Source organism: Bradyrhizobium cosmicum (assembly GCF_032290525.1).
In the GTDB taxonomy this organism is placed as follows: Bacteria; Pseudomonadota; Alphaproteobacteria; order Rhizobiales; family Xanthobacteraceae; genus Bradyrhizobium; species Bradyrhizobium cosmicum_A.
In genome coordinates this window covers 167,885-225,555 of record NZ_JASXTA010000002.1, presented here as the reverse complement: position 1 = coordinate 225,555, position 57,671 = coordinate 167,885, and the positions used below count along the sequence as shown (strand labels likewise).

Sequence of the window (57,671 nt, the reverse complement as noted above, 5' to 3'; positions counted from 1 at the left end):
ACCAAAGGCTCCTACTTCACCCGCGGCACCTCGCGCGATCGCTATGCGCGTTACTCCGAGGAAGGCTCGGTCTACGCCGACAACATGCAGCGCCTGGTGCGCAAGTTCGAAACCGCGCAGGACCTCGTGCCGCGGCCGCTGCAGGCCAACGCCGAGCGACCGACCAAATATGGCGTGATCTATTTCGGCTCGACCTCGCCCGCGATGGACGAGGCGATCGGATTGCTCGAGGCACGCGGCCATCAGCTCGACCGTCTGCGCATCCGCGCCTTCCCGTTCCACTCCAGCGTGGCGAGCTTCCTTGCCGAGCACGACTTCGTCTACGTGGTCGAGCAAAACCGCGACGCCCAGCTCCGCCAGCTCATCGTCAACGAGAACGGCATCGACCCGGTACGGCTGGTGCCGATCGTGCATTACGACGGCACCCCGATCACCGCCCGCTTCATCGCAAAAGCCATTGGCGACCACCAGGATCAACTCAAGGTGACCCCGCTCCGCAAGGCCGTATCATGATTTGCGCGTTACTCTCTCCGTCGTCATGCCCGGGCATAGCCGTCCGAAGGACGGCGTCGCTTCCGCTCGCCTATGCCCGGGCATCCACGCCTTTCTTCTCTCCGGCCAGAACGTGGATGGCCGGGACAAGCCCGACCATGACGCGGCTGGGATCGCAGGTGCTCGCATGACCTATATTGCCAAGCCGAAGTTCCACCATCCCGGGCTCAAGAAGAACGACCTCGGCTACACCCATCGCGACTACGAGGGCAAGATCTCGACGCTGTGCGCCGGCTGCGGCCACGATTCGATCACGGCCTCGATCATCGAGGCCTGCTATGAGCTGTCGATCGAGCCGCACCGGGTGGCAAAGATTTCCGGCATCGGTTGCTCGTCGAAGACGCCGGACTATTTTCTCGGCAATTCGCACGGCTTCAACTCCGTGCACGGCCGCATGCCAAGCGTGCTGACGGGCGCCAATCTCGCCAACCGCGACCTGATCTATCTCGGCGTCTCCGGCGACGGCGATTCCGCCTCGATCGGCTTCGGTCAGTTCGCGCATTCGATCCGGCGCGGCGTCAACATGACCTATATCGTCGAAAACAACGGCGTCTACGGCCTGACCAAGGGCCAGTTCTCGGCGACCGCCGACCGCGGCTCGAAGTCCAAGAAGGGCGTGACCAACACCGACAATGCCATCGACCTCGTCGCGATCGCGCTGCAGCTGGGCGCCACCTTCGTGGCGCGCAGCTTCTCCGGCGACAAGACCCAGCTCGTGCCGCTGATCGCTGCCGCGATCCGTCACAAGGGCTCGTCCTTCATCGATGTCATTAGCCCCTGCATCGCCTTCAACAACCACGCCGGCTCGACCAAGAGTTTTGACTACGTCCGCGAGCACAATGACGCGGTGAATCGGCTCGACGTGCTGGTCGGCCGCGACCCCATCGCCGTGGACTATGCGCCGGGCACGGTGCAAATGGTCGAGCAGCACGACGGCAGCAAGATCGCGCTGCGCAAGATCGACGCCGATTACGATCCGCATGACCGGCTTGGCGCGATGACCTTCCTGCAGAAGCACGCCGCCAAGGGCCAGATCGTCACCGGTCTGCTCTATGTCGATCCCGACGCGGAAGATCTGCACGCGCATCTCGACACGGTCGAGACGCCCCTCAATACGCTGGAGGCGGACACGCTGTGTCCGGGCTCAGCGGCACTGGACAAGTTCAACGCCAGCCTGCGGTGAGGGACCCGAATCGCGATTAGCAGGCGGGCTCGTCCACGAACTCACTTTCGCCTTTTGGACAGAGCGACCGGCTTTCCGCGCGCATCTCTAGTTTGCTATGGTTCACCGGCAGGAAGGGACCAGGATGCAGCCCATCACGCAATATGCCAGGAGCGGAGACGTCCACATCGCCTACCAGGCGTTCGGCGATGGTCCGATCAATCTGGTTCTGGTGCCGGGCTTCGTGTCCAACGTCGAGAACTATTGGGAGCAACCCGACTTCGCTCGGTTCCTAACTCGGCTTGCGAGCTACGCCCGGGTCGTGACCTTCGACAAACGAGGCACCGGCGGATCCGATCGTGTCGGAGAGCTTCCCGGGCTCGACATTCGCATGGACGATCTGCGCGCCGTCATGGATGCGGCGGGCATGGATCAGGCAGCCCTACTCGGCATCTCCGAAGGTGCGCCGCTCTCCATCCTGTTCGCTGCCACCTATCCTGACCGGTGCCGCGCGCTAGCCCTTTACGGCAGCTTTTCCCGTTTCTCCTTTTGGTTTCCGACCAACGAGGCCCTCGAAACGTTCTTCGGCTATGTCGAAAAAGCCTGGGGGACCGGCGGCAGTCTCCAAAAATTCGCGCCCTCGCGGGCGAACGATGCCGCATTCCAACGCTGGTGGGGACGCAACGAGCGATTGGGCGCAAGCCCAGCCGCAGTCACAGCCTTGATGCGCATGAACAGCCAGATCGAAATCAGCGGCGTATTGCAAGCGGTTCGTGTGCCGACCCTGGTCATTCACCGGACCGATGACCAGGTCGTCAACATCGAGGGCGGGCGCGACGTCGCCGCGCGGATTCCCGGAGCGCGTCTGGCGGAATTTTCCGGCGTCGATCATCTCTTCTATGTCGGAGAGAATGCCAACGACATCTCCGACACGATCGAGGAATTTCTGACAGGATCCCGCGGGGCGACCCCTATCGATCGCGTGCTGGCCACTGTGCTGTTCACCGATATTGTCGGTTCGACCGAAAAAGCTGCTGCGCTTGGCGACCGCCGCTGGCGCGCTCTGCTTGACGACCACCACGCGATGATCCGCGCGGTTCTCACCCGCTTTCGCGGCCGCGAGGTCAAGACGACTGGCGACGGATTTTTAGCGACGTTCGACGGTCCGGCGCGCGGTGTCCGCTGCGCCTGCGTCATTGCGGACGAGATCAAGTCTCTCGGCATCGACATCCGTGCCGGCCTTCATACCGGTGAGTGCGAAATGATCGGTGACGATGTCGCCGGGATTGCCGTCCACATCGGCGCTCGCGTCGCAGGCCTAGCGAAGGCCGGCGAAGTTCTAGTATCAAGCACCGTCAAGGACCTCGTGGCCGGGTCGGGGATTCGCTTTAGCGGCCGGGGTACGGTGCCGCTGAAAGGCATCCCGGGCGAATGGCAGGTTTTTGCCGCCGAAGGCGCTACCTGACCCGCACCGTGATTTTGCTCGACACGACAGGCGGCTCAAACGGATAGTGCTTCGCGTCGCCCAGCACCAGTTGCAGCGTGTGCGTCCCGGGTGGAAGTTCGAGCAGGGTTTCGGTCTGCCCCGCCCCAAAGTGCAGATGCGACTTGTCCTGCGGGATTGGCTCCTTGGGATCGATGGGATCGTTGACGTCGACCAGCAAATGATGATGGCCGGCGTTCTGGTACTCGTCGCCGGCGTGCGTCACGCCCATATTGCGCAAGCCGAACCGGACCCAGAATCCGCCACGAACCTTCTGCCCGTCACGCGGGGTGATGAAATAAAGCTTGGCGTCTTTGGGAGCGGTCTTGCCCTGCGGATAGGCGACGCCGGGGAGCAATGCAAGCGCCGCCGCCAGGGCGGCGCAACGAATGATCTGCATCGAAACGACTCCAGCACTCAAGGACTTAGAGCAACGCGGAATCCATGCGTCGGATAACGAACATTGGTATCGTAGCCATCGCGGTTGGACGGCCTCACATATCTCGAATCGTTCTTCCATGAACCCGAGCGCAGGACGTGGGACGAGCAGTCCCCGCCGGTCCATGCCGAGCCGTCATTCGGTGCGCCCTGATAGGTCCTGCGCCAGCAGTCCTCGACCCACTGATCGACTCCGCCCCCCATGTCGTGGAGGCCGAACGGATTCGGCTTGAAGCTGCCGACCTTCGCCGGCTGCTCGGCCGCGAACTCACCGCAATCCTTGCATCCGGCCATGCCCGGCTGGAGCTTGTCGCCCCACCAATATTTCGTCTGGGTCCCGCCGCGCGCGGCGTATTCCCATTCGGCCTCGCTCGGAAGCCGGTAAGGCTTCTTCGCGGTCCGCGCGAGCCAGGCCACATATTGCTGTGCGTCGGTCCAGCTCACATCGGTAATCGGCGCATTGTCCTTGCCGATGGCTGTGAAGCCGCACGCCTTTGCGGCCGCGCATTCGTTCCATTCCTGCACGGTCACCGGATATTTGCCGATCGAGAACGGCTTGACCGTGACCTGGTGGACGGGACGTTCGGTCGGGTCGTCATTGCTTCCCATCGCGAAAGTGCCGCCGCGAATGGCGATCATCTCGGGTTCGCGGAGCGGCGGCGGCGATTGGCTAGGCGCCGGCGCAGGCGACGAAGCCAACGAGGGCGACGGTTGCGGCGTCTGCACGGCCGCTTCGCGGGACGAAGGCTGCGGACTCGGGGATGCGACTGGAGATGCGGTTGGCGCGGCGGCCTGCTCGCCCACCCTGCCGGGCTGCACCAGCAAGTACCAGAGCACGCCCGTGGCAATCATCAGTACCGTGATGCTCAGGAGAAAGATCAGGACATTCTCGCGACGGCCGCGCGTTCTGCCAATCGCATCTGCGTCCGGCAGGACGCGATACACGCGCACCGGATCGGTGATGTTCTTGACCTTGCGATCCCCGAGCGACTCATAGCCGCACACCACCTTGTGCTTGATCTGTTCGTAGATCGCGCCTGAGATATAGACCTGACCAGGCTCGGCAATGCCCTCAATGCGTGACGCAATGTTGACGCCATCGCCGTAGACGTCGTCCGGCTCGATGATGACATCACCGAGATTGACGCCAATCCGATATTCGATCCGGGAGTCCTTCGGAAGCGAAGCGTTGCGCCCGATGAGATTCTGCTGGATGACGATGCTGCATCGAACCGCCTCGACGGGACTGTCGAAGATCGCGATGAAGCCGTCTCCCGTCGTCTTCACCAATGCTCCATGGTGTTCGACGATGCTGGGCTGGATGAGATCCCGCTCGATCCGCTTGACGCGGACATGCGTGCCTTCCTCGTCGGCCTGCATCAAGCGGCTGTAGGACGCGATGTCACCGACGATGATGGCTGCAAGACGACGAGGCCCTACCCCGCCATGCGGAGGCGGCTCATCCTGATTTCCGGATCTGAAGTTGCGAATTTCGCCCATTGCGTGAACTCCACAAACTTGCAAAGGCGGTGAACTTACGACTCCGAATTTCCAGCTGTCGGTAAAGACTATCACATTGACGATCCGCGACAATGTCGTAGGAATCGTCGGCGCCGAGTTCCCAGGCAGAATCGCCGCAAGGATTTGAACCTTCTCGACCGACTGCGGACTAAGCCTCGCGCGCCCCCCCGGCAACGCCGGCCTATGCCTGCTTCGACCGCCGCTGCGATGCGCGGCGTCATATCCGATGCCGGCAATTCCTCGCGGCCTTAGCTGACGGCCTCGGGCTCAGGCTCCGGCTCCGGCTCCGGCACTGCGTGGTCCGAAGGAGCCGGTCGTCCGGCACCCCAATATTGCTTGCAGGTCTCGAGCAATGTTTCGACGTCCATGGTCAGGCCGCCCGCATTGACGATCACACCGTCAGCGCCGAGCGCCTTGTTCATCAGCGACAAGGCGCGCGTCAGAAATCCCCCGGAGAATCGGCGGGCGACAAGGGGATCGAGCTTAAGCACCACGAACTTCTGCCCGAGCTGCTGCCAGCTGACGATCTTCCGCACGGAGCTCCAGGCAATGGTCTCGTCGGCAAGCCTGGTGTCGCGAATGCCGACACGGCTGATGAAGACCACCGGCTCCCTGGATGAGAGCAATCTCCAGAGCATCCTGCAGGTGCCAAGGCCGAAAAACACCGCGCCCACATAGCAGAGGGCGACCTCGAACGTGGTGATGTTCTTGCCTTGCTGCCAGCTGAATGCGAGCGTAGCGCAGAGCAGCGTCAGCAGCAGGCCGGCGCCAAAAAAAATCAGCAGCCGTCCCCGGGATTGGCCGATCGTAACGTTGGGCAAATTCTGACCTACGGACATGTTCGACCGCCACCCAGCCCTTTGCGACAACCTGCGTTTTATCGATGCCTCTCGTTCCAGAGTCCTAAGGCGGGAACCTTGCGCGAGGCTCCCCACGGAGGCCGCTCGATATCGCCTGAACGCGCGGCGCTCGGCCTACGACTAACCGCCAGTTGGCCCCGTCGTCCCGATGCGGGCCGGCAAGGCCTCTCGCGCCCGGTGCGATCATGAAGCTTGCCCTCGCTCTTCCGCTTGTCCTTGCATCCAGAACCACATCGACGGCGTCGGCGGGCCCGAGCACGTGACGATCGCGCTGGTGATCCACGGGCCGGCGCTGAAGCGTTTCACGCGGCGCATGCCAATCCTGACGTCAGCAGGCGCCTCGGCGATTTCTCCAAGGACGGCGTCGAGCTCGCGGCGTGCGGCAACACGATGCAGGCGCAGAACGTCGCGCTCACTGATCTCTTGCCGGGCTTCGTCAGTGCGGAGAACGACGGCGTGGTGCGCCTGGCCGAGCTGCAGTCGCAGGGGTACCTGTATTTGCGGCCGTAGCGTTGCGCGGGTGTCGCTACATTCTGCTAGCGCAGCGAAGCAATCCAGTCCCTCCGCGAAGACAGACTGGATTGCTTCGTCGCAAGGGCTCCTCGCAATGACGGCGGAGAGGATTGCGCGCGTCACGACCAGATCCTCCCGGCGCGCTTGACTTACCCATAACTCTACGGTTATTAATAATCCATAATCTCATGGTTATGGGTTTCGCATGTCCGCCGCGCACGATCTTCTGTTCAGGACGCTCGCCGATCCGACCCGGCGGGCAATCTTCGAGCGGCTGTGCCGCGAGGGCGAGCAGACGGTCCGGGTGCTGACGGCGCATTCGGGCGTTTCCCAGCCTGCGGTGTCGAAACATCTCGGCGCACTGAAGCAGGCCGGCCTTGTCCGCGACCGCCATGAGGGACGCCAGACCCATTACAGCGCGCAACCGGGCGCGCTGAATCCGCTGGTCGACTGGACCAGCCAGATGGCCGGCTTCTGGCAGAACCGGCTCGATGCGCTCGACGATCTCCTGAAGAGGATGGACCAATGACCGGAAGTTCCGCCGAAACCCGCTCCGTTGTCGTCGAACGCGTATTTGCCTTTCCCGCCGAGCGGCTCTGGCGCGCGCTGACGCAGCCGCACCTGATCGAGGAATGGCTGATGAAGAACGACTTCAAGCCATCGGTCGGTCATCGCTTCAATCTTCGCGGCGAATGGGGCGGCGTGCTGGACTGCGAGGTCCTCACCGTCGAGCCGCAACGCACGCTCGCCTATACCTGGAATTTCTCGCATGAGGATGCGGCGTTCGACCTGAAAAGCGTCGTCACCTTCACGCTGACACCGACGAATGCGGGCACTCACCTGCGTGTCGAGCAGGCGGGCTTCAGCCCGACGCAGAAGCAGGCTTACGGCGGCGCGCATGCCGGCTGGAAGCAGTTCTTCACCAAGCTGGACGAAGTGCTGGCGCGAGCCGAGTAGCGCGGTCGGCGTCCATTCTGATCATTTGCAAAGGAGGTCTCATTGAGTTCGAACATATGGATTCGGCAGATCCATCGCTGGCTGTCGATCGCTTTCACGCTGACAGTGATCGCGAACATCGTCGCGATGATCATGCAGATGCAGGCGGTGTGGATCGGTTTGCTGGCGCTCGTGCCGCTGATTCCGTTGCTGATCACCGGGCTTTACTTGTTCGCGCTGCCCTATGTCAGCCGGCGCAGCAACGTGTGAACGAGGCGCAATCATGAAGAAAGCCGTAACCGCAAGTGCCAGCGCGAAGCAGGCGACCGGAGCTTCCCCCTCCAAGATGATCGACGGCAGGATCAAGGAGCTCGACGATTGGCGCGGCGAGACGCTTGGGCGGGTTCGAGCTTTGATCAAGGACGCCGACCCCGACATCGTCGAGGAATGGAAGTGGCGCGGCGTTCCCGTGTGGGAGCACGACGGCATCATCTGCACCGGCGAGACCTACAAGGCCGTGGTGAAGCTGACCTTTGCCCGGGGCGCCGCACTGGATGACCCATCAGGCCTGTTCAACTCGAGCCTCGACGGCAATGTACGCCGCGCGATCGACATTCGCGAAGGCGAAAAGATCAACGAGAAGGCGTTAAAGGCGCTGATCCGCGCGGCCGTGGCGCTGAATGCGTCCAAGAAGAAGCCGGCGAAAAAGCGGTCGGCGTAGAGCACTTTTGTCGATGCGAAATTCTTGATGGCGACCAGAACAAGCGCCTCGTCCTTCGAGACGACCGCTCCGCGGTCTCCTCAGGATGAGGCTAAGCAGCATCTCGATCTGTCGAATTGCAGCCGCACACTCCTTCCTCATCCTGAGGGCCCAAAGGCGGGCGTCTCGAAGGATGGGCAGCGGACGAGAAATCCGCCACGTCGATGCTCCGGGAGCTGACGGCCGGTCTCAGGCCGCCGCCGTGATCGGACGCGGGCTCACGACGTATTCGCGCAAGACCTTGTCCTGGGCATCGACTTCGATCAGAGCAACGTCGTAGGTCCAGAGATCGGCGAGGTGCTGGAGCACCCGCTTGGCGTCGGTCTCGTTGAGCTGCGCGCCCTTGATGACGTGGTGATGCAGGATCAGGCGGCGGTCGCCGGACAGATCGACGTCGACCACCTCGATATTGGCGTCGATGTAGCCGACATCGTGCTGCCGCGCCAATTCGCGGCGGACGCGGCGGAAGCCGCGCTCGTCGTGGATGGCATCGACCCTTATGCCGGCACGCTCCTCGGGATCGTCGTGCAGGTGGAACATGCGCAGATGCCGCATCAGCTTCGGGCTCAGGAACTGGGCGATGAAGCTTTCGTCGCGGTAGTTGGCCCAGACGTCGCGCAGGACACCCATCACGTCGTTCTTGCCGGCGATGTCGGGGAACCACTCGCGGTCCTCGTCCTCCGGCCTGGCGACGATGCGCTCGATGTCCTGCATCATTGCGAAGCCGAGTGCATAGGGATTGAAGCCGGAGAAGCGCGGATCGTCGAATTCGGGCTGGAACACCACATTGGTGTGCGATCCCAGGAATTCGAGGAAGTTGCCGTCGCTGATGCGGCCCTGCTGATGCAGCTTGGTCATGATGCGGTAGTGGACGTAGGTCGCCGTCCCCTCGTTCATCACCTTGGTCTGGCTCTGCGGATAGAAATATTGCGCGATGTGGCGGACGATGCGCAGCAGCTCGCGCTGCCAGGGCGCCAGCCGCGGCGCGCTCTTCTCGAGGAAGTAGAGCAGGTTTTCCTGCGGCAGGCCGAGCAGCTTGCGGCGGCGCTCGAGGCTGAGCGCGGACTTGCTCTTGGCAGCGCCCTTGGGGACGGTGCGCCAGAGGTCGTTGAAGACCTCTTCCTCGTGCTGGCGGCGGCGCCCTGCCCGCTTCTCCTCGGCGCGCAGATCCAGCTTCTTCTTGCCGGGATAGCGGTCAATGCCGTGCGACATCAGCGCATGCGCGGCATCAAGGGTACGCTCGACCTCGGTGCGGCCGTAGCGTTCCTCGCAGCTCATCACATAGTTCTTGGCGAAATCGAGATAATCCAGAATGCCGTCGGCATCGGTCCATTGCTTGAACAGATAGTTGTTCTTGAAGAAGTGGTTGTGACCGAAGGCCGCGTGCGCGATCACCAGCGTCTGCATCGTCGCGGTGTTCTCCTCCATCAGGTAGGAGATGCAGGGCGAGGAGTTGATCACGATCTCATAGGCAAGCCCCATCAGGCCCTTGCGGTAGGACGCCTCGTGATATGCGAACTGCTTGCCGAACGACCAGTGCTTGTAGAACAAGGGCATGCCGACCGATGAGTAGGCATCCAGCATCTGCTCGGCGGTGATGACCTCGATCTGGTTCGGATAGACGTCGAGCCCGAGATCGTTCTTCGCCACCTCCTCGCAGGCATCGGTGATGCGCTGCAAGGTGTGAAAATCCCAATCCGCGCCTTCGAACAATCTTTCCGTCATGGAGCAGTTTTCTCCTGGGCAGTGTCGCGGCGCTGGAACAGGTCATGGAACACCGGAAAGATCTCGCTGCGCTCAGAGACCTTGCGCATCGAGAGCGGTGCGCCGCTGTTGCGCAGGCGCTCATAGAGGGTCCAGAGTGAGGAGTCGGAGAGATCGAAGGCACTGCCGCCTGATTCCCCGACCTCGAGATAGGCAAAGAACTGGCAGACCGGCAAAATCTTGTCGGTCAGCAGCATGCCCGTGAGCTCGCCGTCGGAATAGGAATTGTCGCCGTCGGAAGCCTGCGCGGCGTAGATATTCCAGTCCAACGGGTTGAAGCGCTCGCGCACGATCTCGTGCATCGCCTGCAGGGCGCTCGAGACTAGCGTGCCGCCGGAGGCCGGGCCGTAGAAGAAGGTCTGCTCGTCGACCTCCTCGGCACGGTCGGTGTGGCGAATGAAGACGATCTCGACATGCTTGTAGCGGCGTTTCAGGAACACGTAGAGTAGCATGTAGAAGCGCTTGGCGAGATCCTTCATGTGCTCGGACATCGAGCCCGAGACGTCCATCAGGCAGAACATCACCGCCTGCGCGACCGGCCGCGGCATCTTCTCGTAGCGGCGGTAGCGGATGTCGAGCGGGTCGATGAAAGGAATGCGCTTGGTCTTCGCCTTCAGCTTTTCGAGCTCGGCGAGCAGCACCACACGCTCGTCCTCGTCGGTGCATGCCGCGATCGCGGCTTCCAGCTCCTCGATTTCATCCTTGCGGGGACGCTTGAGCGCGATGCGGCGCGCCAGCGCGAGCCGGACCGTACGGCTGACCGAGATGTTGGCGGGCGAGCCCGACGTGGTGTAGCCGGCGCGCTGGATCCCCTCGCTCTCGGTCTGCGCGATCTTGCGCTTGGCAAGATCCGGCAGTTCGAGATCGTCGAGGAAGAGATCGACGAATTCGTCGCGGCTGAGGACAAAGCGGAAGGCGTCCTCGCTGTCGCCTTCACCGGGACCGGAATCCTTGGCGCTGCCCTGGCCGGAGCGCTGGAGATAATCGCCCTCGATGAACTTCTTGTTCCCGGGCAGCACCATGTCGCGCGTTCCGCCATCACGGCGGAAACGCGGCTCGTGCATGCCGTCGAGCGGTATCGTGACCTCACCACCCTCCAGGACATCCTTGATGTCGCGTTCCTGCGAGGTCTTCTTGACGGCGCCCTGCACCAGGGATTTGGCCCGACGCAAGAACCGCTGCCGGTTCTCAAGGCTCTTGCCGCCTGGATTCAGGCGCCTGTCAATAATGTGAATCGGCACTTTTCCATCCGCCTCAACCGGCCTGCTTCACGCGCATGTACCATTCGACGAGCCGGCGAACCTGACGCTCGGTGTAGCCGCGCTCCACCATGCGAGCGACGAACTCGCCGTGCTTCTTCTCCGTCTCGCCGTCCTTCTTCGACCCGAAGGAGATGACCGGAAGCAGGTCCTCGACTTGGGAGAATATCCGCTTTTCGATCACGTCGCGAATCTTCTCGTAGGAGGTCCAGGTCGGATTCTTGCCGCCGTTCTGGGCCCGCGAGCGTAACGAGAATTTGACCACCTCGTTCCGGAAGTCCTTCGGGTTGGCGATCCCCGCCGGCTTCTCGATTTTCGTCAGTTCCTGGTTCAAAAGCTCGCGATCGAGCAGCTGACCGGTGTCGGGATCCTTGAAGTCCTGATCCTCGATCCAGGCATCGGCATAATCGACATAGCGGTCGAACAGGTTCTGGCCGTAATCCGAGTAGGATTCCAGATAGGCCTTCTGGATCTCGTTGCCGATGAACTCGGCATAGCGCGGCGCAAGGTCAGCCTTGATGAATTCGAGATAGCGCTTCTCGACCTCCTCGGGCAGCTGCTCGCGGCGGATCGATTGCTCCAGCGCGTACATCAGATGCACGGCGTCGGCGGCAACTTCCTGCGGATCGTGATTGAAGGTCGCAGCCAGGATCTTGAAGGCGAAGCGGGTCGAGACGCCGTCCATGCCTTCGTCGACGCCGGCGGCATCGCGATATTCCTGGACGCTGCGCGCCTTCGGATCGGATTCCTTCAGGCTTTCGCCGTCGTAAACCCGCATCTTGGCGAACACGGTGGAATTTTCGTGCCTGCGCAGGCGCGACATCACCGAGAACCGCGCCAACGTCTCCAGGGTCGAGGGCGCGCACGGCGCGGCCGCCAGCTCGGAGCCTTGGATCAGCTTCTCGTAGATCTTCTGCTCCTCCGTGGTCCGCAGGCAATAGGGCACCTTGATCACGCAGATGCGGTCGATGAAGGCCTCGTTGTTCTTGTTGGACTTGAAGCTCGCCCACTCCGCTTCGTTGGAGTGCGCGAGGATGACGCCGGTGAAGGGGATCGCGCCGATATTCTCGGTGCCGATGTAGTTGCCTTCCTGCGTCGCGGTCAGCAACGGATGCAGCATCTTGATCGGCGCCTTGAACATTTCGACGAACTCCAGCACGCCCTGGTTGGCGCGGTTGAGGCCGCCGGAATAGCTGTAGGCGTCGGGATCGTTCTGCGCATAGGTCTCGAGCTTGCGGATATCGACCTTGCCGACCAGCGAGGAGATGTCCTGGTTGTTCTCGTCACCGGGCTCGGTCTTGGCGATCCCGATCTGGCGCAGACGCGACGGCTGGATCTTGGCGACGCGGAATTGCGAGATGTCACCGCCGAAGGCTTCCAGCCGCTTGTAGCACCACGGGCTCATCAGGCCGGTGAGGCGACGGCGCGGAATGCCGTATTTCTCCTCCAGCATCGGCCCGAGTTGATCGGGATCGAACAGGCTGAGCGGGCTTTCGAACACGGGGGAGAGCTCGTCGCCGGCCTTGAGCACGTAGATCGGATGGACTTCCATCAGCGACTTGAGCCGCTCGGCGAGCGAGGACTTGCCGCCGCCGACCGGTCCGAGCAGGTAGAGAATCTGCTTGCGCTCTTCGAGGCCCTGGGCGGCGTGACGAAAGAAACCAACGATGCGCTCGATGGTTTCTTCCATGCCGTAGAAGCCGGCGAAGGCCGGATAGGTGCGGATCGTGCGGTTCAAAAAAATACGGCCAAGGCGTGGGTCCTTGGCCGTGTCAATCGTCTGGGGTTCACCGATCGCAGCTAGCAGTCGTTCGGCCGCATTCGCGTATTTCATGGGATCGCTTCGACACGATTCCAGATATTCCGCCATCGACATGTCGTGCTGGCTTCTCGCCTCGAACGACCGAGCGAAAGCGTTGAATAGAGAATCGTTGTACATGATCCCTCTCCGCGTGAGTTCCGCTACAAGCTGAAACGAAAGCAGTTGCCGGACCGTTCCTCAGGCCGTTTCGAATCAGCGTGAGCACATGACGATCATTGGACACCCGGGTGCCGACACGACGCAACGTACAAGGTAGGCACTCGCTGAATTACGAACAGGCACCTGCCTGTATTTTGTGCGAATCTGCATCCATCTTCGCTCATTTCCAGAAATTGTCACTCGGTCGCCACATCCGGGCAATACCGGGGATGAGTCCATCCGGCACCGCAGCATAGCGAACCGCGAGCGGCGATCTTATGACCCTTGTACGGCGAAGCCTTGCACGCCGCGTTCATCTTCCTGCTGCAATGCGGCGCGCGGGCTGCTTGCAGCATGACAATCGCGGCAAGCGCGCAGCAATGTATCAAAATCGGCCGCCAACCCCTCCGAGCGGATGACAATCCGATCGTTTCGCCGATCGTTTCGCCGATCGTTCTGCGCGCGGCGCGCCATGGTGCGGATGGCGCCGAGCTGGCGCTGCAAGGCCGGCGTCGGCGTCAGCACGATCATCTTGCGCCCGCGGCATTCTTCGGCCGAAATCTCCGCAATCGAGTCCCACAGCAGAAATTCATTGCCGATGCGGAGATCGCGGATGCCATAGGCGGTGACGATCACGACCGCCCCCCGTTCGGCGGGCAGCATCCAGATCAGCCGGCCGGTCACGAGGCCAAACACCACGACCCCGGCGTAGCCGGCCATCGTATCGTAGTCGCCGAGACCGTCCCACCAGTCGAAGGCAAGGGTCGCACTGAGCAGGGTCATCGCGAAGCCCGCCGCGACCAGCAGCCGCAGCGAGGTCGTACATGGGCCGATTTCGAGATCGTGGGACGCGTCGATGCAAATGGACGTTGGATTGTCGGCAGTGGCGAACAACAGGCCGTCACGATGTGCGTGCATGCTTTCCCCCAGCATGGCCATTCGCGGCCGAGCCACGATGCGTCAGGCGAACCGCAATCCGCTGACGGCACTCCGCGCAGCCACTGGCCGGCAAGACGAAGCGGCTGACGTTACGCGACAAGACCTGGCCTCCGGCCAACGACCTTTTACGCAACACACCTACTTCCGCCTGGGATCGCCAAGATCGCGACGGAGTTACACTGAGAGTATGACGTTCGTACCCTTGATTGGTTCCCTCCCGGGAGCATGTAGGCTAGAGGATAGCGCGTCAGGACCGGCGCGGAAACCCCTCGCCCGCAGGCTTGGAGATAAATAAGCATCATGAATCCCGTCAAAGAACTGGAAAAGCACGGACAAGCCGTCTGGCTGGACTTCCTCGCCCGCGGCTTCATCGCCAAGGGCGATTTGAAGCGGCTGATCGACACCGACGGCGTCAAGGGCGTCACCTCCAACCCCTCGATCTTCGAGAAGGCGATCGGCAGCTCGGACGAGTACGACGCCCCGATCGGCAAGGCGCTGAAGCGCAGCGACCGGACCGTGGCCGATTTGTTCGAGGCCGTCGCGGTCGAGGACATCCAGAACGCCGCCGACGTGCTGCGCCCGGTCTATGACCGCCTCAAGGGGGGCGACGGCTATGTCAGTCTCGAGGTCTCGCCCTATCTGGCGATGGACACAGCTGGCACGATCGCTGAAGCACGGCGGCTCTGGAAGGACGTTGGCCGCAAGAATTTGATGGTGAAGGTGCCGGCAACACCGGAGGGCCTGCCGGCGATCGAGACGCTGATCGGCGACGGCATCAGCATCAACATCACGCTGCTGTTCTCGAAGGCAGTCTATCTCCAGGTGGCCGAAGCCTATCTCGCGGGTCTAGAGAAATACGTCGCCGGCGGCGGCGACCCCTCGCATGTGGCGAGCGTGGCGAGCTTCTTCGTCAGCCGCATCGACTCGGTCGTCGACAAGCAGCTCGACGAGAAGATCGCCCGGGCCAACGATCCCTCCGAGAAGGAGCGGCTCGCCGCCCTGAAGGGCAAGGTCGCCATCGCCAACGCCAAGGTCGCCTACCAGGACTACAAGCGCCTGTTCTCGGGTCCCCGCTGGGACAAGCTCGCCGCCAAGGGCGCCAAGCCGCAGCGCATGCTGTGGGCCTCGACCGGCACCAAGAACAAGGACTACAGCGACGTCCTCTATGTCGAGGAGCTGATCGGCCCCGACACCATCAACACCGTGCCGCCGGCGACGCTGGACGCATTCCGCGATCACGGCAAGCCGCGCGACAGCCTGGAAGAGAATGTCGAGGACGCAAGCCGCGTGCTGGAAGAGCTCGAACGCTCCGGCGTCTCGCTCGATGCGATCACCGAGGAGCTGGTCAAGGACGGCGTCAAGCAGTTCGCCGACGCCGCCGACAAGCTCTATGGCGCCGTCGCCCACAAGCGCACCACCGTGCTCGGGCCCGCGCTCGACCGCCAGCTTCTCTCGCTCGGCGACGGGCTCGGCAAGGCGGTGGCCAAGAGCACCGAGGAATGGCGTGCGTCGGCAAAAATCCGCAGGCTTTGGCAGCGCGACAAATCGGTCTGGACCGGCGCGGACGAAGACAAATGGCTCGGCTGGCTCGACAGCCCGGCAAAGGTCGAGGTCGCCGACTACGAGGACTATGCGGGCCGCGTGAAGGGCCAGAAATTCTCCGACGCGGTCGTGCTCGGCATGGGCGGATCGAGCCTCGGGCCGGAGGTGCTGGCCGAAACGTTCGGGAAAAAGCCCGGCTTCCCGAAGCTGCACGTGCTGGATTCCACCGATCCGGCGCAGGTGCGGGCGATGGAAGCGAAGATCGACATCGCCAACACCGTGTTCATCGTCTCCAGCAAATCCGGCGGCACCACCGAGCCGAACGCGATGAAGGACTACTTCCACGAGCGCGTCGCGCAGGCGGTCGGGCCGAAGGTGAAGACCGGCCATCGCTTCATCGCGGTGACCGATCCCGGCTCGTCGCTGGAGAAGGCGGCCAAGAAGCTGAACTACGCCCGCATCTTCCACGGCGAGCCCTCGATCGGCGGCCGCTATTCGGTGCTCTCGCCGTTCGGCCTGGTGCCGGCGGCAACTGCGGGCATCGACGTCAAGACCTTCGTCAAGCATGCGCTGGCGATGGCCCGTTCCTGCGGGCCGGACGTGCCGCCAAGTGAGAACCCCGGCGTGCAGCTCGGCCTTGCCATGGGCCTTGCGGCGCTCGAAGGCCGCGACAAGGTGACGATCCTGTCGTCGAAGAAGATCGCCGATTTCGGCGCCTGGGCCGAACAGCTCATCGCGGAATCGACCGGCAAGGAGGGCAAGGGCCTAATCCCGATCGACGGTGAGCCGCTGGGCGAGCCCTCGCTTTACGGCGACGACCGCTTCTTCATCGACATCCGCATCGAGGGCGAGGCGGATGCAGCCCATGACTCCCAGCTTGCCGCGATCGAAGCGGCCGGCCATCCCGTGGTACGCATCGCCATGAAGTCGATCGACCATCTCGGCCAGGAGTTCTTCCGCTTCGAGATGGCGACGGCGGTGGCGGGCAGCATCCTCGGCATCAACCCGTTCGACCAGCCCGACGTGGAAGCGGCCAAGATCAAGACTCGCGAACTCACCGCCTCCTTCGAGAAGACCGGTGCGCTGCCGGCGGAGCAGCCGGTGGTCAGCACCGACGAGGCCGATCTCTACACCGACGAGGCCAACGCCACGGCGTTGCGCGCTGCCGGCGCCAATGGCGACCTCACCTCATGGCTCAAGGCGCATCTCTCGCGCTCCGCCCACGGCGACTACGTCGCCCTGCTCGGCTACATCGCGCGGGACAAGGTGACGATCGACGCGCTCCAGGCGATGCGCCTCGAAGTGCGCGAGAAGCGCCATGTCGCGACCTGCGCCGAGTTCGGCCCCCGCTTCCTGCACTCGACGGGACAGGCCTACAAGGGCGGGCCCGACAGCGGCGTGTTCCTCCAGATCACCGCCGACGATGCCAAGGACCTGGCCGTGCCGGGCCAGAAGGCCAGCTTCGGCGTCATCAAGGCGGCGCAGGCCCGCGGCGACTTCGACGTGCTCACCGAGCGCGGCCGTCGCGCGCTTCGGGTGCACCTGAAGGGTCCGCTCAAGAAAGGCCTCGCGGCGCTCAATGCGGCGCTCAACGACGCACTGAACTAGGGGAATATCTCAATGCAACTCGGCATGATCGGCCTCGGCCGGATGGGCGGCAACATCGTTCGCCGACTGATGCGCCAGGGACATTCGACCGTGGTCTACGACAAGGATGCCAACGCCGTCGCCGGCCTCGCCGCCGACGGCGCGGTCGGCTCGGCGACGCTGGAAGAGTTCATCGCAAAACTCGAGCGGCCGCGCACCGCCTGGGTGATGCTGCCCGCGGGGCGCATCACCGAGACGACGATCGACACGATCGCGGGCGTGATGCAGGAGGGCGACGTCATCATCGACGGCGGCAACACGTTCTGGCAGGACGACGTCCGCCGCGGCAAGGCGCTGAAGGCGCGCGGTATCCACTATGTCGACGTCGGCACCTCCGGCGGCGTCTGGGGCCTCGACCGCGGCTATTGCATGATGATCGGCGGCGAGAAGCCGGTGGTCGACCGGCTCGATCCGATCTTCGCCGCGCTCGCGCCGGGCGCCGGCGACATTCCGCGCACGGAAGGACGCGAGGGGCGCGATCCGCGCATCGAGCAGGGCTACATCCACGCAGGTCCCGTCGGCGCCGGCCACTTCGTCAAGATGATCCACAACGGCATCGAATACGGCCTGATGCAGGCCTACGCCGAAGGATTTGATATCCTCAAGAATGCCAACATCGAGGCCTTGCCGGCGGATCATCGCTACGATTTCGATCTCGCCGACATCGCCGAAGTGTGGCGGCGGGGCAGCGTGATTCCGTCCTGGCTGCTCGACCTCACCTCGACGGCGCTCGCAGATAGCCCGGCACTGGCGGAATATTCCGGCTTCGTCGAGGATTCCGGCGAAGGACGCTGGACCGTGAACGCAGCGATCGACGAGGCGGTGCCTGCCGAAGTGCTGACCGCCGCGCTCTACGCACGTTTCCGTTCCCGCAAGGAACACACCTTCGCCGAAAAAATTCTCTCCGCGATGCGCGCGGGGTTCGGCGGCCATAAGGAGCCGAAGCAGCCGGCCGCTTCGAAGCCGAAATAAGACGCAACAAAACGAAGGCGAACCGTTCGTGACAAAAGACCCGCAAGCCAAGCGCAAGCCGGAAAATTGCGCCTTCGTCATCTTTGGCGTGACCGGCGATCTCACGCACCGCCTGGTGATGCCGTCGCTGTACAATCTCGCCGCCGAGCACCTGCTGCCGGAGAAATTCTGCGTCGTCGGCGTGGCCCGCAGAGGCCAGTCGGACGACGAACTGCGCGACAGCCTGATGAAGGGCCTGCGCCAGTTCGCGACCCGGCCCGTGGACGACGACGTTGCCAAAAAGCTGCTCGAATGCGTGACCTTCGTCGAGGCCGATCCAAAGGACCCGCCCTCCTTTGATCGCCTGCGCGAGCATCTGGATTCACTGGAATGCGCCCAGGAGACCGGTGGCAACCGGCTGTTCTACCTCGCAACCCCGCCTGCCGCGTTCGCGCCGACCGCGCGCGAGCTCGGCCGCACCAGCATGATGAAGGAGAACGGCGCCTGGCGGCGTCTGGTCATCGAAAAGCCGTTTGGCACCGACCTCGCCTCGGCCAAGGCGCTGAATGCCGAGTTGCTGAAGATCATGGACGAGCACCAGATCTACCGGATCGATCACTATCTCGGCAAGGAAACGGTACAGAACATCCTGGTGCTGCGCTTTGCCAACGGCATGTTCGAGCCGATCTGGAATCGCAACCACATCGACCACATCCAGATCACGGTGGAGGAAAAGCTCGGCGTCGGCCATCGCGGCGGCTTCTACGACGCCACCGGCGCACTGCGCGACATGGTGCCGAACCATCTGTTCCAGCTGATGTCGCTGGTCGCGATGGAGCCGCCGGCGCGCTTCGACGCGCATTCCGTCCGCTCGGAGAAGGCCGAAGTGCTCACCTCGATCCAGCAGCCGAGCCACGAGGAGGCCCTGAAGAGCTCGGTCCGTGCGCAATATCTCGCGGGGCGCATCGGCGACGACGAGATCATCGACTATCGCAAGACCGAGGACGTCAAGTCCGGCAGCACCACCGAGACCTTTGTCGCGCTGAAGCTGATGATCGACAATTGGCGCTGGGCCGGCGTGCCGTTCTACTTGCGCACCGGCAAGGCGCTGGGCCACAAGCGCACCGAAGTCGCGATCAAGTTCAAGCAGGCGCCGCTGTCGATGTTCTCAGGCACGACGGTCGACCGTCTCTCGCAAAACTTCCTCACGATCGGCATCGCGCCGACCGAGACGATCGAGCTTCAGTTCAACGCCAAGATCCCGGGGCCGAGCATCACCATCGACGGCGTCGAGATGAAATTCCGCTACGGCGACTATTTCCGCGCCGATCCCTCGACCGGCTACGAGACGCTGATCTACGACTGCATGATCGGCGACAACATCCTGTTCCAGCGCGCCGACGGCATCGAGGCCGGCTGGCAGGCGGTGCAGCCGTTCCTGGATGCCTGGAAGAGTGCCGGCACCAACGGCATCGAGACCTATGAGGCCGGCAGCGACGGCCCGGCCTGCGCTGACGAGCTGCTGCGGCGCGACGGGCGAAGCTGGCGGAAATTTTCGTGATGGCTGCGGCCGGACAGCCGAAGCTGATCGTCGAGGCCGACGCCGAGGCCCTCGCCCGCGCTGCCGCAGAACGGGTGATGGCGCGGATCGCGGCCAATCCCGGGCGGATCGCGATCTGCCTGACCGGCGGCTCCAGCCCGAAGAAGCTCTATCGATTGCTCGGCAGCGATGCCTGGCGCGCAAAAATCCCGTGGGAGCGCGTGCACTGGTTCATCGGCGACGAGCGTCTTGTCCCCGAGAACGATCCCCTCAACAACATGGCGGTCGCGCGCGCGACCTTTCTCGACGGCAACGCGCCCGCCGGCCATATCCACCCGATCCCGACTGCTGCTGAAGATCCGGATCTCAGCGCCGAGGCCTATGCGCGCGAGTTGCAAGGCTTCTACGGCTCGGACCAGCTCGATCCCGCACGTCCTCTGTTCGACATCGTCCTGATGGGCGCTGGCCCGGACGGCCACACCGCCTCATTGTTTCCCGGCTACCCTGAAATCGAGGAAACCAAACGCTGGGCGGTGGGCGTGCCCAAGGCCAATGTCGCGCCGTTCGTGCCGCGGGTCTCGCTCACCATCCCCGTTCTGGCGTCCTGCCGCGAAATGCTGTTCGAGATTGCCGGGCACGACAAGCAACCGATCTTGACGCGCCTGCTCAATGGCGAGACTCTGCCGGCGTTGCGCGCGCGCTCGGAAGGTGAGACCGTCTGGCTGGTCGACCAGGCCGCGCTTCCGGAGGAAATTCGTGGCGGGCACTGAAGCACCTTGTGCGTTGATCGTGATGGGCGTGTCGGGCTCGGGCAAGAGCACGGTTGCGGAGGCGCTGGGCGAGCGGCTCGGCTGGCGCTTCGAGGACGGCGACAGCTTTCATCCCGCCAGCAATGTCGAGAAGATGCGGGCCGGCCATCCCCTGACCGACGAGGACCGCTGGCCCTGGCTCAACGCCATCGCCGACGAGATCGCGCGCGTCTGCGACAAGGGCGAGCACGTCATCATCGCCTGCTCGGCGCTGAAGCACAGCTATCGCGACGTGCTGCTGCGCGGACGCGACGACGTCCGCTTCGTCTTCCTGACGGGCACCAGGGAGCTGATCGCCGAACGGCTCGCGCACCGCAAGGGCCACTTCATGCCGCCAGGGCTGCTGACGAGCCAGTTCAACACGCTGGAGCCGCCGGAGGCGAGCGAGCACGTCATCACCGTCTCGATCGACGAAACCGTCGAGGCGATCGTGGACGGCGTCGTGCGGCAATTGAAATTGAGCGGCGACAAAACGGCCGCCAAACCGAAGGTCCTGCCCATGACGCAAATCTCCCTCGTGGTTTCCGACGTCGACGGCACGCTGCTGACCAAGGACAAGACGCTGACGGAGCGGGCGAGGTCCGCGGTGCAGCGGCTGCACCAGGCCGGCATCGGCTTCACCATCACCTCCAGCCGCCCCGCCATCGGCATGCGCTTCCTGATCGAGCCGCTGGCGCTCTGGCTGCCGGTCGGCCCGTTCAACGGCTCCTCGATCGTCGATCCCGAGATGAAGCCGGTAGAGCAGCATTTGATTCCGCCAAGCGCCGCCGAACGGTCCTTGCAGATCCTCCGCGAATTCGGCGCCGATATCTGGCTGTTCACCACCGACAAATGGCTGATCGACAAGCCGGAGGGCAGTTATGTCGCGCACGAGCAGCGCACCATCCGCGCCGATCCGACCATCGTGACGGATTTCTCACCGTACCTTGCCAGCGCCTGCAAGATTGTCGGCGCCAGCGCCGATGCCGCGGGCCTCGAGCGTTGCGAGAAGGTGATGCAGCAGGCGCTCGGCGGCGCCGCAACCGCGGTGCGCTCGCAGACCTATTATCTCGACATTACCCCGCCCGGCTTCGACAAGGGCACCTTCGTGCAGGCGATGGCCAAGCGCCTCGGCATTTCCACCAACGCGGTCGCCACCATCGGCGACATGCAGAACGATCTCGCGATGTTCCGCGTCAGCGGCACCTCGATCGCCATGGGCAATGCCGCCGACAACGTCAAGGACCAGGCGACGCATGTCACCGCGACCAACGAGCAGGACGGCTTTGCGGAAGCGATGGAGATGATCCTGAAGCGGAACGGGAGTGGTTAGACGGCCAGCCGGCTCGTTTCACCTCGGCCTCTCGCGGGAGAGGTCGTCGCGTAGCGGCAGGTTAGGGTCCTCTCCTCTCGGGAGCTCTTGCCCGCGGAGGCACCCCCACCCCGGCCCTCCCCCGCAAGCAGGAGAGGGAGCGCACCTCCGCTCGGGATACGAGCTAGACTCATCCACCTCACTACTTCGACCGCTGCACCGCCGGCTTCTGGCTGCCCTGCCGTGCCGCCGAGAGATTGTGCGCGGTGTTGACCAGCGCGATGTGGGTCAGCGCTTGCGGGAAATTGCCGGTCTGACGCCGGGCGTCTGAATCATACTCCTCGGCCAGTAGCCCGACATCGTTCGCGATTGCGACGACGCGATCGAGCAGGACCTGCGCCTTGTCGAGATCACCCGACAGCACATAGGCGTCAGCCAGCCACAGAGTGCAGGCCAGGAACGCCCCTTCGAGCGGCGGCTGTCCCGCGGGCAGCTCGCGCGGGTCGTGCCGCAGCACAAAACCATCCCGCATCAGGCGCTTCTCGACGGCGGCGATGGTGCCGCGGATACGCGGGTCGTCCGCCGGCAGGAAGCCGACGCCCGGCAGCAGCAGCACGCTGGCATCGAGCAGTTTCGAGCCATAGGACTCGACGAAGGCATTTTCCTCCGCGTCGAAGCCGTTGTTGCAGACGTCGCGGTGAATCGCATCGCGCAAGGTTCGCCAGTGCAGCAGTGGCGCCTTGAAGCCGAAGGTCTCGGCGCTCTTGATGCCGCGGTCGAACGCGACCCAGGTCATCACTTTCGAGAAGACGTAGTGTTTCGGTTGCCCACGCCGCTCCCAGATGCCGTGATCGGGCTGGTCCCAGACTTCGGCCAGATGCTTGAGCACGGCGCATTCCAGCGCCCAGGTCGCTTCATCATCGAGCTTGAGCTTGGCCATGCGCGACTGGTGGAACGCGTCGATCAGTTCGCCATAGACGTCGAGCTGGAGCTGCGCATGCGCGGCGTTGCCGACGCGCACCGGCCGGGCGCCCTCGTAGCCGTCGAGCCAGTCCGCCTCCCATTCGAGCAGCCGCCGCTGGCCCCAGATCCCGTACATGATCTGCATGTTCGACGGCGACCCGGCGGCGGCGCGCAGCAGCCAATTGTGCCAGGCCGAGGCTTCCTCGGTATAGCCGGAGTTCATCAGCGCCAGCAGCGTGAAGGTGGCATCGCGCAGCCAGCAGAAGCGGTAGTCCCAGTTCCTGCCGCCGCCGAGCTTTTCCGGCAAGGAGGTGGTCGGCGCCGCGACGATGCCGCCGGTCGGGGCGAAGGTCAGAGCCTTCAGCGTGATCAGCGAGCGCATGATGAGTTCGCGATAGTCGCCGTCGCGGGTGCAATGGCCGCACCAATCCTGCCAGAATTTCTCGGTCTCCTGCAGCGCGATCTCAGGGTCGATCGGGGCGGGCGGATCGAGATGCGAGGGACCGTAGGTCAGAACGAAAGGTATGGTTTCGCCGGCCGCCACCTCGAAATCCGACACCGTGGTCAGATCCTCGCCGCGGGTCTCGACCGGCGTGCGCAGCACGGTCATGTCCTGGCCGGCGACCGCGAGCAGCGAATGGTCGATCCGCCGCACCCAGGGAATGTCGACGCCGAAGCCGAAGCGGATGACGAGCTCCATCCGCATCTTCACCGTACCATTGATGCCGCGCACCAGCCGCACGATGTCGGACGCCTTGCCGCGCGGCGGCATGAAGTCGATCATCGCGACGGCGCCGCTCTTCGTCTCAAAGCGCGTCTCGAGGATCAGGGTGTCGCCGAGATAGCGGCGCGAAATGCGGGTGACATCCTCGCTCGGTGCAATCAGCCAGCGGCCGTTCCTGGATGTACCGAGGATGGCGGCAAAGCAAGCGTCGGAATCGAAGGCCGGCCAGCATAGCCAGTCGATCGAGCCGTTGCGCCCGACCAGCGCCGCCGTCTCGCAATCGCCGATCAGTGCATAGTCCTCGATCCTCTGCAACAATGTCTTGCGCCTGAAAAAACCCGGCCGATCAACTCCTGCCGGTCAGCGAACGTTCCCGCGTCGCGGCCTTCAGCGCTGCGAGATCGACCTTCGAGGCGATCTTGTCGAGGGCGACAGGCAGGCGCTGGCGCCAGTTCGGGTGCTCGTCGATGGTGCCGGGAATATTGGGCTGATCGATGACGCCGAGCAGATCCTCCAGGGAGATCGCCAGAAGCCGCGACGGCGTGCGCGACAGGAAGGCGAGCACCGAATAGAGATCGTTGGCCTTGATGCCGTTCTGGCGCAGGATGTCATCGAGCATGCCGAGCGCATCCCAGCGCGCTTGGTCATTCTCGCCCGGATCCAGCCCGAGCGAACGCTTCATCTTGAGATCGCTGAACGAGCGCCAGCCGGCATAGGTCGACAGGTCATGCGTGTTCAGGGTCACCAGCGCGTTGGGCCGGTAATGGTCCACAGGACGGAAATGGCCGGCATCGTCGCGCTCGAACATCATGACGAGGTAGGACCAGATGCCGAAATCCTGCATGGTCTCGCGAAATCCTTCCGGCACGGTGCCGAGATCCTCGCCGATCACAATGCATTTATGGGCCGCGCTCTCGCGCGCCACGGCGCCAAGCAGAGCCTCGAACGGCATCTGCACATACGCGCCGTTGTCAGGCTTGAAGCCGCGCGGCACCAGGTACAGCCGCTTCAGGCCCAGCACGTGATCGAGCCGAATGGCGCCGGCATGGCGCATCGACGCCGCCAGCATGTCCGCGAACGGCACGAAGGATTGGGCCTCCAGACCACCGGCATTGAAGCCGGCAAGACCCCAGTCCTGCCCGATGGTGTTGAGCACGTCAGGCGGTGCGCCGACGGCGAGATGGCGCGAGATCGCCATCTGCTCGTTCCAGGCATCGAAGCCATTGGACTGCACACCGACGGCAACGTCGAGATAAAGTCCGACCCGCATGCCGAGCTGGCCGGCCAGCTCCTTGGCCGCATGCAATTGGCTATCGGCCGTCCACTGCGCGAACTCGACGAACTCGACCTCGCGCTTGTCCGGGCCATTGCGCAGCTCGGCGCATTTGGCTTCATCCGGACTTTGCCATTCCTGCGGCCATTCCCACCACGGCCGGTTGAAGCGATGACGCAGCACCTCGAAGCAGGCAAAGCGCGACAACAGCGGCGCGCGGTCGGCGCGGAAGGCGTCGAACTGGTTGCGGCGGACACCGCTCGCGCTCTTGACGAAGCTGTCGAAGGCAGCGCGCAGACCTAGCCATTTCAACGCCGCCATGTCGGCATAGGGCACCCGCTCGCCGTCACGCAGCCGCGCTGCGGTCGCAGCCGCGTCGGGGACGAGGTCGGCGGAAAATTCCGGGATGGCCTCAACGTCAATATAGAGCGGATTGAGAAACAGCCGGCTGTTCGGCGAATAGGGGCTGCAATCGGCGGGATGATCGTCGAACAACACGTGCAGCGGGTTGAGCCCGACGCCGTCGGCGCCGAGCTGCTTGGCGAGCCGGACGAGGGCTGCGAGGTCGGTAAAATCGCCGATGCCCCAATTGCGGTCGGAGCGGACGCTGTAGAGCTGCACGGCGAGCAGCCAGCCGCGATCGAAATCGCCGCCGAAGGCGCGCTCGGGCGCCACGATCATCGGCACCTCTTCGGTCACGCCTCCCGCATCGGTGAGCGTCAACCGGTGGTAACCGAGCGGCAGGCCGGCGGGCCAGGCGATGACGGGCTCGCGCGTCTCGCCTTGCGCGATCACATTGCCGTTGCCGGTGATCTTCCATTTGAGCGGCGGCGCGCCCATGGCCGCCAATTCCGTGCGCGGATGTCCCAAGGCGCGAACCACCACGGGCCCGCTGGCGAAGCGATAAACCCGCTTTTCCGGCAGGGCATCGAGAATGGATTTGAGCGCCTCGGGCGCGGTGACCCGCAGCTTTCCGAGGGCATCGACGAATTCAGACTGGACGCCCTTGATCCGGGCTTGAGCTAAAAGATCCATTCGGCACGCAGCTTGCAGGCCATAGTTTGGCCGGGGGCATGATTTTAACGAGGCGGTGGAAGACGTTAGTCGGGCTTAACTCGCAGACCGCAGTCGGACTTAACTCGCAGACCGCGCTGGCCGTTCCCGACGGAACTAATGACACACAACCGGCTTTCTATATAGGTACCAAGCGTAGGTTCCCGACAAGGGAAACGGGCTCCTGCTTTCTTGTCAATGGCATCACCGTGAACAAGACAATTCAAACTGTCGAGAGTGCCGCAGCCGGCAGCGCTTTCCTCATCGAGGACGTCTATCCCTTGGTCGATGGCGGCCGCTTCGCCGTGAAGCGGGTCGCGGGCGAGCGGGTCGAGGTCTGGGCCGATATCTATCGCCACGGCGACGCCGTCGTCAGTGCCTCGCTGATCTGGCGGCGCGAGCAGGACCGGGAATGGCGGAGCGAGCCGATGACCCTTCACGGCAATGACCGCTGGTCCGGCGCATTCACGCCCGTCGAGCCCGGCCAATATGTCTATGCGATCGAGGCCTGGACCGACGAATTCGCCACCTGGTCCCACGCCGTGGCGTGCAAGCAGCGCACCGGAGCCGATGTCAGCCTCGATGCGATCGAGGGCGCCGGCCTCCTGACCAAGGCGCACGGCGCGCGGCAGGACGCCGCGGCGCTCATCATCAGGCAGTGCGATGATTACCTTCAGACCGGCGATGTCGCTCCGCTGCTTGCAACCGAGCTCGGCGAGGCCATGGCCGAGAGCCAGCCGCGGCCCGACCTCACCCGCTCGCCAAGCTTTCCGCTGATCGTCGATCGCGACAAGGCACGCTTCGGCGCCTGGTATCAAATGATGCCGCGCAGCCAGAGCGTCATGCCCGGCCGGCACGGCACGCTCCGCGACTGCATCGCGCGCGTCCCCGATCTCGCCGCGATGGGCTTCGACGTGCTCTATTTCACGCCGATCCATCCGATCGGCCACACCCGCCGCAAGGGGCGCAACAATTCGCCGGCGGCGAGCGAAGGCGAGCCCGGTTCGCCCTATGCGATCGGCAGTGTCGAGGGCGGACATGATGCGCTGCATCCCGAACTCGGCACCATCGAGGATTTCCGCGCGCTGGTCGCGACCTGCCTCGAATACGGCCTCGAGCTGGCGCTCGATTTCGCCGTGCAGTGCTCGCCGGACCATCCCTGGCTGACGCAGCATCCGGAATGGTTCAAAAGGCGGCCGGATCGTTCGGTGCGGACGGCGGATGGGCCCTATTCCGACATCGTCATTCCCGATTTCGCCTCCGTCGACCGGGCCGGGCTGTGGAATGCGTTCCGCGATGCCATGCTGTTCTGGATCGACCATGGCGTCACCATCTTCGCCATCGACAATCACGACACCGCGCCGCTTGCATTCTGGGAGTGGCTGATCAGCGACATCCGCCGCCGGCATCCCCAGGTGATCCTGTTCTCCAAGACGTTTGCAAGGCCCAAGCTGATGAAGGGCCTCGCCAAGCTCGGCTTCGCGCAATCCTTCAGCTATTTCCCCTGGCGCACGGAGAAATGGGAGCTGGAGCAGTATCTGGGCGAGCTGACGCGCTATCCCGAGCGCGACTTCTACCGGCCGAACCTGTTCGTGAACACGCCGGACCTGCTGCCGTACCATCTCCAGAGCGGCGAAGCCTGGGCGTTCAAGTCGCGCGTTGCGCTCGCCGCGACGCTGTCGGGCAGCTTCGGTATCTACAGCGGCTTCGAACTGCTCGAGCACGAGGCGATCCCCGGCCGCGAGGAGTATCTCGATTCCGAGAAGTACCAGATCAAGCAGCGCGACTGGGACAGGCCCGGCAATATCAAGCCCTATATCGCCGCGCTCAACCGCATCCGCAACGACAATAGAGCGCTTCAACAGACGGCGAATGTGCGCTTCCTCGGCATCGAGGACGGCGAGACGATCGCCTTCGCCAAGGAGGCGACCGATCCAGGGAATACCGTCATCGCCGTCATCGCGCTGTCGCGCCGCGCGCGCGAATTTTGGTTGCCGCTCGGCGATCTCACCATCGACGTCGGCGGCGAACGCCGCCATGTCGCCGCACTCGAAAATCTCCTCACCGGCGAACGGTCCCGCATCGAATGGGGCGGGATCAAATTGCGCATCGATCCCGACCGCGATCCGGCGCTGCTGTTCCGCGGCCTGGCGTAAGAGGCGCACGCCATGAATGTTTTGTCTTCCGTCGACACCAAGAAGGCCGAGGCTGCCGAGATCGTGGATGAGCTCTGGTACAAGGACGCCATCATCTACCAGCTCCACGTCAAGGCGTTTGCCGACAGCAACAATGACGGCATCGGTGACTTCGCCGGGCTCACCGAGAAGCTGCCTTATCTCCAGGAGCTCGGCGTCACGGCACTGTGGCTGCTGCCGTTCTATCCCTCGCCCGGCCGCGACGACGGCTACGACATTGCCGATTACGGCTCGGTCAATCCCGATTTCGGGACGATGAAGGATTTCAAGCGCTTCATCCAGGAAGCGCAGAAGCGCGGCCTGCGCGTCATCACCGAGCTCGTCGTCAACCACACCTCCGACCAGCACAATTGGTTCAAGCGCGCACGCCGCAGCCATCCGGGCTCGAGCGCCCGCAACTGGTACGTCTGGAGCGACACCGACCAGAAATACCAGGGCACGCGCATCATCTTCACCGACACCGAGAAGTCGAACTGGACCTGGGATCCCGAGGCCGGCGCGTTCTATTGGCACCGCTTCTTCTCGCATCAGCCGGACCTCAATTTCGACAACCCGCGCGTCGTCAGCGCGCTGATCCAGGTGATGAAGCGCTGGCTGGATGCCGGCGTCGACGGATTCCGCCTCGACGCCATTCCATATCTTTGCGAACGCGACGGCACCAACAACGAGAACCTCCCCGAGACGCATGCGATCATCAAGCGGCTGCGGCAGGAGCTCGACGCCTACTCCAAGGGCAAGCTGCTGCTGGCCGAGGCCAATCAATGGCCGGAGGACGTGCAGGAATATTTCGGCCGCGGCGACGAGTGCCACATGGCCTACCACTTCCCGCTGATGCCGCGGATCTATATGGCGATCGCGCAGGAGGACCGCTTCCCGATCACCGACATCCTGCGCCAGACACCGGACATTCCGGCGAGCTGCCAGTGGGCGCTGTTCCTGCGCAATCATGACGAGCTGACGCTGGAGATGGTGACCGACGTCGAGCGCGACTATCTCTGGAGCACCTACGCCAACGACCCGCGCGCCCGCATCAATGTCGGCATCCGCCGGCGCCTTGCGCCGCTGATGGACAATGACCGCCGCAAGATCGAGCTGATGAACTCGCTGCTGCTGTCGTTCCCCGGCACGCCTATCATCTATTACGGCGACGAAATCGGCATGGGCGACAACATCTATCTCGGCGACCGCAACGGCGTGCGCACGCCGATGCAATGGAGCCCGGACCGCAACGGCGGCTTTTCCCGCGCCGATCCGGCCCGCCTCTACGCTCCGCCGATCATGGACCCCGTCTACGGCTATGAATCGGTCAACGTGGAAGCGCAGTCGCGCAGCCTGTCATCGCTGCTCAGCGCCACCAAGCGGCTGATCTCGGTGCGCAAGTCGACACTCGCTTTCGGCCGCGGGACCATGACGTTCATCCGCCCGGCTAATCGCGCGGTGCTGGCCTATGTCCGGCAGTACCGCGACGAGGTGATCCTCTGCGTCGCCAATCTCTCGCGCGCCGCGCAGGCGACCGAGCTCGACCTGTCGCCGTGGAAGGACCGCATTCCGCAGGAGATGCTCGGTCGCACGCGTTTCCCGGCGATCGGCGAGTTGCCCTACATGATCACGCTCGGGCCCTACGGCTTCTACTGGTTCCAGCTCGCCGAGCGCGACAAGTCCGAGCCCGTGATGCCGCGCGCGGTGCCGGAATTCGAGACGCTGGTGGTGCCGGTGAATTCGAACTGGGTCTCGCTCGCCCGCGAGCGCGGCGTATTCGAGCGCGACGTGTTGCCGGGATTTTTGGCACGAACGCGCTGGTATCCCGAGCACAATCCGAAGCACATCAAGACCACGCTGACCTCGGCGGTGCCGTTCTGCGACATCGGCGACAACAGACCATGGATCGCGTTCTTCGAGGCGGCGCAGGACGGCGCCACGACGCGCTACGTCCTGCCGATGCAGATCGAATGGATGCGCTTCGACCGCGAACGCTTCAACCCGAAGGCACTTGCCGCCGTGCGGCAGGGCGCGCGCGAAGGCACGCTGCTCGACGTTGCGACCGAGCAGATCTTCATCGGCCTGTTCCTGCGCAATTTGTCGCAGAACCTGGTGGTGGACGAGAACAATCTGCGGCTGGAGTTCAAGGCCACCAGCCGATTTGCCGATTACACTATCAAGGAGCCCGAGCGCATCCGCGCGATCGAGCAGTCGAACAGTACCGCGCTGGTCGACAACCAGTATGTCGCGAAGATCTATCGCCGGCTCGAAGACGGCATCAGTCCCGAGATCGAGATCGGCTCCTATCTCACCGAGGTCGCCTGCTTCGCCAACACACCGGCGCTGCTCGGCCGCGTCGAGCTGGTCGAGAGCGGTCGAAACAGCGCGCTCGGCGTGCTGCACGCCTATGTCGAGAACCAGGGCGACGGCTGGACCGTGACCACGGGCTATCTCGACCGCTACATCGATGAGCAGCGGGTGCTGCCGCCGGGCGAGATGCCCCGCGAAACCCAGGAGCAGGCGCCCTATCTGCACTTCATGGCGCAGATCGGCCGGCGGCTTGCCGAGCTGCATGTCGCTCTCGCCGCCGCAACGCCCGACAATCTCGCCCCGGAGCCGATCGGGCCCGCACACATCGAGCACTGGGCGTCCGACCTCAAGGCACGGGCCGGGCGGATATTCGAACGGCTGGCCGATATCCGCGAGGGCCTGCGCGAGGGCGACCGTCCTCTGGTCGACCAGTTGATTGCGATGCGCGCGACCCTGCCCGACCATCTGAATGCACTCTTGCCATCCGACATCGGCGGGTTGAACATCCGTCATCATGGCGACTTCCGCCTCGGGCAAATTCTGATCGTGAAGGACGACATCTTCATCATCGACTTCGATGGCGATCCGCGCCTGCCGCTGGCCGACAAGCGGCGCAAGCTGCCTGCGGCGCGCGACGTCGCCGGCCTGATCCGCTCGATCGATCTTTCGGTTAACGCCGCGCTCAGCCGCGCGCTTACGGGGGCATCCGACGAGCAGGACCGGCTCGCGGCGGCACTCGGCGAATGGCGCGAACGCGCCACCGCGACATTCCTCAACGCCTACCGCGAAGCCATGACCGATCGACGGCTGTGGCCGGAAGACCGGCGACACGCGGAAGGCCTGTTAAGGTTCTTCCTGCTTGATCATGCGTTCGACGAACTAGAGTACGAGCTGTCCCACCGGCCTGAGGGGCTCCATGCGCCGCTGACCGGACTGCTTCGCATTCTGTCCAGTGAGAGCGAAGCCCATGCCTAAATTGCCAGCCGAGGCCTACGCGATCATCGAGGGCCGCCACTCCGACCCCTTCCACTATCTCGGGCTGCATCCCGAAGGCGGCAAGAGCGTGGTGCGCGCATTTCTGCCGGAAGCCTCGAATGTCGAGGCGGTGGGTGAACATGGCGAGGTGGCGAAGCTCGACCGCGTCCACGATTCCGGCCTGTTCATCGGCGCGCTGCCCAACGGCGCGAAGCACTACCAGCTCCGCGCCAAATTCGGCGACAAATTCGTCGAGTTCGAGGATGCCTACCGCTTTCCGCCGATCCTGACCGATTTCGACCTCTATCTGCTCGGCGAAGGCACCCATCAGCGGATCTACGACAAGCTCGGTGCGCATCCGATGCGGCTCGAGGGCATCGACGGCATCGCCTTCGTCGTGCTGGCGCCGAATGCACGGCGTGTGTCCGTGGTCGGCGATTTCAATTTCTGGGATGGGCGGCGCCACCCCATGCGGGTGCGCGGGGCCGGCTATTGGGAATTGTTCATCCCGCACGCCAAGGCTGGCGACCACTACAAGTTCGAGATCATCGGCCCGCATGGCCATCTGCTTCCGCTGAAGTCCGATCCGCTGGCGTTTGCGAGCGAGGTGCGCCCGAAGACGGCCTCGATCGTCTTCGACGAAGCACATCTGCCGCGGCCGCGCCCGGCACCGGACGGCATCAATGCGCTGTCGGCGCCGATGTCGATCTACGAGGTCCATCTCGGCTCGTGGCGGCGCAAGAACGGCGATGAATGGCTCACCTATCGCGAGCTGGCCGAGCAGCTGCCGGCCTATGCCCGCGACATGGGCTTCACCCATCTCGAATTCCTGCCCGTCAGCGAGCATCCGTTCGACGGCTCCTGGGGCTACCAGCCGACCGGCCTCTATGCGCCGACCAGCCGCTTCGGCACACCGGAGGATTTTGCCGCGCTGGTCGATGCCTGCCATCGCGAAGGCATCGGCGTGCTGCTCGACTGGGTGCCCGGCCACTTCCCCGACGATCCGCACGGGCTCGGCAGCTTTGACGGCACCTCGCTCTACGAGCACGCCAACCCGCTCCAGGGCCGCCATCTCGACTGGGGCACGCTGATCTACAATTACGGCCGCACCGAAGTGACCAACTTCCTGGTGTCGAACGCGCTGTTCTGGCTCGAGCGCTACGCGATCGACGGGCTGCGCGTCGATGCGGTGGCGTCCATGCTGTATCTCGACTACAGCCGTCCGCCGGGCGCGTGGATTCCGAACCAGTATGGCGGGCGGGAGAACATCGAAGCGATCGCGTTCCTGCGCCGCTTCAACACCGAACTGTTCGCGCGATTCCCGGAGGCGACCACGGCGGCGGAAGAGTCCACAGCATGGCCGCAGGTCTCGCGCCCGGTCGAATTCGGCGGGCTCGGCTTCGGCTACAAGTGGAACATGGGCTGGATGCACGACACGCTGAACTACATCAGCAAGGATCCGATCCATCGCAAGCATCACCACGGCGAGATCCTGTTCGGCCTGCACTACGCCTTCTCGGAGAACTTCATCCTGCCGCTGTCGCACGACGAGGTCGTGCACGGCAAGCGCTCGATCCTCGGCCGCATGCCCGGCGACGAGTGGCAGCGCTTTGCGAATCTGCGGGCCTATTACAGCTTCATGTTCGGCCATCCCGGCAAGAAGCTGCTGTTCATGGGCGCCGAGATCGCGCAAAGCCGCGAATGGAATCACGACCAGTCGCTCGACTGGCACCTGCTCGAATACAAGTACCATTCCGGCATCCAGGCGCTGATCCGCGATCTCAACCGGCTCTACCGCGCGGTGCCGGCGCTGCATCAGATGGATTGCGAGCAGGCCGGATTCGAATGGGTGATTACGGACGATGCCAATCGCAACGTGTTCGCCTGGCTGCGCAAGGGATTCGACGAACACGCGCGCTGTCTCGTGATCATCAACTTCTCACCGAACGTCTATCAGAACTACCGCGTTCGCGTGCCCTTTTCCGGGAAGTGGAAAGAGGTGTTCAACTCGGACTCCGCCCATTATGGCGGCACCAATGTCGGGAACATCGGCGAGGTTCATGCCGTTGACGGAAAGGCGCCCGAGCTGCGTCTCACCATTCCGCCGCTCGCCGCCATCTTCCTCGTCCCGGAAAGCTGACCGATGCGCCTGACTGCTGGATCGCCCGCGCGCCTCGGTGCAAGCTGGGACGGACGCGGCACCAATTTCGCGCTGTTCTCCGCCAACGCACAGAAGGTCGAGCTCTGCCTGTTCGACCCGCAAGGGCGCCGCGAGCTCGAGCGCGTCGAGCTGCCCGAACGCACCGAAGACGTCTGGCACGGCTATCTCAACGACGTCTCGCCGGGGCAGCTCTACGGCTACCGCGTGCACGGCCCCTACGAGCCCGAGCACGGCCACCGCTTCAACGCCAACAAGCTGCTGCTCGACCCCTATGCCAAGCGGCTCGCCGGGCGGCTGGTCTGGAGCGATGCGCATTTCGCCTACCGCACCGGCTCACCGCGCGAGGACCTGTCCTTCGACCGGCGCGACAACGCGCGCGGCATGCCCAAGGCCGTCGTGGTCGACGAAACCTTCAACTGGGGCCGCCGCGAGATCCGCCCAAACATCCCCTGGGAAGACACCATCATCTACGAGGCCCACGTCAAGGGCTTGACGCAGAAGCGCGACGACGTGCCGCCGAATTTGCGCGGCACCTATGGCGGTCTTTCCTCGCCGGCGATGATCGAGCATCTGAAGAAGCTCGGCGTCACCACGATCGAGCTTCTTCCGGTCCACAGTTTCGTCGACGACCGCATCCTGGTCGAGAAGAAGCTCGTCAATTACTGGGGCTACAACACGCTGTCCTTCTTCGCGCCGGAGCCGCGCTACGCCCAGGACAACGCGCTCGATTCCTTCCGCACCACGGTGGCGCGCCTGCACGATGCCGGCATCGAGGTGATGCTCGACGTCGTCTACAACCACACTGCCGAAGGCAACCATCTCGGCCCGACGCTGTGCTATCGCGGCATCGACAACGCTTCGTATTACTGGCTGAACCGCGAGAACCCGCGCTATTACGACGACTTCACCGGCTGCGGCTCCTCGGTGAACCTCACCCATCCGCGCGTGCTGCAGATGGTGATGGATTCCTTGCGCTACTGGGTCGAGGTCTGCCATGTCGACGGCTTCCGCTTCGATCTCGCCACCACTCTCGCGCGCGGACCGAACGGCTATGATCGCGGCAGCTCGTTCCTGACCGCGATCCGGCAGGATCCGGTGCTGGCGACCGTCAAGCTCGTCGCCGAACCCTGGGATCTCGGCCTCGGCGGCTATCAGGTCGGCGCGTTCCCCTCGCAATGGTCGGAGTGGAACGACCGCTATCGCAGCGCCATGCGCCGCTACTGGAGCGGCGAAGGCAGCCTGATCGGCGACATCTCCAGCCGCATGACGGCGTCGTCCGACCTGTTCAATCACGACGGACGGCGGCCGCGCGCCAGCATCAACCACATCACCGTGCATGACGGTTTCACGCTCGCCGACCTCTTCAGCTACAACGAAAAGCACAACGAGGCCAATGGCGAGGACAATCGCGACGGCTCCAGCGACAACCACAGCAACAATTGCGGCGTCGAGGGCCCGACCGACGATCCTCAAATCGTCGCGCTGCGGCGCCAGCTTCGCAAGAACGTGCTGGCCTGCCTGATGCTGGCGCAGGGCATCCCCCTGCTCCTCGCCGGCGACGAGGTCGGCAATTCGCAATCCGGCAACAACAACGCCTATTGCCAGGACAACGAGGTCGGCTGGGTCGGTTGGGACAATCTCGGCAAGGAGGGCGACGACATGATCGATTTCGTCGCCCAGCTCGCCGATATTCGCCGCCGCTTCTCGCAGCTCCGCAGCCATCGTTGGCTCGACGGCCGCCCCAAGGACGGCATCTCCTACGGCGCGCTGTGGCTGACGCCTGCCGGTGACGAGATGACGGAGAACGACTGGAAATTTCCGGAAGGACGGTTCCTCTCCTATGTGATGGGGCCGATGGAACCGGGGAGCGCCGCGATCTTTATCGTACTGAACGCCGCCCCCGAAGAGATCGCATTCAAATTGCCCAAAATGGCCGAATACAAGAGCTGGCAGCAGATCCTGAACACGACGGATGCCAAGCTGAACAGCGTTGATTTCCTGCCAGGAAGCGACAGCAAGGCGCCGCCGCGCTCGGTGCTCGCCTTCGCGGGGGCGCTATGAGGCCATCCTTCGGGGCGAGGCCGACGAAGGACGGCGTGTCGTTCCGCCTGTGGGCACCCGGTGCCCGCCGTGTCGATCTGTTGCTCGACAGGCGGCACGCGATGCAACGCCGACAGGATGGCTGGTATGTCGCCGAGATTTCCGGCCTGCCCGTTGGCAGTCCTTACAAGTTCAGGATCGACGACGAGATCGACGTGCCCGATCCGGCCTCGGCCTTCCAGCCCGACGACGTGTTCGGCCCGAGCGAGGTGATCGATCACGATGCCTTCGCGTGGCGCGCGAAAGATTGGCGCGGACGTCCCTGGGAAGAGACGGTGCTGATCGAGACGCATGTCGGCACCTTCGCCGCCGAGGGCACCTACCGCGCCATGATCGACAAGCTCGATCATCTCGTCGCGACCGGTATCACCGCCCTGGAGTTGATGCCGCTGGCCGATTTCGCCGGTCGTCGCGGCTGGGGTTATGACGGCGTGCTGTGGTATGCGCCGGACAGCGCCTATGGCCGTCCTGAGGACCTGAAGACGCTGATCGACGAGGCGCATCTGCGCGGGCTGATGGTGTTCCTCGACGTCGTCTACAATCATTTCGGCCCCGAGGGCAATTACCTGGGCCGCTATGCGCCGAGCTTCTTCACCGACGCGCACACGCCCTGGGGGAGCGCGATCGATTATCGCTTGCCGCAGGTGCGCGCCTTCGCGGTGGAGAACGCTCTCTCCTGGCTGACCGACTACCGCTTCGACGGCCTGAGGCTCGATGCCGCCAACCACATCATGGCGATTCCCGGCGAGCCATCGATGCTGCAAGACCTCAGTGTCGCCGCCGGCGAACTCGCCAAGGCGACGGGGCGGCACATTCATCTCGTGCTGGAGAACGGCGACAACCGCGCCAGCCTGCTCGATGCCGCGCAGGAGCCGCCCAACGGCAAGTATCGCGCCCAGTGGAACGACGACTATCATCACGTCTGGCATGTGATGCTGACCGGCGAGCTCGCCGGCTATTACGCCGACTACCAGACCCCGCGCATGGATCTTGCGCGTGCGCTGGCGTCGGGCTTCGTCTACCAGGGCGAGATCTCCGAGTTCTGGGGCAAGAAGCCGCGCGGCGAGCCGAGCGGCGATCTGCCGCCGGCGACCTTCGTCAACTTCCTGCAAAACCACGACCAGATCGGCAATCGCCCGCTCGGCGAACGGCTCGAAAGCCTGGCATCGCCGCAGCAGATCGAAGCCGCGCTCGCGGTCACCCTGCTCGCGCCGATGGTGCCGATGCTGTTTCAGGGCGAGGAATGGGGTTCGAGGGTGCCCTTCCCGTTCTTCTGCGACTTCAAAGGTGGCCTTGCTGATGCCGTGCGCAAGGGGCGCAGGCAGGAATATGCCTGGGCCTACGAGAAATATGGCGACGAGGTGCCGGACCCGCTCGACCCCGCAACGATGCAATCGGCCGTGCTCGACTGGGCCGGCCACACGCCGGAGCAGGATGCACGGCTCGCGCTGGTGCGGGAGCTGCTCACGGTCCGTATCAAGGAGATCGCGCCACGACTGAAACACGCGAAGTTCGGCGACGCCGCGGCGGCCGATGACGGCCTGCTCACCGCGTATTGGCGCATGGGCGACGGGACGAGGCTGCGCCTCACCGCCAATCTGTCCGACAAGGAGATCGCAGGTCCCAGCAACGCCACGGGCACGCCTATCTGGGGCGCAACCAACGGCGATCGGCTCGCGCCGTGGTCGGTGATCTGGCATCTCGGGGGTTAGCATGCCTCCTGCCATCCCTCTTGCGACCTACCGGCTTCAGCTCACCGCGGATTTCGACTTCGACAAGGCCGCCGCGGTCGTGCCCTATCTGAAGGCGCTCGGGATTACGCATCTCTACGCCTCGCCGGTGATGAAGGCCCGCAAGGGCTCGACCCATGGCTACGACACCGTCGATCACAGCCAATTCAGTCCCGAGCTCGGCGGCGAGGCCGGCTTTGCGCGGCTGAGCGAGACGCTTGCCAAGCACGACCTCGGCCTCGTCATCGATTTCGTGCCGAACCATGTCGGGGTGCATTTTGCCGACAATCCCTGGTGGCTCGACATACTGGAATGGGGCCAGGCCTCGCCGCATGCGGCGTCCTTCGATATCGACTGGGATCAATTGGCCTATCGCGCCCGTGGCGGCGTGCTGCTGCCGATCCTCGGCTCGTCCTATGGCGAGGCGCTGGAGCGCGGCGACATCGAGCTGCGCTACGATAGCGACGAGGGCAGCTTTTCCGCGTGGTATTTCGAGCACCGCCTGCCGATCGCGCCGGAGCGCTATGGCGAGTTGCTGCGCGTGATCGTGAAGGAAGCGGACGCCGCCGGGACAGAGACCGGCACGCGCCTGCTGTCGCTCGCGGCCCGCTACACCGGGCTGCGCCGCCCCAACCGCAAGGAAGCGCCCGGCTTCAAGGCGGAGCTGAAGGACATTACGGGCGCTCCCGACATCATCGATCGCGGCCTCGCCGCCTATCGCGCCGCCAAGGATCGCCCCGCGCAAACGCTGGCGCTGCACCACCTGCTGGAGCGCCAGCACTACAAGCTCGGGCACTGGCGGCTTGCCTCAAGCGACATCAATTATCGCCGCTTCTTCGACGTCAACGGGCTCGCGGGTCTGCGCGTCGAGGATCCCGGCACATTCGCCGCCACCCACCGGCTGGTAAAGCAGCTCGTTGCCGACGGCAAGCTGCAAGGCATCCGCCTCGATCACATCGACGGCCTGCGCGATCCCGCGCAATATTGCCAGCGGTTGCGCCGCCTGGTGCGCGACGCACAAGGCAACACCAAGCCGTTCTACACGGTGATCGAAAAAATCCTGTGCGAGCACGAGCGCCTGCCGCACTTCGCCGGCGTTCAGGGCACCACGGGCTATGAGTGGATGAACGTCATCACCCAGATCCTGGTCGACAGCAAGGGCCTGGAGGCCATGGACGAGACCTGGCGGCAGGTCAGCAACCGGCCGCCGCGGCTCGCGCCTTACGTCAAGGACGCCAAGCGGCGCGTGCTGGAGACACTGCTCACCAGCGAATTCACCGTGCTGACGCGCCTGCTCGCGCGCATCGCCAACGGGCACTATTCGACCCGCGACTTTTCGGCCGACAGCTTGCGGCAGGCGCTTGAATTGTACGTGCTGCACTTCCCGGTCTACCGCACCTACCTGACGCATAGCGGTCCGATCGCCCTCGACCGCAAGCTGATCGACGATACGATCACGCACGCACGCGCCGAATGGTTCGCCGCGGACGAGGGCATCTTCGACTTCCTGCGCGATGCGCTGACCATGGATTTGCTCAAGCCCAGCCGTCCCCCGCACAGCGCCCCGCGCGTGCGCCGCTTCGCCCTCAAGGTACAGCAGTTCACCGGGCCGATGATGGCGAAGTCGCTGGAGGACACCGCGTTCTATCAGTTTCACCGATTGCTCGCCCTTAACGAGGTCGGCGGCGATCCCGCCAGCAATGGCCTCACGATTGCAGCCTTTCACGAGGCGATGAGGGCCCGCGCCAGGGAGTGGCCGCTGGGGATGACGGCGACCGCCACCCACGATACCAAGCGCGGCGAGGACGCCCGCGCGCGGATCGCGGCGCTCAGCGAGATTCCCGGTGAATGGACCAGCGCAGTGGCGCGCTGGAAGGTGCTGAACGCGCCCCATCTTGCGCTCAACGGCGGCCTGCGTGCGCCGTCGGCAACGTTCGAATACATGCTCTACCAGACCCTGCTCGGAGCCTGGCCGCTTCAAGGGCCAGCCGATGCCGGCTTCGTCGAGCGGATCCAGGCTTATGCACTCAAGGCGGCCCGCGAGGGCAAGGAAGAGACCAGCTGGCTCAATCCGCATGAAGCGTATGAGAACGGCATCCAGAGCTTTATCGCGAAGATCCTCGATCCCGCACTGGCGGGCGAGTTCCTGGTGGCGCTGCAAACCCTCGCTCGCCGCATCGCACTGCTCGGCGCGCTGAACTCGCTGAGCCAGCTCACGCTCAAGGCGGCACTTCCGGGCGTTCCCGATTTCTACCAAGGCACCGAATACTGGGACCTGTCGCTGGTCGATCCCGATAATCGCCGCCCGGTGGATTTTTCCGCGCGCAGCATGGCGCTGGCGCCACTGGAAGCCCCGGACTGGCGCAGCCTGATCAAGACCTGGCCGGACGGACAGCTCAAGCTGGCCTGGACGCGGCACCTGCTCAAGTTGCGCGGCGAGCTCGACGACGTCTTCGTGCAGGGCGACTATCAGCCGCTGGAGGTGCGCGGCGCGCACGCTGGCCATGTCATCGCGTTCGCCCGTCGTCACGGCCGCAGGGCTGCGATCGTCGTGGTAGGACGCCAGTTCGCGCCATTCACGCAGGCCGGCCGCGAATGGCCCGTGCTCGAAGGGTTTGATGCAACCGTCGATATCAGCGGCTACGCCGCTCCGGACCTTGCCAGCAACGAACTGCCGCTCGCGCAGGCTTTTCGTGATTTTCCGGCTGCGGTGATCGCGGCGCGCACCGCCGATCCCATCAGGCGGGCGCGACAGCGTATGCGCGCGTAACCCTACTTTTCCCCGTCCTTGGTCAGCAGAAGCTGGCCACGCTTGCGGATCGCGGCCTGGGCCATCTCGGCAAATCGCTGCAACAGCCACGGCAGCACCACCTCAATCCGGACGCTATCGTCGCCGACGTCGACCTGCCCCGTCGCGATCTGCCCGAGCGCACGGATCCGAAAGTGCATGACATCACCGCTCCAGAGCTCCTCTTCCACGTGCATCACGGGAATGCTCGCTGCGGCGCGGCCGAGCCCGGTCTTGAGCCGGCGCACCGCCTCTTCGCGGCCGAGGCGATGCGGAATGGAAACGACAAGCGGTGCTGACATGGTCCTACCGTGCTGATTGGGTCTCACCTCATTATCTCGGCTGCACAGGCAAAGGTTCCAGGAGCCTCACCCAGGGGAACTTTCAAACCTGCGGCAAGTTGCCGTTGGTACAACGTACAAACACAACCCTTTTCCACAACGAAGGGCTGGAGGAGATTCGCATGTCTATTGGTACGATTATTCTGATCATCCTGGTCATCGCCCTGCTTGGCGGCTTCAGCGGCATCGGCGGCGGGCCGTTCTACGGCACCGGCTATTACGGCGGCGGCGGTCTCGGGCTTGTCATCGTCATCTTGCTGATCCTGCTATTGCTGGGACGGATCTAGCGGCACAGCGGGACTCTCGTAGGGTGGGCAAGGGCGCAAAGCGCCGTCCCACCTCGTCGCCCGGACGAAAGAAGATGGTGGGCACGCTTACGCCTTCGCTCTTCGAGCTACGGCGGACAAGTCGCTGCCCACCCTACTTCTTCTTCCCCGCGAGCTTCTTGATCGCCGCCTTGATCGGCGCGGCCGCATCGTCGTAGCCCTCCCAGGCCTTCGCGCGCGCCAGCAATCCCGGCACAGTCCGCATCGTGTATCGCTTCGGATCGAGGTCGCTCTTCACCTGCGTCCACGTGACGGGCATCGACACCGTCGCGCCATCGCGCGCGCGGGGCGAGAGCGGCGCGACCGCCGTCGACATGCGATCATTGCGCAAATAGTCGAGGAAGATTTTTCCGTTGCGCAGCTTCTTGGACATGTTGAGCAGATAGCGGTCGGGAGCATCATCGGCCATCCACTGACAGACGCCTTGCGCGAAAGCCTTGGCTTCCTTCCAGCTCACCTTGTCGCGCGCGCCGTAGAGCAACGGCACGACCACATGCAGCCCCTTGCCGCCGGTGGTCTTGCAGAAGCTGTCCATTCCAAGATCCGTCAGCCGCTGCCGCATCTCCTTCGCCGCTTCGACGACGTCCGCGAATTCCACGTCCGGCGCCGGATCGAGGTCGAACACCAGCCGGCCCGGCGTGTCATAGGCATAAGGCGCGCAATTCCAGGGATGCAGCTCGACGCCGCCGATCTGCGCCACGGCTGCGAGACCCTCGATGCGATCGATCTGGAGATAAGGCTTGCGGTCGCCGGAGACCCGCGCAAGCTCCAGAAGGTTCGAGGTGCCCTGCATGGCGTGGCGCTGGAAGAAGCATTCGCCCTTGATGCCATCAGGGGCGCGGATCAGCGAGCAGGGCCGCCCCTTGAGATGAACGATCATCCATTCGCCGACGGCTTCGAGATAACGCGCAAGATCCAGCTTGGTGACCGGCTCGCCCTCAGCATCCTTGGGCCACAGCTCCTTGTCCGGCTTGGAGATAACGACGCCCATGACCCCGGCAGCGCCGGCATCCTTCGACCGCTTGGCTGTCTTCGGCGCAGTGCGTTTGCCGGCCAGGGGCTTTGCGAGTTCGGTATCGGCGGGTGTTTCCGCCTCGACTTCCTCGGCCGCCTTATCGTGCCGCAGACCCTTGAAGGCGGCCTGACGGATGTTGCCGTCGGCGGTGAAGCCGGCGAACTCGATCTCCGCGACGAGCTCCGGCTTCAGCCAGTGCACCTCGCGAGCCTTCTTCGGTGCATTCTTGCCGCCGAATGGGCTTTGCTTTGCTTCCGCCGCCTTCAATAGCGGCATGATCCGCTTGACCTTGTCGGCGCCGAAGCCGGTCCCGACCATGCCGACGAAGGCGAGATGATCACCGCGATGCACGCCTGCCATCAGCGAGCGGAATTTTCCGTTGGTGGTCTTGTAGCCGCCGATCACGACCTCATGGCCGGCCCGGCATTTTGCCTTGGTCCAGCTTTCCGTTCGTCCCGAACGATACGGCGCGTCGAGCTTCTTGGATACGACGCCTTCGAGCTCGAGCTTGCAGGCCGATTGCAGCACAGCATCGCCGCCGCTCTCGAAATGCTCGACGTAGCGGATCTGCGCCGCTTTCCGCCTGCGCGCCTCAAGCAGCTGCTTGAGCCGCGCCTTGCGCTCACCAAGCGGCAGCCGGCGATAATCGAGACCTTCGGCGAACAGCAGATCGAAGGCGAAGAAAATCAGCTCCTCGGTCTTGCCGTCAGACAGCGCGGCCTGAAGTGAAGAAAAATTCGGCGCGCCGTTGTGGTCGAGCGCGACGACCTCGCCGTCGATCAGCGCATCAGGCAGCGCGCTGGCCTCCTTCGCAATCGATGCGAACTTGTCGGTCCAGTCCAAGCCCTTCCGCGTCTTCAGCGTTGCCTTGCCGTCCTCGTTTCGAAGCTGCACGCGGTAGCCGTCGAACTTGATCTCGTGGCACCAGCCATCTCCCGACGGCGGCCGCTCGACCACGGTGCAGAGCTGCGGCGGCACGAAATCCGGCATCTCCGAGACCTTTTTGGCGTCCGTGGCGCTCGTCGTCTGCTTTCGCCCCTTTCGGTCCTTCAACGCCGTGCGCGGCGCCGGCCTCAAGGTCCTCCCTTTCGTCTCCTCCGTGCGATTGGACTGCCAGACCGCATCGGCCTTGCCCTTGGCGCCCTTCGCCAGCATGAACGGCTTCGGCGCGCGCCCCTTGCCTTCGGCGATCTGCTCCATGGCGCGGCCGGAGGCGACCGACTTGTCCTCGTCGAGAATGTCGTTGTCCGCGCCCTCGCGGACATATTCGTCGCGATGCTTGATCAGCAGCCAGTTGGTGCGCTTGCCGCCGGTGCGGTCGTTGCGCATGCGCACCAGTACCCAGCTTCCGTGCAGCTTCTCGCCATGGAGTGTGAACTTGAGGTCGCCCTTCTTGAAACCGGCTTCCGGATCCTCCGCTTCCCACGTGCCGCGGTCCCACAGCATCACTGTGCCGCCGCCATATTGCCCCTCGGGAATGGTGCCTTCGAAATCGCCATAGTCGAGCGGGTGGTCCTCGACCTCGACCGCCAGCCGCTTGTCGTGCGGATCGAGCGAGGGCCCTTTCGTCACGGCCCAGGACTTGAACACGCCGTCGAATTCGAGGCGGAGGTCATAGTGCAGCCGGGTAGCGTCGTGCTTCTGAATCACGAAGCGCCGCTGCTTCGACGGCGCTACCGCCGTCCTGCCCGACGGCTCGGGCGTCTTCTCGAAATCACGCTTCTTTCGGTAAGTGGAGAGTTTTTGCAGCACGACCGGTCCCGCTTCTCTTTCGGCGTTCAAGCTATCACGGCAGAAGTCCCGCTCGGAACCAAAACCCTGTGGGACGGTTGGGGTTCCAAAACGCATTGATAACGCTGGAGAATGGAATGGCTCCCCGCGCCTATTGGAAGGGAACGTTGAAACTGTCGCTGGTCAGCTGCCCGGTCGTGCTCTATCCCGCGACCACCGCAGCCGAGAAGACGCGGTTTCATCTCATCAACCGCGAGACCGGCAACCGGCTCAAGCAGCAAATGGTCGATTCGGAGACCGGCGACGTCGTCGAGAAGGACCAGAAGGGGCGTGGCTACGAGCTGCGCAAGGGCAAATATGTCGAGATCGAGCCGGAAGAGCTCGAAGCAGTCCAGATCGAGAGCAACCACACCATCGACATCGAGAGCTTCGTTCCGAGCGAGGAGATCGATCAGCGCTATCTCAACCACCCCTACTACATCGCGCCGGACGGCAAGGCCGCCATCGACGCCTTTGCCGTGATCCGCGACGCCATGAAGGATCAGGATCGCGTGGCGCTCGCGAAAATCGTGCTCACCAACCGCGAGCACATCATCGCGATCGAACCGTTCGGCAAAGGGCTGCTCGGCACCACGCTGCGATTCCCCTACGAACTGCGCGACGAGGACCAGTTCTTCGACGACATCAAGAGTCCGAAGATCACCAAGGATATGGTCGAGCTTGCCGGCCACATCCTGCACACCAAGGCGGCGCATTTCGACCCCGGCAGTTTCAAGGACGAGTATGAGACCGCGCTGAAGGCGCTGGTCAAGCGCAAGGCGAGCGGCAAGAAGATCGAGTTGCCCGAGCCCGAGGAGCGCCCGAGCAATGTCGTCAGCCTGATGGATGCGCTGAAGCAGAGCCTGAAGGGACGCGGCGGGAAGAAGACGGCGTCGAAGTCGCATGCACGGCGGCCGACAGCGCGGCACCGCAGCGCAAAGAAGACGCATCGGTCGGCGGCGAGGCATCGCAAGGCGGGTTGACGTTTGCCGATAGTTCGCTTGCGCGCCAACATCGGTCGTCATGCCCGGGCTTGTCCCGGGCATCCACGTTTATCCCACGCGCTGAGGCACGTGGATGGCCGGGTCAAGCCCGGCCATGACCAGTGTACCGCAAGAGCGTGGGCGGCGTTGTCTGCGCGGCTCTAATCCGCCGCCTTCAGCCGATAGCCGATTCCCGTCTCGGTCAGCACATATTGCGGCCGTTCCGGGTCGGCCTCGATCTTCTGGCGGAGCTGACGGACATAGACGCGCAGATATTGCGCATCGGTGAGCTCGTCCCAGAGCTCTTTCAGCAGGAAACGATGGGTCAGCACCTTGCCGGCGTGTTGCACCAGCACGCGCAGGAGGTCATATTCCTTCGGCGACAGCTTCACCTCGCGCTCGCCAGCCTTGACGACACGGCGCACGAGATCGACTGAGAGATCGCCCGTGCGAAATATCGGGCGTTCGCCCTGGACCTGAAGCTGGTGACGCAACGCGGCGCGCAGGCGGGCCAGCAGCTCGTCCATGCCGAACGGCTTTGTCAGGTAATCGTCGGCACCGAGATCGAGCGCCTGCACCTTTCCGGCCTCGTCGCCGCGGCTCGACAGCACCACGATCGGCACGCCCTCGTTGCGAGCGCGGATGGTTCGCAGCAGCTCGTGCCCCTGGATGTCGGGCAGGCCCAGATCGAGGATGATCAGCGCCGGCTCCTCGCTGAGCTTCTCGAGCGCCGTCTTGCCGTTCGACGCCTCCAAAATCTCGTAGCCTTGTGTCGAGAGTCCCATCCGCAGCAGCTTGCGGATCGGCGGCTCGTCGTCGATGACCAGAACCTTGATCGGCGCAGCACTCATGCGGCGGTGTCCAATTGCTGGGTCTGTGCCGGGACCGGCAGATGGATGGTGAGGACCGCGCCGCTGCGGTCGCCGCGGTTGGCGGCCGAGATCGTGCCCCGCATCGCCTCGACGAAGCCGCGGGAGATGGCGAGCCCGAGCCCGGTGCCGGGACGGACGTGGTCGCCCTTCTGCGCGCGATAGAACTTGTCGAACACGCTCTCGAGCTCACCGGGCGGAATGCCGCCGCCCTCGTCGGCAATCTGAAGCACAACCTGATCCCGCTCACGCTGGCTGCGGATCGAGATCATCGTGTCGGGCGGCGAATATTTTGCGGCGTTGTCGAGCAGATTGAACAGCACCTGCTCGAACAGCACGGCATCGAGCTGAAGCATCGGCAGGTCGGCGGCCAGCACCAGTTCTACCTTGTGCGCCGTCAATATCTTGCTCGCGCGCCGCAGCGCACTGCCGACGATCTCGCCAAGATCGTGCAGCGCCGTGTTGGGCACGATGGCGCCGGATTCAAGCTTGGTCATGTCGAGCAGATTGGCGATGAAGCGGTTGAGCCGCTCGGACTCGTCGATCACGGTCGCAAGCAGGTCGCGCTTCTCGGTGTCGGACAGCGCACCGGCGAGATCGCGCATGGTCGAGGCGGCGCCGAGCACGGAGGCGAGCGGCGTTTTGAGATCGTGGGAGATCGAGGTCAAGAGCGCCGAGCGCAGCCGCTCGGATTCGACGGTGCGCTTGACGCGATCCATATCCTCGACCAGCAGCACGCGCTCGATGGCCAGCGCCCCCTGGTCGACGAGTGCATCGAGCAGCCGACGCTGGTCGGGGTCCAGCAGCGGACCGGTGCGATCGTTGTCGATGCCGATGACGCCAATCGGACCACGTCCCGTGCGCATCGGCAGGAACAACCGTTTGGCACCCGGCAGGGTGTCCGAGCCGCGGCCTGCGTGGCGATCATTGCTCCAGGCCCAATTGGCGGCGGCGAGATCAGCCTGATCGAGATCGTCCTCGGGCGGATAGCCTGATTTCACCGTGAGCAGGCCCTTTTCCGGCAGCAGCAGCACCACACGAACTTTCAGCATCAGTGCGGTTTGATATGCGCTCGCCCACAGCACGTCGTCGAGCGTACCGGTGCCGGCGAGCTTGCGGCTGAAGGCATAGAGCTGCTCGGTCGTCCGGATCCGGCCGATCGCGGTATCGGCCTGGGTTCGGACCCGTCCCGCGACGTTCGACACCACGAACGCAATCAGCATGAAGAAGAAGAACGCCGCGACATTGGTCGGATCAGTGATGGTGAAGGTATAGACCGGCGGCAGGAAGAAGAAATTGTAGGCTAGTGATGCCGCGACGCTCGCAAGCAGCGACGGCCACAATCCATAGCGCACGGCGACCGTCACCACGGCGGTCAGGAACATCAGGTCGACGTTCTCGATGCCGAAATACGGCTTGATGGCCACGGCGGCCGCAAGGCCGAGCGCGGTGATCCCGAGTGCCTTCAGAAAGGGCCGGGCATCGAACGGGTCCGACCGCGCGGCGGTTTGCACCGCCGCCTTCGGCGCCGGCTGGTCGACGAGCTCGTCGCCGGGGATGACATGGACGCTGATATTGCCGGCGCGGCGCACCAGATCGTGCACCACCGACCCGCGCGTCATCTCGAACCAGCGCGAGCGCGTCGACTTGCCGATCACGATCTGCGTGACGTTGTTGCCTTGCGCGAAATTGAGGACATCGTCGGCGATGCGCCGGCCGACGGCCGGAATGGTCAGCGCCTCGCCGCCGAGCGCCTCTGCGAGCCGCAGCGTATCGGCAAGGCGATCGCGTTCCTGATCCGACAATTGCAGGGATCGCCGCGTCTCGATCGACACCGCGGTGAACGGCGCGTGCAGCCGGTCAGCCAGCCGCTTGGTGTAGCGCACGAGGCCAGCCGCGCGCGGGTCCTCGCTGACGCAGACCAGGATGCGCTCGCCGGCGGCCCAGGGCCCGGCGATGGCATTCGCCTGCATGTGCGTGAGGAGCTGCTCGTCGACCCGCTCCGCCGTGCGCCGCAACGCGAGTTCGCGCAGCGCGGTCAGATTGCCCGGTGAGAAATAGTGCTCCAGCGCCCGCTCGGCCTGCCTGGGCACATAGACCTTGCCCTCCTTCAGCCGCTGGATCAGATCGTCGGGCGTGAGGTCGATCAGCTCGATCGCGTCGGCGCGGTCGAAGATCGAGTCCGGAACCGTCTCGCGCACCCGCACATGGGTGATCTGGGCGACGACGTCGTTCAGGCTCTCGATGTGCTGAATGTTGACGGCGGTGTAGACGTCGATGCCGTGGGACAGCAGCTCTTCGACGTCGAGATAGCGCTTGGGATGGCGGCAAAGGGGCGCATTGGTGTGGGCGAGCTCGTCGACCAGAGCGATTTTCGGCCGCCGTGCGATCACCGCATCGAGATCCATTTCCTCGACGATCTGGCCGCGGTAATCGAGCCGCTTGCGTGGGATCGCCTCCAACCCGCGCACCAGCGCCTCGGTCTCGGCGCGGCCATGGGTCTCGACGAATCCGACCACAACATCGACGCCGGCCTTGCGCTTGGCATGGGCGCTTTGCAGCATCTCATAGGTCTTGCCGACGCCGGGCGCGGCGCCGACGAAGATCTTCAGCTTGCCGCTCGCGCCTTCCTCCCGGTGCGCGGCTTGCAGCAGCGCTTCGGGAGACGGACGTTGTTCGGGATCGCGACGCTCTCGGACCATGGCGCCAATATAATCATCCTGATGCTGCGAGCCTAGGCCGCTACTGCGCGGCGGCGCGATCGAGCGCGAGGTTCAATGCCAATACGTTAACGCGCGGTTCGCCCAGCAGGCCGAGAAAACGGCCCTGGACATTGGAGGCCACGAGCTGCTTCACGGCCTCGTCCGGCATATTCCGCGCCCTGGCGACGCGCGGCACCTGGAATTGCGCGGCTTCCGGGGAGATGTCGGGGTCGAGGCCACTGGCCGAGGTCGTGACCAGGTCGGCCGGTACCGGCGCAACAGGGTTCTCGCCGCTGAGCTTGTCCACGTCCTCCTTCAGCCGGTCGGCCAGCGCCTTGCTGGTCGGGCCGAGATTGGAGCCGCCGGAATTGGCGGCGTTGTAGGGCGCCGACACCGTCTTGGTCGAATCGTTCGGGTCCGGCGCCAGCGTCGCCGACAGCCGACCGTGGAAATACTTGTCGTCCTTGAACTCCTGCCCGATCAGGGCGGAGCCGACCACCTTGCCGTCGCGCTCGATCAGGCTTCCCTGCGCCTGCGCGGGAAAGATCGCGCCGGCAATAGCCGTCATTGCGAGTGGATAGGCGAGACCCGTGATGGCGGTGAGCACCAGCAACAGGACGATGGCGGGGCGAATTTCTCTGAGCATGATAGATCTCCAATGTCTTCGTCATTGCGCGACGCGCGCGCTGCGCGCCCCGCGACGACGATCAAGCCAGGTGCAAGGCGACGACGACGAGATCGATCGCCTTGATGCCGATGAAGGGAATGACGATGCCGCCGAGGCCGTAGACGAGCAGGTTGCGGCGAAGCAGAGCACCGGCACCGACCGCGCGGTAGGCAACGCCCTTCAGCGCCAGCGGGATCAGCCCGATGATCACAAGCGCGTTGAAGATGATCGCCGACAGGATGGCGCTCTGCGGGCTCGACAGGTTCATGACGTTGAGCACGTTGAGCTGGGGGTAGAACGCCAGGAACATCGCCGGGATGATGGCAAAATACTTGGCGACGTCATTGGCGATCGAGAACGTCGTCAGCGCACCGCGCGTCATTAGGAGCTGCTTGCCGATCTCGACCACCTCGATCAGCTTGGTCGGATTGGAATCGAGATCGACCATGTTGCCGGCCTCGCGGGCAGCCTGGGTGCCGGTGTTCATGGCGACGCCGACGTCGGCCTGGGCGAGTGCCGGCGCGTCGTTGGTGCCGTCGCCGCACATGGCCACCAGCTTGCCCTTGGCCTGCTCGTCGCGGATCAGCTTGAGCTTGTCCTCGGGGGTTGCCTGCGCCAGGAAGTCGTCGACGCCGGCTTCCGCCGCGATCGCGGCCGCCGTCATCGGATTATCACCGGTGATCATGACGGTGCGGATGCCCATACGGCGCAGCTCGGCAAAACGTTCGCGGATGCCGCCCTTGACGATGTCCTTGAGCTGGATGACGCCGAGCAGCTTGCCATCCTTCGCCACGGCCAGCGGCGTGCCACCCGCCTTGGAGATCTCGTCCGCAATGGTCTGGACCTCACGACCGACGTCCGACAACGCCATCGGCTGGATGGCACGGGCCGTGTTGCCGGACGCGACCGCCAGCGGTGCACCACCGCCGACATAGCTGAGTATCACATCGACCGCGCCCTTGCGCACCGACGAGCCGCCGGCGTCGACGCCGCTCATGCGGGTCTGCGCCGTGAACGGGATGAAGGTCGCGCCTAGCTCGGCCATGTCGCGGCCGCGGATGCCGTATTTTTCCTTCGCCAGAACGACGATGGAGCGGCCTTCCGGGGTCTCGTCAGCGAGCGAGGCGAGCTGGGCTGCGTCAGCCAGCTCCTGCTCGGTCACGCCGCGCACGGGGCGGAATGCCGTCGCCTGCCGGTTGCCGAGCGTGATCGTGCCGGTCTTGTCGAGCAGCAGCGTGTCGACGTCGCCGGCGGCCTCCACCGCGCGGCCCGACATCGCCAGCACGTTGAAGCGCACCAGACGGTCCATGCCGGCGATGCCGATCGCCGACAGCAGCGCGCCGATCGTGGTCGGGATCAACGTGACGAACAGCGCGACCAGCACGAGCACCGAGATCGAGCCGCCGGCATAGGCCGCATAGCTCGGAATGGTGACGGTAGCGAACACGAAGATGATGGTGAGACCGGCCAGCAGAATGTTGAGCGCGATCTCATTCGGCGTCTTGGCACGCTCGGCGCCTTCGACCAGCCTGATCATGCGGTCGATGAAGGTCGAGCCCTGCGCCGCGGTGATGCGGACGCGGATCCAGTCGGACAGCACCTGCGTGCCGCCGGTCACCGCCGAGCGGTCGCCGCCGGACTCGCGGATCACGGGCGCGGATTCACCCGTGATGGCGGCTTCGTTGACGGAAGCCACGCCCTCGATCACCTCGCCGTCGGAGGGGATGGTGTCGCCGGCCTCGACCAGCACCGAGTCGCCGACCTTCAGGCTGGTGCCCGGCACCAGCTGAAAGGCCTGGCCGACACCGGTCAGCAGCTTAGCCTGGCTCTCGGTGCGGGTCTTGCGCAGCGAGTCGGCCTGCGCCTTGCCGCGACCTTCGGCCACCGCTTCGGCGAAATTGGCGAACAGCACCGTAAACCAGAGCCAGAGGATGATCTGGAAGGTGAAGCCCAGGCCGGCCCCTCCCGTGAGAACATCACGCAGAAAGATCACGGTGGTGAGGGCGGCCACGATTTCGACCACGAACATCACGGGATTCCTCACCATCAGCCGCGGATCGAGCTTGGTGAAGGAGGCGCGGATCGCGGGCAAGACGATCTTGGGATCGAGCATCGCCGAGACTGACGCGCGTTTTTGCAGTTTCATCGTATCCATGGAGGTCACTCCAAACCCATCAGAAGACTTGCGATCAGAACACTTGACCCGCGTTTATCGCGAGATGCTCGACGATCGGGCCGAGGGCAAGCGCCGGAAAGAAGGTGAGGCCGCCGATGATCAGGATCACGCCGACGACGAGACCGACGAACAGCCCGCCGGTGGTCGGGAACGTGCCCGCGGAGGGCGGGATCGATTTCTTGGCGGCAAGCGAGCCCGCAATCGCCATCGCCGGGATGATCATGAAGAAGCGGCCGACGAACATCGCGCTGGCGAGCGTGAGATTGTAGAAAAGGGTATTGCCGGTGAGGCCCGCGAAGGCCGAGCCGTTGTTGCCGGTCGCCGAGGTGAAGGCGTAGAGCACTTCGGTGAAGCCGTGCGGTCCGGCGTTCGCCATGGAGGCGGCCGCCGCCGGATAGACCACGCCCACCGCGGTCCAGCCGAGATACATCAGCGGCAGCACCAGGATCGCGAGCATCGCCATCTTCACTTCGCGCGCCTCGATCTTCTTGCCGACATATTCCGGCGTGCGGCCGACCATCAGGCCGGCCACGAAGATCGCGAGCACGACGAACAGCAGGATGCCGTAGAGGCCGGCGCCGACGCCGCCAACGATGATCTCGCCAAGCTGCATGTTGATCAGCGGGATCATGCCGCCGAGCGCGGTGAAGCTGTCATGCATCGCGTTGACCGCGCCGCAGGAGGCGGCCGTCGTGATCACGGCGAACAGCGAGGACGCTACGATGCCGAAGCGGACTTCCTTGCCTTCCATGTTGCCGCCGGTGAGGCCGAGTGCGTGCATCGTCGCGGTGCCATTGGCTTCCGCCCAATAGGTGACGGCGACGCCCGCGATGAACAGCACGCCCATCACGGACAGGATCGCCCAGCCCTGGCGCTGGTTGCCGACCATCCGGCCGAACACGTTGGTGAGCGCGGCGCCGAGCGCGAAGATCGACAGCATCTGCACGAAATTCGACAGCGCGGTCGGATTCTCGAACGGGTGCGCGGCATTGGCGTTGAAGAAGCCGCCGCCATTGGTGCCCAGCATCTTGATGGCGACCTGCGAGGCAACCGGGCCAACCGCGATGGTCTGCTTGGCGCCCTCCAACGTGGTCGATTCGACGTACTCGCCCAATGTCTGCGGAATGCCCTGCCAGACCAGGAACAGCGTGTAGACAACGCAGATCGGCAACAGCACGTAGAGCGTAGTGCGCGTGACATCGACCCAGAAATTGCCGACCGTGCGCATTGATGCGCGCGAGAAGCCGCGGATCAGGGCGACCGCGAGTGCGATGCCGGTGGCCGCCGACAGGAAATTCTGGTGGGTGAGACCGACCATCTGCACGAGATATGAGACCGTGCTTTCGCCGCCGTAGTTCTGCCAATTGGTGTTGGTGATGAAGGAGATCGCGGTATTGAAGGAGAGATCCGGGGCGACTGCGCCCTGCCCCGCCGGATTGAAGGGCAGCACGGCCTGCAATCGCATCACGCCGTAGATGATAAGGAAGCCGCCGACATGGAACAGCAGCATGGCGATCGTATAGGTCAGCCAATGCTGCTCGCGCTTCTCGTCGACGCCGGAGAACCAGTAGATGCCGGTCTCGATCGGCCGCAGCACCGGCGACAGCAATGTCCGCTCGCCGTTGAACACGCGCGTCATGTACCAGCCGAGCGGTTTTGTGATCGCGACGATGATCGCGCAATAGAGAATGATCTGGAGCCAACCAATCGCAGTCATGGATTCAACCCTTCGGAACTTGTGCCCTGCGCAGAAGCGGCAGGAGCAGCGCGAGGAGGGCGGCGACGAGCGCAGCGTCCGCCAGCAGCAATTCGAGAAGCAGCCGCACGGGTCAGAACCGCTCGGGCCGCAGCAGCGCGTAGGTGAGGTAGATCAGGAGGCCGAACGAGACCGCGCCGGCGAGCGCATAATCGAAGATCATGGTGTGCTCCCTCATAGCCGTTCGCAGGCGTAGGTGTAGCCGATCGCGAGCGCGAAGAAGGCAAAGCTCAGCGCCAGCATCAGAATGTCCATCATGGATGGTCTCCTCGTTGCGCGACGATATCCGGCATAACTGCCCCTGGATGCCGGCCAATCGCTGCGCGCCAATGCAATGCATGTCTCCGGCATCGACCGGAACTTTCACCGCTTTGAGGTGCCATCACGCGCATAGGTTTTCGAGATGAGCCCTATGGCGACTTTATAGGAATCCCATAAAGACCGGCCCGTGGTTGTGGATGGCCGAGTGGCGCCGGCAAGGCACTCCAGATGTTGGTCCGAGAGATGTTGGTCCGATACCGGCAGCTCAGCGATGCTGATCCGGCATCACCTTCATGTGCGATTGCTACGGCGGACCGTCGCCACTGTCTTCCAAGAACGCCCTGCTTCCAATGGCTGCCGCCTATTCGCAAAAAAACTGCGGGCGAACATGGGTGCTACCCTCGCGCCGTATCCGGCAGCGTCCGTGCCTTTATGAAATCCCTATATTTCTCGCCCCTTCCTGATCTCGCTTTCAAATGCCGTTCCAGCCACCTTGGAGAGAGGCCGGCCGACTGACCGACGCCAATTCCAGGAGGCCCGACATGACCGTCGCTCTTCGTCACGACGATCCGACATCGCTTAGCATGCGCCTCCGTCACGCGCAGACAATGACGCGACCGCTGATGCTCGACATCATGCGTACGTGTCGGCGCTTCCCGTCGCTCGGCCAGAGCGAGCACACGGCGCGCGTCGAGCGCCTGATCGATGCGCAGGCCTGGACCGATGCCGCATTGGCGCTGATGGAGTTCGAACTGCCGCTGTGGCAAGTCCGCCGCATCGCCTATGACGAGGGCGAGTGGCATTGCGCGCTCTCGCACGAGCGTGAGCTGCCGGACTGGCTGGACGCCGCGGTCGAAGCGCACCATGCCGATCTCGCGCTCGCCTTGCTGACGGCCTTCGTCGAGGTCCGGGCACTCGCTGCGGAAGCGGCGCTGCCGAGCGTTCCGTCCTTTCGTCAGACACTGGATCCATTTTACGAGCCGGCGGCCTGCGAGAATTTCGGCCGGTAGGCCGAGGCGCCGATGGCGTCCCTATATCGCCGCACCGCCGCTCGTCTCGAATTCCTATGCCGCGATGCCCATCATGCGAGACAGATTGCGCGGCGGCTGCCGCCGCGCCGATGAAGGACCCCCGAGATGTCGATTCTGACCCATGGCTTTGACCGGCCCTTTGATGGGACCAACCGCCTCTCGCGAATCTCGGCGGCACGCAGGACCCAGCTCAAGCGCCTCGCGCTGAGCGCGCTGGCCCTGCTCTCGATGGGCAGCGTGCTCACGGCGCTGATCGCGCTGCGGACTACGTTCTATGCCTGGCGCCTTCTTCCCTGACCCGCATGGGAGGCCATCATGATTTTGCAGATGAGTGAAGAGCACGCGGCCTCGGCGTCTAGCTCCCTCTCCGCTTCCGCCTCGATCAGCCGCGCCGGTCCGGTCGCCTGATCTCGATCGGCCGGCCATGGACGCCATGCGCTCAGGGATCGAGCGGGAGTTGACCATGGCTGCCTATGAGGCGAGCAAGAGGGCACGCAAGGACATCGCGATGCCCGCCTGAAGCCGGGTATCCCCGCGGAAAAGGCCCAGCCGATCTGGCGCAATTTCACGGAACCGTGTAGAGCGGTTTCATGAGCACAAGCAACGTCAACGTCGTCGCCCACCCTCTGATCCAGCACAAGCTCTCGCTGATGCGCGAGAAGGACCGCTCGACCAAGAGCTTTCGCGAAATCCTGAACGAGATCGGGATGCTGCTCGGCTACGAGGTGACGCGCGACCTGCCGCTGGAGCTGGTCGAGATCGAGACGCCGATCGCATCGATGCAGGCACCGAAGATCGCCGGCAAGAAGCTCACGCTGGCGCCGATCCTGCGCGCCGGCGTCGGCTTCCTCGACGGCATGCTGGCGCTGATGCCCTCGGCGCGCATCGCCCATATCGGGCTCTATCGCGATCCCGATACATTGCAGGCCGTGGAATATTACTTCAAGGCGCCGCAGGACCTGTCCGACCGCACCGTGATCCTGATGGACCCGATGCTGGCGACCGGCAATTCGGCCTGCGCGGGCGCGTCCCTGCTCAAGGCACGCGGCGCCCGCGATATCCGCTTCGTCTGCCTGCTGGCCGCACCTGAAGGCATCGCGCAATTCCAGAGCGAGCATCCCGACGTGCCGGTCTGGACCGCCGCGATCGACGAGCGGCTCAATGACCACGGCTACATCGTGCCGGGCCTGGGCGATGCCGGCGACCGGATGTTCGGCACCAAGTAGACAGGTTTGCGCGATCGGGTTACTCCGGTCGCCATGAGCGCCAAGCTGCAATCGCTGATCCAAGCCGGGGCCGCCGTCGATCCTGCCTTCGTGTTCGACGGCACGACGGTCTCGCGCGCGGAACTCTCGGAAAAGATTGAGCGGACTGCCACCTGGCTTGCCGCGCAAGGCATCGGCAAGGGCGACGTTGTCGCGGTCTGGCTGGTCAACCGGATCGAATGGATCGCGCTGCTGTTCGCCGCCGCCCGGCTTGGCGCGGTCGTCGTCGCCGTCAACACGCGCTACCGCAGCGCGGAAGTCGCGCATCTCCTCAAGGTGTCCGGCGCGAAGCTGATGGTGGTCGAGGCCGCGTTCCGCTCGATCGACTTTGCCGCCATCCTCGCCGAGGTCGTCAGGAGCGAGGTGCCTGCGCTGCAAAAGCTCGCGGTGGTCGGTGCTGATGCGATCCCGGCGCATTGGCCCTGCGTGCGGTTCGATGCCTTCGACAAGCCCTGTCCGCCGGCACCGACGGCGCAGGAGGATGTCGACCTGCCGGTCCTGCTCTATACGACCTCAGGCACGACCAAAGGACCGAAGCTCGTCGCGCATTCGCAGCGGACCCTGGCCACGCACGCCGCCTCCGTCGCCAGGGCGCTAAAACTCTCGCCGCACCGTCACTCGCTGCTGGCCATGCTTCCGTTCTGCGGCACCTTCGGCATGACCAGCCTGCTCGGCTTCATCGCAGCGGGCGCGACCATCCATGTCCTCGACGCCTTCGAAGCCGCACCGGCACTGAAGATCCTCGAAGAGCACAAGATCACCCACTCCTTCGGCTCGGACGAGATGTTCCGCCGCATCCTCGCGCTTACCGATGCACCGCGGCCGTTCCCGCAACTCGAGACCTGCGGCTTCGCCGCGTTCCAGCCCGGTTGGCGCGAGCTTGCCGCGGAGGCCGAGGCGCGCGGCCTTCCGCTGTTCGGCCTTTACGGATCGAGCGAGGTGCAGGCCCTGTTCTCGATCGCCCGCGCCAGCGACGCCTTCCCAGACCGGATAGAGGGCGGCGGCTGGCCGATGTCAGCCGACGCGACGGTGCGCGTGCGCGACACAGAGACCGGCGAGCTTGCCGCGCAAGGCGTGTCCGGCGAGATCGAGATCAGCGCGCCGTCGCGCTTCCTCGGCTACTTCAACAACCCGGAGGCGACGCGCGAAGCGATTACCGCGGACGGTTTCTTCCGCACCGGCGACATCGGCCGTCTGCGCGGCGACGGTTCGTTCGTCTACGAGACCCGCGCTGGCGACGCGATGCGGCTCGGCGGGTTTCTCGTCGCGCCCGGCGAGATCGAGGACGAGCTTAAATCCTGCGATGGCGTTGCAGACGCCCAGGTGGTTGCCGTCGATCTGAAGGGCCAGGCGCGCTGCGTCGCCTTCGTGATCCCGGCCCAGGAACCACGGCAAGAGCCGCCGCAGCAGGAGGCGCTTGTCGCGCGTCTGCGCGAGCGGCTCGCCGGCTACAAGGTGCCGGCGCGGATCTATGTCGTCGAGGCCTTTCCAGTCACCGACAGCGCCAATGGCGTGAAGATCCAGCGCGCCAGGCTCCGCGCCATGGCGATGGAGCAGATCGCAGCCGAATGAGCACGGCCACTGGGATAGCGCGCGCGAAATTCGTCGTCGGTCAAATGGTCGCGCATTAACTAGTACGACTTGGCCAGCCCGAGCACCTTTTCCGCGATGAAGCTGAGCGCGAGCTGCGGGCTCACCGGCGCGATGCGCGGGATCAGGACTTCGCGCAAATAGCGCTCGACGTGGAACTCCTTGGCGTAGCCGAAGCCGCCATGGGTCATGACGGCCTGCTCGCAGGCATGATATCCGGCCTCTCCCGCCAGATATTTCGCGGCGTTCGCGCCGGCGCCGCAGGGCAAGCCCTTGTCGTATTGCCAGGCCGCCTGCATCACCATCAGCCAGGCCGCCTCGAGCTCGACCCAGTTTACCGCGAGCGGATGCTGGATGCCCTGGTTCTTGCCGATCGGGCGATTGAACACGATACGCGTCTTGGCATATTCGGTCGCGCGCGACAGCGCGAGCTTGCCGAGGCCGACAGCTTCCGCCGCGATCAGGATGCGTTCGGGGTTCATGCCTTCGAGGATGTACTGAAAACCTTTGCCCTCTTCGCCGATGCGGTCCTCCATCGGGATCTCGAAATCCTCGAAGAACAGCTCGTTGGAATCGACGACCTTGCGGCCCATCTTTTCGATTTCGTGGACCTTGATCTTGTTGCGATCGAAATCGGTGTAGAACAGGCTCAGCCCATGCGTCGGCGAGCGCACCTCCTCCAGCGGCGTGGTGCGCGCCAGCAGCAGGATCTTGTGCGCGACCTGCGCGGTCGAGATCCAC

43 protein-coding genes and 2 pseudogenes (2 of these 45 running past the window's edge) are annotated in these 57,671 nt (G+C 64.3%); 26 read left to right on the top strand and 19 right to left on the bottom strand.

The features are described from left to right. The 3 genes from QSV46_RS04795 to QSV46_RS04785 all read left to right on the top strand — a co-directional run. Positions 1 to 513 carry the 3' portion of a 2-oxoacid:acceptor oxidoreductase subunit alpha gene (locus tag QSV46_RS04795; RefSeq protein WP_314947209.1) on the top strand. 1,335 nt of this gene lie to the left of the window's left edge, so only the last 513 of its 1,848 coding nucleotides appear in the window; its start codon lies beyond the left edge, outside the window; the stop codon is at positions 511 to 513. A gap of 166 nt (positions 514 to 679) precedes the next feature. Continuing rightward, the gene (locus QSV46_RS04790) at positions 680 to 1,735 is read left to right on the top strand and encodes a 2-oxoacid:ferredoxin oxidoreductase subunit beta (RefSeq protein WP_314947207.1); all 1,056 of its coding nucleotides are present in this window, start codon (positions 680 to 682) and stop codon (positions 1,733 to 1,735) included. Between the two features lie 124 nt (positions 1,736 to 1,859). Continuing rightward, a complete protein-coding gene (locus tag QSV46_RS04785; protein WP_314947204.1) occupies positions 1,860 to 3,179 on the top strand; it encodes an adenylate/guanylate cyclase domain-containing protein in 1,320 nt (439 codons plus the stop codon). Here QSV46_RS04785 and QSV46_RS04780 read toward each other — a convergent pair. The 3 genes from QSV46_RS04780 to QSV46_RS04770 form a co-directional block, all read right to left on the bottom strand. Further along, entirely contained in the window at positions 3,172 to 3,597 is a 426-nt protein-coding gene (locus QSV46_RS04780; protein ID WP_314947201.1) for a DUF4399 domain-containing protein, read from the bottom strand. The genes QSV46_RS04785 and QSV46_RS04780 overlap by 8 nt on opposite strands. A gap of 17 nt (positions 3,598 to 3,614) precedes the next feature. Further along, positions 3,615 to 5,135: an SUMF1/EgtB/PvdO family nonheme iron enzyme gene (locus QSV46_RS04775; RefSeq protein ID WP_314947198.1), complete on the bottom strand. Its 1,521-nt coding sequence runs from the start codon at positions 5,133 to 5,135 to the stop codon at positions 3,615 to 3,617. Positions 5,136 to 5,404: 269 nt separating this feature from the next. Next, positions 5,405 to 5,995 carry an STM3941 family protein gene (locus tag QSV46_RS04770; RefSeq protein ID WP_314947195.1) on the bottom strand — a complete coding sequence of 197 codons (591 nt, stop codon included), beginning with the start codon at positions 5,993 to 5,995 and terminating at the stop codon, positions 5,405 to 5,407. A 241-nt stretch (positions 5,996 to 6,236) separates the two neighbouring features. Here QSV46_RS04770 and QSV46_RS04765 point away from each other — a divergent pair. The 5 genes and pseudogenes from QSV46_RS04765 to QSV46_RS04745 form a co-directional block, all read left to right on the top strand. After that, positions 6,237 to 6,526 (top strand): annotated as a pseudogene (locus tag QSV46_RS04765) (DsrE family protein); the annotation flags it as partial. Between the two features lie 208 nt (positions 6,527 to 6,734). Next, positions 6,735 to 7,058 carry a metalloregulator ArsR/SmtB family transcription factor gene (locus QSV46_RS04760; RefSeq protein ID WP_314947192.1) on the top strand — a complete coding sequence of 108 codons (324 nt, stop codon included), beginning with the start codon at positions 6,735 to 6,737 and terminating at the stop codon, positions 7,056 to 7,058. Then, complete coding sequence (locus tag QSV46_RS04755) at positions 7,055 to 7,486, top strand: SRPBCC domain-containing protein (RefSeq protein ID WP_314947189.1); 432 nt, start codon at positions 7,055 to 7,057, stop codon at positions 7,484 to 7,486. Before QSV46_RS04760 ends, QSV46_RS04755 begins: the two co-directional genes overlap by 4 nt. 42 nt (positions 7,487 to 7,528) lie before the next feature. After that, a complete protein-coding gene (locus QSV46_RS04750) occupies positions 7,529 to 7,735 on the top strand; it encodes a hypothetical protein (RefSeq protein WP_314947186.1) in 207 nt (68 codons plus the stop codon). 13 nt (positions 7,736 to 7,748) lie between these two features. Then, positions 7,749 to 8,186: a DUF1801 domain-containing protein gene (locus QSV46_RS04745; RefSeq protein ID WP_314947183.1), complete on the top strand. Its 438-nt coding sequence runs from the start codon at positions 7,749 to 7,751 to the stop codon at positions 8,184 to 8,186. 228 nt (positions 8,187 to 8,414) lie between these two features. Here the strand turns inward: QSV46_RS04745 and QSV46_RS04740 are convergent, their stop codons facing one another. The 4 genes from QSV46_RS04740 to QSV46_RS04725 all read right to left on the bottom strand — a co-directional run bounded on the left by QSV46_RS04740 (position 8,415) and on the right by QSV46_RS04725 (position 14,147). Further along, positions 8,415 to 9,950 (bottom strand): SpoVR family protein, encoded by a 1,536-nt coding sequence (locus QSV46_RS04740; RefSeq protein WP_314947180.1) that lies wholly within the window; start codon positions 9,948 to 9,950, stop codon positions 8,415 to 8,417. Continuing rightward, positions 9,947 to 11,224 carry a YeaH/YhbH family protein gene (locus tag QSV46_RS04735; RefSeq protein WP_314947879.1) on the bottom strand — a complete coding sequence of 426 codons (1,278 nt, stop codon included), beginning with the start codon at positions 11,222 to 11,224 and terminating at the stop codon, positions 9,947 to 9,949. Before QSV46_RS04735 ends, QSV46_RS04740 begins: the two co-directional genes overlap by 4 nt. A gap of 19 nt (positions 11,225 to 11,243) precedes the next feature. Further along, positions 11,244 to 13,187: a PrkA family serine protein kinase gene (locus QSV46_RS04730; protein ID WP_314947177.1), complete on the bottom strand. Its 1,944-nt coding sequence runs from the start codon at positions 13,185 to 13,187 to the stop codon at positions 11,244 to 11,246. A 297-nt stretch (positions 13,188 to 13,484) separates the two neighbouring features. Next, complete coding sequence (locus QSV46_RS04725; protein ID WP_314947175.1) at positions 13,485 to 14,147, bottom strand: STM3941 family protein; 663 nt, start codon at positions 14,145 to 14,147, stop codon at positions 13,485 to 13,487. Between the two features lie 300 nt (positions 14,148 to 14,447). On the opposite strand from QSV46_RS04725, the gene QSV46_RS04720 reads away from it, so the two are divergent. The 6 genes and pseudogenes from QSV46_RS04720 to QSV46_RS04695 all read left to right on the top strand — a co-directional run bounded on the left by QSV46_RS04720 (position 14,448) and on the right by QSV46_RS04695 (position 21,948). Next, positions 14,448 to 17,297, top strand: a complete 2,850-nt coding sequence (locus tag QSV46_RS04720; protein WP_314947173.1) for a bifunctional transaldolase/phosoglucose isomerase — start codon at positions 14,448 to 14,450, stop codon at positions 17,295 to 17,297. 12 nt (positions 17,298 to 17,309) lie between these two features. Then, positions 17,310 to 18,308, top strand: a complete 999-nt coding sequence (gene gnd, locus QSV46_RS04715) for a phosphogluconate dehydrogenase (NAD(+)-dependent, decarboxylating) (protein ID WP_314947171.1) — start codon at positions 17,310 to 17,312, stop codon at positions 18,306 to 18,308. A gap of 28 nt (positions 18,309 to 18,336) precedes the next feature. After that, on the top strand, positions 18,337 to 19,848 hold the full coding sequence (zwf, locus tag QSV46_RS04710; RefSeq protein WP_314947169.1) for a glucose-6-phosphate dehydrogenase: 1,512 nt from the start codon (positions 18,337 to 18,339) through the stop codon (positions 19,846 to 19,848). Then, the gene (gene pgl / locus QSV46_RS04705; RefSeq protein WP_314947877.1) at positions 19,848 to 20,597 is read left to right on the top strand and encodes a 6-phosphogluconolactonase; all 750 of its coding nucleotides are present in this window, start codon (positions 19,848 to 19,850) and stop codon (positions 20,595 to 20,597) included. Before zwf ends, pgl begins: the two co-directional genes overlap by 1 nt. Then, a pseudogene (locus QSV46_RS04700) lies at positions 20,497 to 21,018 on the top strand (gluconokinase); the annotation flags it as partial. The gene pgl and the pseudogene QSV46_RS04700, both read left to right, overlap by 101 nt. A gap of 117 nt (positions 21,019 to 21,135) precedes the next feature. Then, positions 21,136 to 21,948, top strand: a complete 813-nt coding sequence (locus QSV46_RS04695) for an HAD family hydrolase (protein WP_314947876.1) — start codon at positions 21,136 to 21,138, stop codon at positions 21,946 to 21,948. Positions 21,949 to 22,129: 181 nt separating this feature from the next. Here the strand turns inward: QSV46_RS04695 and QSV46_RS04690 are convergent, their stop codons facing one another. Together QSV46_RS04690 and malQ are read right to left on the bottom strand one after the other, a co-directional pair. Next, positions 22,130 to 23,932, bottom strand: coding sequence for a glycoside hydrolase family 15 protein (locus QSV46_RS04690; protein WP_314947167.1), 1,803 nt, complete (start codon positions 23,930 to 23,932; stop codon positions 22,130 to 22,132). A 28-nt stretch (positions 23,933 to 23,960) separates the two neighbouring features. Continuing rightward, a complete protein-coding gene (malQ, locus tag QSV46_RS04685; protein ID WP_314947166.1) occupies positions 23,961 to 25,922 on the bottom strand; it encodes a 4-alpha-glucanotransferase in 1,962 nt (653 codons plus the stop codon). Positions 25,923 to 26,149: 227 nt separating this feature from the next. Between malQ and QSV46_RS04680 the strand changes: the two genes are divergently transcribed. From QSV46_RS04680 to treY, 6 genes are read left to right on the top strand one after another with little or no spacing between them, the layout of a single operon-like run. After that, positions 26,150 to 28,096, top strand: coding sequence for a maltotransferase domain-containing protein (locus QSV46_RS04680; protein WP_314947163.1), 1,947 nt, complete (start codon positions 26,150 to 26,152; stop codon positions 28,094 to 28,096). A gap of 12 nt (positions 28,097 to 28,108) precedes the next feature. After that, positions 28,109 to 31,399 (top strand): maltose alpha-D-glucosyltransferase, encoded by a 3,291-nt coding sequence (gene treS / locus QSV46_RS04675; protein WP_314947162.1) that lies wholly within the window; start codon positions 28,109 to 28,111, stop codon positions 31,397 to 31,399. Then, positions 31,392 to 33,539 (top strand): 1,4-alpha-glucan branching protein GlgB, encoded by a 2,148-nt coding sequence (gene glgB / locus QSV46_RS04670; RefSeq protein ID WP_314947160.1) that lies wholly within the window; start codon positions 31,392 to 31,394, stop codon positions 33,537 to 33,539. The genes treS and glgB overlap by 8 nt, the downstream gene beginning before the upstream one ends. A gap of 3 nt (positions 33,540 to 33,542) precedes the next feature. Then, positions 33,543 to 35,621 carry a glycogen debranching protein GlgX gene (gene glgX / locus QSV46_RS04665; RefSeq protein ID WP_314947158.1) on the top strand — a complete coding sequence of 693 codons (2,079 nt, stop codon included), beginning with the start codon at positions 33,543 to 33,545 and terminating at the stop codon, positions 35,619 to 35,621. Further along, on the top strand, positions 35,618 to 37,372 hold the full coding sequence (treZ, locus tag QSV46_RS04660; protein ID WP_314947156.1) for a malto-oligosyltrehalose trehalohydrolase: 1,755 nt from the start codon (positions 35,618 to 35,620) through the stop codon (positions 37,370 to 37,372). Before glgX ends, treZ begins: the two co-directional genes overlap by 4 nt. A gap of 1 nt (position 37,373) precedes the next feature. Then, positions 37,374 to 40,160, top strand: coding sequence for a malto-oligosyltrehalose synthase (gene treY, locus QSV46_RS04655; RefSeq protein WP_314947155.1), 2,787 nt, complete (start codon positions 37,374 to 37,376; stop codon positions 40,158 to 40,160). 2 nt (positions 40,161 to 40,162) lie between these two features. Here treY and QSV46_RS04650 read toward each other — a convergent pair whose 3' ends face one another. Next, positions 40,163 to 40,480 carry a polyhydroxyalkanoic acid system family protein gene (locus QSV46_RS04650; protein ID WP_314947152.1) on the bottom strand — a complete coding sequence of 106 codons (318 nt, stop codon included), beginning with the start codon at positions 40,478 to 40,480 and terminating at the stop codon, positions 40,163 to 40,165. A 161-nt stretch (positions 40,481 to 40,641) separates the two neighbouring features. Here QSV46_RS04650 and QSV46_RS04645 point away from each other — a divergent pair, with 161 nt between their 5' ends. Then, a complete protein-coding gene (locus QSV46_RS04645; protein WP_007595743.1) occupies positions 40,642 to 40,806 on the top strand; it encodes a DUF3309 family protein in 165 nt (54 codons plus the stop codon). A 133-nt stretch (positions 40,807 to 40,939) separates the two neighbouring features. Here QSV46_RS04645 and ligD read toward each other — a convergent pair whose 3' ends face one another. Then, positions 40,940 to 43,612 (bottom strand): DNA ligase D, encoded by a 2,673-nt coding sequence (ligD, locus tag QSV46_RS04640; protein ID WP_314947874.1) that lies wholly within the window; start codon positions 43,610 to 43,612, stop codon positions 40,940 to 40,942. 116 nt (positions 43,613 to 43,728) lie between these two features. Here ligD and QSV46_RS04635 point away from each other — a divergent pair, with 116 nt between their 5' ends. Then, positions 43,729 to 44,613 (top strand): Ku protein, encoded by an 885-nt coding sequence (locus QSV46_RS04635; RefSeq protein ID WP_314947084.1) that lies wholly within the window; start codon positions 43,729 to 43,731, stop codon positions 44,611 to 44,613. Positions 44,614 to 44,774: 161 nt separating this feature from the next. Here the strand turns inward: QSV46_RS04635 and QSV46_RS04630 are convergent, their stop codons facing one another. The 7 genes from QSV46_RS04630 to QSV46_RS04600 all read right to left on the bottom strand — a co-directional run bounded on the left by QSV46_RS04630 (position 44,775) and on the right by QSV46_RS04600 (position 53,113). After that, the gene (locus QSV46_RS04630) at positions 44,775 to 45,464 is read right to left on the bottom strand and encodes a response regulator transcription factor (RefSeq protein ID WP_314947081.1); all 690 of its coding nucleotides are present in this window, start codon (positions 45,462 to 45,464) and stop codon (positions 44,775 to 44,777) included. Then, the gene (locus tag QSV46_RS04625; protein ID WP_314947080.1) at positions 45,461 to 48,184 is read right to left on the bottom strand and encodes a sensor histidine kinase KdpD; all 2,724 of its coding nucleotides are present in this window, start codon (positions 48,182 to 48,184) and stop codon (positions 45,461 to 45,463) included. Before QSV46_RS04625 ends, QSV46_RS04630 begins: the two co-directional genes overlap by 4 nt. Positions 48,185 to 48,224: 40 nt before the next feature. Beyond that, on the bottom strand, positions 48,225 to 48,830 hold the full coding sequence (locus QSV46_RS04620; RefSeq protein ID WP_314947077.1) for a K(+)-transporting ATPase subunit C: 606 nt from the start codon (positions 48,828 to 48,830) through the stop codon (positions 48,225 to 48,227). A 61-nt stretch (positions 48,831 to 48,891) separates the two neighbouring features. After that, positions 48,892 to 51,006 carry a potassium-transporting ATPase subunit KdpB gene (kdpB, locus tag QSV46_RS04615; protein ID WP_314947074.1) on the bottom strand — a complete coding sequence of 705 codons (2,115 nt, stop codon included), beginning with the start codon at positions 51,004 to 51,006 and terminating at the stop codon, positions 48,892 to 48,894. Between the two features lie 34 nt (positions 51,007 to 51,040). Further along, positions 51,041 to 52,744: a potassium-transporting ATPase subunit KdpA gene (gene kdpA, locus QSV46_RS04610; protein WP_314947072.1), complete on the bottom strand. Its 1,704-nt coding sequence runs from the start codon at positions 52,742 to 52,744 to the stop codon at positions 51,041 to 51,043. Positions 52,745 to 52,856: 112 nt separating this feature from the next. Beyond that, the gene (locus QSV46_RS04605; protein WP_035698142.1) at positions 52,857 to 52,946 is read right to left on the bottom strand and encodes a K(+)-transporting ATPase subunit F; all 90 of its coding nucleotides are present in this window, start codon (positions 52,944 to 52,946) and stop codon (positions 52,857 to 52,859) included. An 11-nt stretch (positions 52,947 to 52,957) separates the two neighbouring features. Beyond that, positions 52,958 to 53,113 (bottom strand): hypothetical protein, encoded by a 156-nt coding sequence (locus tag QSV46_RS04600; protein ID WP_314947048.1) that lies wholly within the window; start codon positions 53,111 to 53,113, stop codon positions 52,958 to 52,960. 473 nt (positions 53,114 to 53,586) lie between these two features. On the opposite strand from QSV46_RS04600, the gene QSV46_RS04595 reads away from it, so the two are divergent. From QSV46_RS04595 to QSV46_RS04580, 4 genes are all read left to right on the top strand, one after another. Beyond that, positions 53,587 to 54,054, top strand: a complete 468-nt coding sequence (locus tag QSV46_RS04595; protein ID WP_314947047.1) for a hypothetical protein — start codon at positions 53,587 to 53,589, stop codon at positions 54,052 to 54,054. Between the two features lie 126 nt (positions 54,055 to 54,180). Continuing rightward, entirely contained in the window at positions 54,181 to 54,372 is a 192-nt protein-coding gene (locus QSV46_RS04590) for a hypothetical protein (RefSeq protein ID WP_314947044.1), read from the top strand. Between the two features lie 293 nt (positions 54,373 to 54,665). Beyond that, complete coding sequence (gene upp, locus QSV46_RS04585) at positions 54,666 to 55,301, top strand: uracil phosphoribosyltransferase (protein ID WP_314947041.1); 636 nt, start codon at positions 54,666 to 54,668, stop codon at positions 55,299 to 55,301. A gap of 33 nt (positions 55,302 to 55,334) precedes the next feature. Next, on the top strand, positions 55,335 to 56,912 hold the full coding sequence (locus QSV46_RS04580) for an AMP-binding protein (RefSeq protein ID WP_314947038.1): 1,578 nt from the start codon (positions 55,335 to 55,337) through the stop codon (positions 56,910 to 56,912). Positions 56,913 to 56,971: 59 nt separating this feature from the next. Here QSV46_RS04580 and QSV46_RS04575 read toward each other — a convergent pair whose 3' ends face one another. Beyond that, positions 56,972 to 57,671, bottom strand: partial view of an acyl-CoA dehydrogenase family protein gene (locus tag QSV46_RS04575; protein WP_314947035.1) — the 3' portion only. 467 nt of this gene lie beyond the right edge of the window; the window shows 700 of its 1,167 coding nt (coding positions 468-1,167); the start codon falls outside the window, past its right edge; it ends in the stop codon at positions 56,972 to 56,974.

What these genes read in the sequence shown, in the direction of transcription:
- QSV46_RS04790 (WP_314947207.1), top strand. Translation starts at nt 680, where the DNA reads ATGACCTATATTGCCAAGCCGAAGTTCCACCATCCCGGGCTCAAGAAG.
- QSV46_RS04785 (WP_314947204.1), top strand. Translation starts at nt 1,860, where the DNA reads ATGCAGCCCATCACGCAATATGCCAGGAGCGGAGACGTCCACATCGCC.
- QSV46_RS04780 (WP_314947201.1), bottom strand. Translation starts at nt 3,597, where the DNA reads ATGCAGATCATTCGTTGCGCCGCCCTGGCGGCGGCGCTTGCATTGCTC.
- QSV46_RS04775 (WP_314947198.1), bottom strand. Translation starts at nt 5,135, where the DNA reads ATGGGCGAAATTCGCAACTTCAGATCCGGAAATCAGGATGAGCCGCCT.
- QSV46_RS04770 (WP_314947195.1), bottom strand. Translation starts at nt 5,995, where the DNA reads ATGTCCGTAGGTCAGAATTTGCCCAACGTTACGATCGGCCAATCCCGG.
- QSV46_RS04760 (WP_314947192.1), top strand. Translation starts at nt 6,735, where the DNA reads ATGTCCGCCGCGCACGATCTTCTGTTCAGGACGCTCGCCGATCCGACC.
- QSV46_RS04755 (WP_314947189.1), top strand. Translation starts at nt 7,055, where the DNA reads ATGACCGGAAGTTCCGCCGAAACCCGCTCCGTTGTCGTCGAACGCGTA.
- QSV46_RS04745 (WP_314947183.1), top strand. Translation starts at nt 7,749, where the DNA reads ATGAAGAAAGCCGTAACCGCAAGTGCCAGCGCGAAGCAGGCGACCGGA.
- QSV46_RS04740 (WP_314947180.1), bottom strand. Translation starts at nt 9,950, where the DNA reads ATGACGGAAAGATTGTTCGAAGGCGCGGATTGGGATTTTCACACCTTG.
- QSV46_RS04730 (WP_314947177.1), bottom strand. Translation starts at nt 13,187, where the DNA reads ATGTACAACGATTCTCTATTCAACGCTTTCGCTCGGTCGTTCGAGGCG.
- QSV46_RS04725 (WP_314947175.1), bottom strand. Translation starts at nt 14,147, where the DNA reads ATGGCCATGCTGGGGGAAAGCATGCACGCACATCGTGACGGCCTGTTG.
- QSV46_RS04720 (WP_314947173.1), top strand. Translation starts at nt 14,448, where the DNA reads ATGAATCCCGTCAAAGAACTGGAAAAGCACGGACAAGCCGTCTGGCTG.
- gnd (WP_314947171.1), top strand. Translation starts at nt 17,310, where the DNA reads ATGCAACTCGGCATGATCGGCCTCGGCCGGATGGGCGGCAACATCGTT.
- pgl (WP_314947877.1), top strand. Translation starts at nt 19,848, where the DNA reads ATGGCTGCGGCCGGACAGCCGAAGCTGATCGTCGAGGCCGACGCCGAG.
- QSV46_RS04695 (WP_314947876.1), top strand. Translation starts at nt 21,136, where the DNA reads ATGACGCAAATCTCCCTCGTGGTTTCCGACGTCGACGGCACGCTGCTG.
- malQ (WP_314947166.1), bottom strand. Translation starts at nt 25,922, where the DNA reads ATGGATCTTTTAGCTCAAGCCCGGATCAAGGGCGTCCAGTCTGAATTC.
- treS (WP_314947162.1), top strand. Translation starts at nt 28,109, where the DNA reads ATGAATGTTTTGTCTTCCGTCGACACCAAGAAGGCCGAGGCTGCCGAG.
- glgB (WP_314947160.1), top strand. Translation starts at nt 31,392, where the DNA reads ATGCCTAAATTGCCAGCCGAGGCCTACGCGATCATCGAGGGCCGCCAC.
- glgX (WP_314947158.1), top strand. Translation starts at nt 33,543, where the DNA reads ATGCGCCTGACTGCTGGATCGCCCGCGCGCCTCGGTGCAAGCTGGGAC.
- treZ (WP_314947156.1), top strand. Translation starts at nt 35,618, where the DNA reads ATGAGGCCATCCTTCGGGGCGAGGCCGACGAAGGACGGCGTGTCGTTC.
- treY (WP_314947155.1), top strand. Translation starts at nt 37,374, where the DNA reads ATGCCTCCTGCCATCCCTCTTGCGACCTACCGGCTTCAGCTCACCGCG.
- QSV46_RS04650 (WP_314947152.1), bottom strand. Translation starts at nt 40,480, where the DNA reads ATGTCAGCACCGCTTGTCGTTTCCATTCCGCATCGCCTCGGCCGCGAA.
- QSV46_RS04645 (WP_007595743.1), top strand. Translation starts at nt 40,642, where the DNA reads ATGTCTATTGGTACGATTATTCTGATCATCCTGGTCATCGCCCTGCTT.
- QSV46_RS04635 (WP_314947084.1), top strand. Translation starts at nt 43,729, where the DNA reads ATGGCTCCCCGCGCCTATTGGAAGGGAACGTTGAAACTGTCGCTGGTC.
- QSV46_RS04630 (WP_314947081.1), bottom strand. Translation starts at nt 45,464, where the DNA reads ATGAGTGCTGCGCCGATCAAGGTTCTGGTCATCGACGACGAGCCGCCG.
- QSV46_RS04625 (WP_314947080.1), bottom strand. Translation starts at nt 48,184, where the DNA reads ATGGTCCGAGAGCGTCGCGATCCCGAACAACGTCCGTCTCCCGAAGCG.
- QSV46_RS04620 (WP_314947077.1), bottom strand. Translation starts at nt 48,830, where the DNA reads ATGCTCAGAGAAATTCGCCCCGCCATCGTCCTGTTGCTGGTGCTCACC.
- kdpB (WP_314947074.1), bottom strand. Translation starts at nt 51,006, where the DNA reads ATGGATACGATGAAACTGCAAAAACGCGCGTCAGTCTCGGCGATGCTC.
- kdpA (WP_314947072.1), bottom strand. Translation starts at nt 52,744, where the DNA reads ATGACTGCGATTGGTTGGCTCCAGATCATTCTCTATTGCGCGATCATC.
- QSV46_RS04605 (WP_035698142.1), bottom strand. Translation starts at nt 52,946, where the DNA reads ATGATCTTCGATTATGCGCTCGCCGGCGCGGTCTCGTTCGGCCTCCTG.
- QSV46_RS04595 (WP_314947047.1), top strand. Translation starts at nt 53,587, where the DNA reads ATGACCGTCGCTCTTCGTCACGACGATCCGACATCGCTTAGCATGCGC.
- QSV46_RS04590 (WP_314947044.1), top strand. Translation starts at nt 54,181, where the DNA reads ATGTCGATTCTGACCCATGGCTTTGACCGGCCCTTTGATGGGACCAAC.
- upp (WP_314947041.1), top strand. Translation starts at nt 54,666, where the DNA reads ATGAGCACAAGCAACGTCAACGTCGTCGCCCACCCTCTGATCCAGCAC.
- QSV46_RS04580 (WP_314947038.1), top strand. Translation starts at nt 55,335, where the DNA reads ATGAGCGCCAAGCTGCAATCGCTGATCCAAGCCGGGGCCGCCGTCGAT.